The organism is Agrobacterium sp. NPDC089420 (genome assembly GCF_044900305.1).
GTDB lineage: Bacteria > Pseudomonadota > Alphaproteobacteria > Rhizobiales > Rhizobiaceae > Agrobacterium.
The window spans coordinates 280,425-336,814 of the sequence record NZ_JBJDMY010000002.1; the positions used below are offsets into that span (position 1 = coordinate 280,425).

Sequence of the window (56,390 nt, forward strand, 5' to 3'; positions counted from 1 at the left end):
CATCATCAGGGCCGGGGCCATCGATGTCGACGTGACTTTCGGCGACAGCGTTCCGTTTCACAGCACGGACAACCGCAAGCGCCTGGCGACCGATATTGCCGCTGCCATCCGTTCCATGCTGGCTTTCAGCCTGCGCGGCGGCTGGCGCAAATAGCGAGATCGTAGCTTTTCCGGCATTTTTCTGTTTAATCTGACCGGGAAAAACACTAGATAGCCGCCATGACCCAGGAAACGCTTGGCCTTGACGCCTCACAAATGATTGCCCGCGAGGGTTCGAACAGCCGCAAGGTTTTTATCAAGACCTATGGCTGTCAGATGAATGTCTACGATTCCGTCCGCATGAGCGATGCGCTGGCGAAGGACGGTTACGTTCAGACGGAAGACATGGGCGAGGCGGATCTGGTTCTGCTGAATACCTGTCATATCCGCGAAAAGGCGGCTGAAAAGGTTTATTCCGCGCTTGGCCGTCTGCGAGACATGAAAAAATCACGCGAGGAGCAGGGCCGCGAATTCATGATCGGCGTCGCCGGCTGCGTGGCGCAGGCGGAAGGCGAGGAAATTCTCCGCCGCGCGCCGGCTGTCGATGTTGTCATCGGCCCGCAGACATATCACCGCCTGCCGGATGCCCTGAAACGCGTGCGCGGCGGCGAGCGTGTCATCGAGACCGAATATGCGGTCGAGGACAAGTTCGAGCATCTGCCGGTCGCGGAAAAATCGACGCTGCGCACACGCGGCGTCACGGCGTTCCTGACGGTGCAGGAGGGCTGCGACAAGTTCTGTACCTTCTGTGTCGTGCCCTACACGCGCGGTTCGGAAGTGTCGCGCCCCGTGCGCCAGATCGTCGACGAGGCGATGAAGCTGGTGGATGCCGGCGTGCGCGAGATCACGCTGCTCGGCCAGAACGTCAATGCCTGGCAGAGCGAAGGCCCGAAGGGCGAAAGATGGGGTCTGGCCGAATTGCTGTACCGGCTGGCGGAGATACCGGGCCTTGCGCGATTGCGCTACACCACCAGCCATCCGCGTGACATGGATGATCGTCTGATCGGCGCGCATCGCGATCTGCGTATCCTGATGCCCTATCTGCATCTGCCGGTGCAATCCGGATCGGATGGCATTCTGAAAGCGATGAACCGCCGTCATACGGGCCAGGAATATCTCCAGCTCATCGAAAAAATCCGCGCTGCCCGCCCTGATATCGCCATGTCGGGGGACTTTATTGTCGGCTTCCCCGGCGAGACCGATCGCGATTTCGAAGATACGATGGCGATGGTCGAGACGGTGAAATATGCGCAGGCCTTCTCGTTCAAATATTCCACCCGGCCCGGCACGCCGGGCGCCGATCTCACCGATCAGGTTGCGGAAGAGGTGAAGGCCGAGCGGCTGGAACGATTGCAGGCCCTGTTGCTGCGGCAGCAGAAGGAATTTGCGGAATCGCTGGTCGGAAAGACGATGGATGTGTTGCTGGAAAAGCCCGGCCGCATGCCTGGACAGTTGATAGGTCGCTCTCCCTGGCTGCAATCCGTGAATCTTGATGCAAAGACTTTGAAAATCGGTGACATTGTTCATGTACGAATCACCGCAACGGGTCCAAACAGCTTGTTTGCCGAGGTGGCAGGGAGTTAGAGTGAGGAGCCGACACTGATTGGGACAGGAGCCTGACCGCTTGAACGCACACGAATTGGTATCAAATTCATCGCGCCAGCCACGCCAAGCCGCGACCGACGCCAATCACTTCGTCCTCACGTTCGAGAATAACAGGATAGCGGGAGAGCTATTCGGTCAGTTCGATCAGAACCTGAAGCTTCTGGAGCAGCGCCTCAATATCGATGCGCGTCCCCGTGGCAATTCCGTCGCCATCACCGGCGACGTCGTGGCCACCAATCAGGCTCGCCGGGCGCTGGATTTCCTCTACGAGCGGCTGCTCAAGGGCGGAACCGCCGAGGTTTCCGATGTCGAAGGGGCGATCCGCATGGCCATGGCCGCAGACGACCAGCTGACCTTGCCGACGATGGAACGCAAGGCGAAGATTTCCATGGCGCAGATTTCCACCCGCAAGAAGACCATCGCCGCCCGTACGCCGACGCAGGACGTCTATATGCGGGCGCTGGAGCAATCCGAACTGGTTTTCGGCGTCGGCCCCGCCGGCACCGGCAAGACCTATCTCGCCGTCGCGCATGCCGCGCAGCTTCTGGAACGCGGCGCGGTTGACCGCATCATCCTGTCACGTCCTGCAGTGGAAGCGGGCGAGCGTCTGGGCTTCCTGCCCGGCGACATGAAGGAAAAGGTCGATCCCTATCTGCGTCCGCTCTACGACGCGCTTTATGACATGATGCCGGGTGACAAGGTGGAGCGCGCCATTCAGGCGGGCGTCATCGAAATTGCACCGCTCGCCTTCATGCGCGGTCGCACGCTCGCCAACGCCGCCGTCATTCTGGACGAAGCCCAGAACACCACGACGATGCAGATGAAGATGTTTCTTACCCGTCTCGGCGAAAACGGCCGCATGATCGTGACCGGCGACCCGAGCCAGGTGGACCTGCCGCGCGGCGTGAAATCCGGTCTTGTCGAGGCCCTGCAAATCCTCGGTGATGTTGAAGGTGTGTCCGTCGTGCGCTTCAAGGATGTCGATGTCGTGCGTCATCCGATGGTGGCACGCATCGTCCGGGCTTACGAATCCCACACGGCAGTGCCGGATGAGAGCCTCGTGAAGGGCAACTGACGCAGACGATGGCAGCTCTGGATATACAAATCAGCGTCGAGGCAGAAGGCTGGTCCTCGGAAGAGGACCTGTTCGCCTTTGCCACCAGGATTCTGGATGCCGCGGTTGATTTTCTGAAGCGGGAGGAGGAGCAACCCTTCCCGAAAATGCCGGTGGAACTGTCGCTGGTCTTCACCGACGATGAAAATATCCGGGAAATCAACGCCGAGTGGCGCGACAAGGACAAGGCGACCAATGTCTTGTCTTTCCCCGCTTTTCCGCTGGAACCGGGCGGAATGCCCGGCCCGATGCTGGGCGATATCGTCATTGCGCGCGAGACGGTTGAACGCGAGGCCCTTGAACTTGAGAAGAGTTTCGGGGATCATCTGACCCATCTCCTCGTGCATGGGTTCCTGCATTTGTTCGGTTATGACCACATGGACGAGGAAGAAGCCGAAGAAATGGAGTCGCTTGAGACTCGCATTTTGGCGGTGCTTGGCCTATCTGATCCTTACGCGGGTCAGGAACCGCTTTGAATATTGTCTGGAGCCATGAACGAACATTCTGCACGACCTGCCAATGAGGGCAGAGAAAACGGCGAGCAGTCCTCTTCGGAGGAGGGCAGTAGTCATTTACGTCAGGACTACAATGCAAAGCCGAGATCGACGATCTGGTCGCGCATTGCGCGGCTGCTGAAGCCGTCACAGGGCGAGCGCCTGCGCGAGGATTTGACCGACGCGCTGATGGACGACACCGAAATCGGTGCGGCCTTTTCGCCCGAAGAACGGGCGATGCTGAACAATATCCTGCGTTTCCGGGAGGTACGGGTCGAAGATATCATGATCCCGCGAGTGGATATTGACGGTCTCGACCAGAACATGACGATTGGTGATGCGCTTATCCTGTTTGAGGAAACCGGCCGTTCCCGCATGCCGATCTATGACGAGACGCTGGATAATCCGAAGGGCATGATCCATATCCGCGACCTGCTTGCCTATGTCGCCAAACAGGCCCGCAACAAGCGTCGGGCCGGGTCGCGCAGCGTCGCTTATGGCGAAGCGAAGGCACCCCGTTCGCCAAGGCCGAATTTCGACCTGGCGCGGGTTGATCTGGAACAGACCCTCGCCGATGCGGGGCTGGTGCGCAAGATCCTGTTCGCGCCGCCCTCCATGCTGGCCTCAGACCTCCTGAAGACCATGCAGGCCCAGCGAACGCAGCTTGCTCTTGTGATCGACGAATATGGCGGCACGGATGGTCTCGTCAGCCACGAGGATATCGTCGAGATGGTCGTGGGCGATATCGATGACGAGCACGACAAGGATGAGGCGATGTTCTCGCGTCTTTCTGCCGATGTGCTCGTGGCGGATGCCCGCGCCGAACTCACGGAACTGGCCGAGGCGATCGGCCCGGAATTCGATGTCCGGGAGCATCTGGAAGAAATCGATACTCTCGGCGGCCTCATCTTTTTTGCGCTCGGCCGCATTCCGGCCAAGGGCGAGGTGGTCCGGGCCGTGCCCGGTTTCGAGTTCCAGATCCTCGATGCGGATACACGGCGCATCAAGGGCGTGCGCATCGTGCGCGACCACGGCTCGGAAGGGCAGGATGACCGCGCTCCCGGTGATGCCGCGGCCAATGGGGTGATCGCACTGCCGGCGCCGGATGTCCGCCTCATCACGCACCAGCAGAATGCCGACTGAATGCGACCGACGGGGATCGATACCCGTCGGTTCGCTTCTTCAGTGTCGGGCCTGCACAGCCTTGAATGCTGATGACGACCAATCAGGAACGCGCCCGGTCATAGGGCGCGCGCTAGTCCTGTGGACTGCGAATCTTTTTTCCTTTACGTCGGGTCTGAGGGAAAATTCCGTGGCGCGGTCTTGCCGTCAGCGGATTTTTCCGGACGCGCATAAAACGGAGATGGCATGGAGCGTCTTGCAGGCAGGGTAATGCTGGCCGGCGGCAAAAGCCGCGCAGTCATGGCGATTGCCGCAGGCGCGGTCGGCGCGCTGGCTTTGCCTCCATTCGGTTTTTTTGCGGCGTTGTTTCTCTCTTTCACGCTGCTTGTCTGGCTGGTGGATGGCTGCACCGGCAGGCCGGGCGGCGGCGTTTTCAGCCGCATCATGCCCGCTTTCGGCATCGGCTGGTGTTTCGGGCTCGGTTATTTCGTGGCGGGCCTTTGGTGGCTGGGCAATGCCCTTTTGCTGGAAGCCGATGAATTTGCCTGGGCGCTGCCGCTCGCCATTCTCGGCCTGCCGGCTTTTTTGGCGCTGTTTTACGGTTTTGCCGTTGCCGCGGCCAATATCGTCTGGTCCGATGGTCTTGGCCGTATCGCCGCGCTGGCCGCCGCATTCGGCTTTTCGGAATGGCTGCGCAGTTTTCTCGCAACCGGCTTTCCCTGGAACGCCATCGGTTATGGCATCATGCCCATCCCGGTCATGATGCAGTCCGCGCATCTGCTCGGACTTTTCAGTGTGACCACGCTTGCGGTTTTCATCTTCGCCGCGCCGGCGCTGATCGGGACGAAAAAGGGCATGGGGGCAGGCCTCATCCTGGCGGGCCTGCTGCTAGCAGGCCATTTCGGCTATGGTTTCTATCGCCTTCAGGCGCCGGTGCAGACGGCGGCGGATGCGCTGACCGTCAGGATCGTGCAGCCGTCCATCGACCAGTCTCGCAAGATGCTGAACGCCGACCGGGCGGAGATATTCGGCGAGCACCTTCGCCTCACGGCCCTGCCGCCCGGCGAAGGGCAAAAGCGCCCCGATATCATCGTCTGGCCGGAAACCTCGGTGCCTTTCATCCTCACCCAGAACCCGGATGCGCTGGGTGAAATTGCGAAAACACTGGAGGACGGCCAGGTCCTGTTCACCGGCGCCGTCAGAATGGAGGATGCCGGCGCGGGGCGGCCGCCGCGTTATTACAATTCGGTTTATGCGATCGACAGTCAGGGCGAGATCATCGGCGCAACCGACAAGGTGCATCTGACCCCCTTTGGAGAATATGTTCCTTTTGAGAATATCCTGCGGGAGTTCGGCATCGACAATGTCATCGCCCTTCCCGGCGGTTTTTCGGCCGCCTCGTCGCGCACGCCGCTGACATTGCCCTCCGGCAAGACCTTTTATCCCCTGATCTGTTACGAGATCATTTTCCCGGGTGAGATGACGTCGGGCCTTGCGGGTTCTGCGGCAATCCTCAACGTGACGAATGACGGCTGGTTTGGTGACACGCCCGGCCCCTATCAGCATTTTCTGCAGGCGAGAATCCGCGCCGTTGAAACGGGCGTACCGGTGATTCGCGGCGCGAATACCGGGATTTCAGCCGTCATAGACCCCTATGGTCGCATTATCGCCGGGCTGGATTACGGCCGGGTTGGAATTGTTGACGCCACCTTGAGTGGTGGGTCAAACGACGCATTTACTTACGACACACATCGGACGTATTTCTGGTTGATTTTTTCAATCATGCTGATCGTTGCGGTATTTCCTGCCTGGAGTTTTGCTCGGCGCCAGAATTGACCGGGAACTCCTGCAATTGCATAGTGAATACGTCAGTCGTAAAACAAGTTTAGACGCTGTCGAAATGCCAGCTCATTTCTTTGAATAGTAATGAAGCGAGATATCAACCCTTTCCGAGTGTCAGGACCGCATGATGACCGAGAATAAGAAAAAGCCTAATCCCATCGACATTCATGTCGGAAGCCGAATTCGTCTTCGCAGAACCATGCTGGGTATGAGCCAGGAAAAGCTGGGCGAAAGCCTTGGAATTACCTTTCAGCAAATTCAGAAATACGAAAAGGGCACGAACCGCGTCGGCGCCAGTCGCCTGCAGAATATTTCCGCGATTCTCAACGTGCCGGTGTCCTTCTTTTTCGAAGATGCGCCCGGCGATCAGGCGGGTGGCGCGACCGGCATGGCGGAAGCTTCCAGCTCCAACTACGTGGTTGACTTCCTGTCCTCGGCCGAAGGCCTGCAGCTGAACCGCGCCTTCGTGAAAATCGCCGACCCAAAGGTTCGCCGCCGTCTCGTTGATCTCGTCAAGGCTCTGGCCGCCGAGGGCGATGCCGAGTAGAGTTGAGCCGTTTGGCGCAGAAAATTTCCGGCACGGGATGCCGGGAACTCAACGGTCCGCAAGGACCGTTTTTTTGTGCCCGATTAGAAAGGAATTCTCACATAAAGATATATTTATGTGGTTGTGTCCTTGTTTTTCGGCGGCGAAATGACTAACAAACTCGAAGACCGTTCTTTGAGGGGAATCCCGCATGCGTGCCAATTATCTGTTCACCAGCGAGTCCGTGGCCGAAGGTCATCCGGACAAGGTTTGTGATCGTATTTCCGATGAAATCGTGGATCTCATTTATCGTGAAGCGGCCAAGACGGGCGTGGACCCATGGACCGTGCGCATCGCATGCGAAACGCTTGCGACGACCAACCGCGTTGTTATCGCCGGTGAAGTTCGGGTTCCAGATACACTGCTGAAGAAGGACAAGGACGGCAAGGTCCTCAAGGATGCCGCCGGTCACCCGGTCATCAATCCTTCCAAGTTCAAGTCGGCCGCCCGCAAGGCGATCCGCGATATTGGCTACGAGCAGGACGGTTTCCACTGGAAGACCGCCAAGATCGACGTGCTTCTGCATCCGCAGTCGGCGGACATCGCGCAGGGCGTGGACAACGCCTCCGACAAGCAGGGTGACGAGGGTGCCGGCGACCAGGGCATCATGTTCGGTTACGCCTGCAAGGAAACGCCGGATCTGATGCCGGCCCCGATCTATTATTCGCACCGTATCCTGCAGCTGCTGGCAACGGCACGCAAGAGCGGCGAGGGCGAAGCGGCAAAGCTCGGCCCGGACGCCAAGAGCCAGGTGACGGTGCGTTATGTCGATGGCAAGGCTGCCGAGGCGGTGTCCATCGTCCTGTCCACGCAGCATCTCGATGCCAGCTGGGATTCGAAAAAGGTTCGCGCCGTTGTCGAGCCCTATATCCGCGAAGCGCTGGGCGACCTGAAGATCGCCGACGATTGCCAGTGGTATATCAACCCGACAGGCAAGTTTGTCATTGGCGGTCCCGATGGTGATGCCGGCCTGACGGGCCGCAAGATCATCGTCGACACCTATGGCGGTGCTGCTCCCCATGGCGGCGGCGCATTCTCCGGCAAGGACACGACCAAGGTCGACCGTTCCGCCGCCTATGCCGCCCGCTATCTCGCCAAGAACGTCGTGGCTGCCGGTTTTGCCGAGCGCTGCACCATCCAGATCGCCTATGCGATCGGTATTGCCCAGCCGCTGTCGATCTATGTCGATCTGCATGGCACGGGCAAGGTCAATGAAGATCAGGTCGAAGGCGCGATCCGCAAGGTCATGGACCTGTCGCCCTCGGGCATCCGCCGTCATCTTGATCTCAACAAGCCGATCTATGCGAAGACCTCGTCCTACGGCCATTTCGGTCGCAAGGCCGGCCGTGACGGCTCCTTCTCCTGGGAGAAGCTCGATCTGGTGAAGCCGCTCAAGGAAGCTTTGAGCGCTTAAGCCTTGTCATTCGACGGCGATTGAGAGATACCGTCTGCACTTTTTGTAACCCGCACAGTGCTTCATGGGGCGCCGTGCGGGTTAAGTCTATGTGTTGTTGAGAGTATGAGATGACGGAAGAGCGGCGCTCGCGCGCAACGGAAGCGTTTTTTGGCAGGCGCAAGGGAAAGCCCCTGCGCAATCAGCAGATCGATACCATCGAGAACCTGCTGCCTCTGCTGAAAATCGATCTGGAAAGCGCGCCGCCGCGCAATCTTGCCGCCCTTTTTCCTGCGGATGTGAAGTCGATCCGCCTGGAGATCGGTTTCGGCGGCGGCGAACATCTTGCCCATCGTGCTGTCGAAAACCCTGAAACGGGTTTTATCGGCGTCGAGCCCTTCGTCAATTCCATGGCCAAGCTGCTTGCCGCGGTGCGCGAAGGCGAGTTGATGAATATCCGCCTTTACGACGACGACGCCACGCAATTGCTCGATTGGCTGCCGGAAGGCTCGATCGATCACATCGACCTTCTCTATCCCGATCCCTGGCCGAAGAAGAAGCACTGGAAGCGTCGTTTCGTCTCCGACGTCAATCTCGCCCGCTTCCACCGGGTGCTGAAACCCGGCGGCAAGTTCTGCTTTGCGTCGGATATCGATACTTACGTCAACTGGACGCTGCAGCATTGCGCCCGTCATGGCGGCTTCGAGTGGACGGCAGCGAGCGCTGACGACTGGCGCACGCCCTTTGCCAACTGGCCGGGCACGCGCTACGAGAACAAGGCGAAAAGAGAAGGCCGCAGCTCGGCCTATCTCACCTTCATCCGCAGCTGATAGTCGCAGGCGGCGCAAATATCAGATATTCGCGTCCACTTCCGCGGCAAGCGGAATGGAGGGCTGGGCACCGGCACGGGTGCAGGCGAGCGAGCCGGCAACGGCGGCGCGCTTCAGCGCCTTTTCGAAATCCAGTCCCTGATCAAGGCCGGCGGCGAGATATCCGCAGAAGGTATCGCCTGCGCCAACCGTGTCGACCGGCTCGATCTTGAGACCGGAAGCCCTGTGGAACTTGCCGTTGCGAATGGCGATCACGCCATCCGCGCCAAGCGTGACAATCAATGTCTGGCCGGTTCTGTCATGCAGGGCCTTGAGTTCATTTTCCCGCTCGGACGCGGAAAGCCCGTTCCTGCCGATCAGCAGCTCGAACTCGGTTTCATTGGCGATGACGATATCGGCAAGGGCGGCGAGGCGTGGGCCGTCGGCGGTCAGCGGCGCCGTATTGATGACGGTGGTGATGCGTTTCGCCTTGGCGGTCGTCAGCGCCGCTTCGATGGCGGGCGCGGGTATCTCGAACTGCAGCATCAGAATATCGCCCGCCGCCATCGCCGCCACGGTCTTTTCAGCGTCGGATGCCGAGACTTCGCCATTGGCGGCGGGAATGACCGAGATCATGTTTTCCCCGCCTTCTCCGATCAGGATCACGGCCGTTCCCGTTGGGCCGGGCGCTGTCTTGACCAATGAAAGATCGGTGCCGGCATCGCGCAGCAACGTCAGTGCCGGCGCGGCAAAGGTGTCATCGCCGGCAGCCCCTGCCATCTTGACCGTGGCGCCTGCGCGCCGTGCGGCCAGCGCCTGGTTGGCGCCCTTGCCGCCCGCGGCCGTGGAGAAAGTCTCTCCCGTCACGGTTTCACCGGGCTTGGGCAGGCGTTTGGCGGTGGCGACGAGGTCCATGTTGATGGAGCCGAAAACAGTAATCATGGAGGACATGTCCGTATAGAATTCAAGCAAGGCGGCGACTTTGCCCGAGGCGATCACTCGTCGTCAACTACCCGCAACTTGGCCGTTCCTGCCCTGTTCTCCGCAAAGCGTCGCGTTTGCTCGATTTCCCCGGACGCGGCCTCTTTTTCCGTTGGCGAAAAATCAAGACCCTCGATCTTCTGGCCGCGCGCCAGCACCTTGTCGGAGGAAATCAGCATCATGTCGATGTCCTTCTGCGCCAGACCGAAATGGGCCTGCAGCTTGCGCGTCCGGTCATCCAGCCGCCGCACGTCGTCCATCAGCAGCGCCACTTCGCCCTGGATCAGGTGCGCCTGCTCGCGCATGCGCTGATCCTTCAGAACCGACTGGATGACCTGCACCGACAGCATCAGCAGCGAGGGTGACACGATGACGACCCGGGCGCGATGGGCGCGCTGCACCAGATATTCGAAATGCTGATGAATGTCGGCGAAGATCGATTCGGACGGCACGAAGATGAAGGCCGTATCCTGCGTCTCGCCGCGAATGAGGTATTTCTCGGCCACGTCGCGAATATGCACTTCCATGTCACGCCGAAACTGCTGGGTGGCGGCACGTTTCGCATCCGGCGATTCATCCGCTTTCAGCGCGTTCCAGGCTTCCAGCGGAAACTTGGCGTCGATGACCAGCGGCGGCGCATTGTTCGGCATCTTGATGGTGCAGTCCGGCCGATAGCCGTTGGAAAGTGTCGGCTGAAGCTGAAAGGAACCGGCCGGAAGCGCATCGGCGATCAGCGCCTCCATGCGCGCCTGCCCGAAAGCGCCGCGTGTCTGCTTGTTGGAAAGGATCGCCTGCAGCCCGACCACATCCTTGGCCAGATCCTGAATATTGCCCTGTGCCGCATCGATGACCGCAAGACGCTCCTGCAGGCGGCTCAGATTCTCATGCGTCGACCGGGTCTGTTCCGTCAGGGTTTCGCCAAGGCGCTGCGACATGCCGTCGAGGCGCTGGTTGAGGGTCTGGCTCATTTCGGTCTGGCGTGTGCCGAGCGTCTCCGCCATGGCCGCGATCCGGCCATGCAGTTCGGACTGTGTTTTCAGGAGGTCGGAGATTTCACCGTCGGCGCCCGTCTTTTTCGCCCGGCTCGTCGTGACCAGCCAGATCGTGGCGAGGCCGAAAACCAGGGCGGCGAGCAGCGCGCCGAAACTGATATCGACGGAACCGGCGCGCAGGGCGGGATCGAGAAGAACGGAGAAATCTATGTTCATGCTTAAATCTAGCAGGTTTCTTGTGATTCGGAAGATCAAAACAAGAACATTCCTGCGGCGGAAATGAGTCGGTGAGGGCGTATGCCGGCTGCAGTTTTGACCCCTCGTGTTTTTTATTTCCTCCGCGCAAGAGATACGTTATGGGAAGCCATGACTATCAAACCGCTTATCATTTTGCCCGATCCCGTGCTGCGCCAGCAATCGAAGCCCATCGAACAGGTGGATGCGGACGTGCTGCGCCTTGCCGATGACATGCTGGAAACGATGTATGATGCGCCGGGCATCGGCCTCGCCGCCATTCAGATCGGCGTGCCGCGCCGCATGCTGGTGATCGACGTTGCGCGTGAAGGTGAGGAAAAGAGCCCGATCGTCTTCATCAATCCTGAAATCCTCAAGGTTTCGGACGATATCTCGACCTATGAGGAAGGCTGCCTCTCCATTCCCGACTATTACGCCGAGGTGGAGCGTCCGGCCTCCCTGACGGTGCAATATATCGGTCGTGACGGCAAGCAGCAGACCGTCGAGGCGGACGGACTTCTCGCCACCTGCCTGCAGCACGAGATCGACCACCTCAACGGCGTTTTGTTCATCGATCATATTTCGCGGCTCAAACGCGACATGGTCATCAAGAAATTCACTAAAGCGGCCCGCGCAAAGGTCTGATCCGCTCCTTTCTGGAGAGACGGAACGGAAAAGGGCAGGGGGCGACGATGGCTCTTCGCATCATCTTCATGGGCACGCCGGATTTTTCCGTTCCCACGCTGCGCGCGTTGGTGGAAGCGGGTCACGAGATCGTGGCCGTTTATACCCAGCCACCGCGTCCCGGCGGACGTCGCGGTCTCGATCTGCAGAAATCCCCGGTGCATCAGGCGGCCGAGTTGTTGGGACTTCCCGTGCTGACGCCGGTAAACTTCAAGGCTGAGGACGATCGTCAGCAGTTCCGTGAATTTGGCGCCGATGTGGCGGTCGTCGTCGCCTACGGGCTGCTGCTGCCGGAAGCGATCCTCTCCGGCACGCGCCTCGGCTGTTATAACGGCCATGCCTCGCTGCTGCCGCGCTGGCGTGGTGCGGCGCCCATCCAGCGGGCGATCATGGCCGGTGATGCCGAGACCGGCATGATGGTGATGAAAATGGAAAAGGGGCTGGATACCGGTCCCGTCGCGCTTACCGCAACGGTCGCAATCGGCGAAAATATGACGGCGGGCGATTTGCACGACAGCCTGATGCTGGCTGGCGCGCGGCTGATGCGGCAGGCGATGGACAAGCTGGAGGCCGGCGACCTGCCTCTCGTCACGCAGGCGGAAGAAGGCGTTGTCTACGCCGCGAAGATCGACAAGGGCGAGACCCGCATCGATTTTTCCCGTCCCGCACAGGATGTGCACAATCATATTCGCGGCCTCTCTCCGTTTCCGGGTGCATGGCTGGAAATGGAAATCGGCGGCAAGGCAGAGCGGGTAAAGGTTCTCGCCTCCGAACTGGCGAGCGGCATGGGGGAAGCAGGTGCGGTACTCGACGACACGCTGACGATTGCTTGCGGCAGTGATGCCGTGCGGCTCACCCGGCTGCAGAAGGCGGGCGGCAAACCGATGTCGGTGGCCGATTTTGTGCGCGGCACGCCGGTTCCCGCCACAACGAGGCTCGGCTGATGCCACGTTTCCGCATGACCGTCGAATATGACGGCACGCCTTATTTCGGCTGGCAGAGGCAGGATAACGGCCCCTCGGTTCAGGGCGCGCTGGAGGCGGCGGTCCGCTCGCTGACCGGAGAGAGCGTGTCCATTCGCGGTGCGGGCCGCACCGATTCCGGCGTGCATGCCGTGGGGCAGGTCATCCATGTCGACCTGTCGCGCGACTGGGAACCCTACAAGCTTCGCAATGCCCTGAACGCGCATCTGGCCATGGCGAAAGAAGCCGTTGCCGTTCTGGATGCGGCAGCGGTGACGCCGGATTTCGACGCCCGTTTTTCCGCCATCCGCCGCCATTATCTCTACCGCATCATTTGCCGCAAAGCCCGGCTGGCGCTGGAACACAAGCGGGCGTGGTGGGTGTCGAAGGACATGGACCATGAGCGTATGCATGCCGCCGCACAGATGCTTGTCGGTCGGCATGATTTCACCACCTTTCGCTCGGTCCATTGCCAGGCGAACAGCCCGATCCGGACGCTCGACCGGCTGGATGTGACGCGCAACGGCGACCTCATCGAAATCCGTGCGACGGCGCAGAGCTTTCTGCACAACCAGATACGCTCCTTCGCCGGTACGCTGAAACTCGCGGGCGAAGGGACAATGACGCCGGCGGATGTACGCGCCGCGCTGGAAGCGCGGGACCGCAGGGCCTGCGGCCCCGTCGCACCGCCGGATGGTCTTTATTTCATGCAGGTCGATTATCCAGACGTAATCGAGCCTCGACGCCCGCGCCAGGAGATCAGCAATGACGGTGACGATCTATCATAATCCCGCCTGCGGAACCTCGCGTAACACGCTGGCGATGATCAGGGCCTCCGGCATTGAGCCAGAGGTGATAGACTATCTGAAAACACCGCCTGCGAGAGACACAATACGCGATCTTGCCGCGCGTATCGGGGTTCCGCTCAGGGCCTTGATGCGCGAGAAGGGAACGCCCTATGCGGCGTTGGGGCTGCAGGATGAAACCATGACGGATGATGCGTTGCTCGACGCCATGGAAGCACATCCGGTCCTGCTCAAACGCCCGATCGTGGTGACGCCCAAGGGTGTGCGACTTTGCCGGCCCTCGGAGGTGGTGCTGGAAATTCTGCCGAACCCGGATATCGGTGAATTCGTGAAGGAAGACGGCGAGATCGTCCGCTCCGGCCGCTGAAGCGCACGGCAAAGGTCAGCTGGGATAGACACCGAGAAAGCGCTGCAAGGCCTCTGACAGCAGCATGCCCGGCACCAGCAGCGTCATGACGATGGCCGAGACGAGCAGCGACTGGTCGCGGATGAAAAACCGCACGATCCGCGAAAAGGCGAAGACCAGCGACAGAAGCAACGCCAGCCATAGAATGGCGATCAGCCCCTGCAGCGGCGGCAGGAAGAAGGCGATCAGGATCAGAACCGCATAGGCATAGGAAAACGGCAGCGACAGCCAGTTCATGGTGGTGACGATCGGTGCGAATTTTTCCCTTGCACCGAAGGCATATAGCAGCATGCCGATCAGCAGCAGCGGCACGATCCAGCAGATGGCCTCGACCATTGCCAGGCGGAAAAAGAAGATCAGCCCGGTTCCGGTACCCGGCGGATAGCCGGCAAGGAAGGCCGCGCGCAGCCACAGCCAGGAAACCAGCATGGCGGGCAGGCACCACAGGGCGGAATAGAAGGACCGCGCCATGCCGCGCTCGGTCAGATCGAGATAACGCGCGCCGGTATGGTCGCCGAGCAGCAGCAGCCAAAGGCCCTTTAGATAGAGCCTTATTTCACTTGCCGTCGGCATGGGCGAACCAGCGTTCGATAAAGGTTTCGTAAATGCGCGTCAGCGTTTCGAGATCGGCAACCGCCACACGCTCATCGACCATATGCATCGTCTGTCCGACGAGACCGAATTCCACCACCGGGCAATAGTCCTTGATGAAGCGTGCATCCGAGGTGCCGCCGGTGGTCGAAAGTCTCGGCTCCCTGCCGGTAACCGCCTCAACCGCGCCGGAAAGCGAGGAGATGAGCGCATTGTTCCGCGTCAAAAAGACATGGGCCGGGCGGTCCGCCCAGACGATGTCGTATTTGACAGGGCTGCGGTCGGGACGAAGCTCGCCATCGGCCGCGGCTGCATCGAGACGGCGGATGATGTCCGCCCGCAGGCTTTCGGCGGTCCAGGTGTCGTTGAAACGGATGTTGAAGGCTGCCGTCGCCCGTGCGGGGATGACATTGGTCGCGGCATTGCCGGTATCGACGGTGGTCACCTCCAGATTGGAGGGCTGGAAATTATCCGTGCCGTGATCGAAGGGCGGATGCATCAGCGCGTGGGTCAGCTGCAGCAGCCCGCGAATGGGGTTGTCGGCAAGATGCGGATAGGCGGCATGGCCCTGGACGCCATGGACGGTGATGCGGCCGGAGAGCGATCCGCGCCGGCCGATCTTGATCATGTCGCCCAGCTGGTCGGGATTGGTCGGCTCCCCCACCACGCAGGCGTCCCATGTCTCGCCTCTGGCGGCGGCCCATTCCAGCAGCTTGGACGTGCCGTTGATCGAAGGACCTTCCTCGTCGCCGGTGATCAGGAAGGAAACGGAGCCCTGCGGTTTGCCGTGTTTTTCGATATGGCGGGCAACGGCCGCCACGAAACAGGCGATACCGCCCTTCATGTCCACCGCGCCGCGACCGAACATTTCGCCGCCGGCGATGTCGGCCGAAAAGGGCGGATGGCTCCATGCGGCCTCGTCACCCACGGGAACGACATCCGTATGGCCGGCAAACATCAGATGCGGACCCCCGGTGCCCAGCCGGGCATAGAGGTTTTCCACGTCAGGCGTTCCCGCCTCGCTTGCAACCATCCTTTCAACCGCAAAGCCGAGCGGCGAAAGCAGGGTGTCGAGCAGGGAAAGCGCGCCGCCTTCCGCAGGCGTTACCGACGGGCAACGGATGAGGGCGGCGAGATTGGCAACGGGATCGGTCGTGGTCATGGCAGTCGCTTTTATCAGTCGCGCAGAAGCTCGTTGATACCGGTCTTGGAGCGGGTCTTTTCATCGACGCGCTTGACGATCACGGCGCAATAGAGGCTCGGACCCGGCTCGCCGTTCGGGAAAGGCTTGCCCGGCATGGTGCCGGCAACGACGACGGAATAGGGCGGCACTTCGCCATAGGTGATCTCGCCGGTGGCGCGATCGACGATCTTGGTGGACTTGCCGATGAAGACGCCCATGCCGAGAACGGCGCCTTCGCGCACGATGCAGCCTTCCACGACTTCCGAACGGGCGCCGATGAAGCAATTATCCTCGATGATCGTCGGGCCGGCCTGCAGCGGCTCCAGAACACCGCCGATGCCGACGCCGCCCGAAAGATGGACGTTCTTGCCGATCTGCGCGCAGGAGCCGACGGTTGCCCAGGTATCGACCATCGTGCCTTCATCGACATAGGCGCCGAGATTGACGAAGGAGGGCATCAGCACGACGTTCTTGGCGACATAGGCCGAGCGGCGCACGACGGCATTCGGCACGGCGCGGAAGCCGGCGGCGCGGAACTGGTTTTCACCCCAGTTTTCGAACTTCGACGGCACCTTGTCCCACCAGGTGGCTTCGCCCGGTCCGCCGGTGACGATCTCCATGTCGTTCAGGCGGAAGGACAGAAGCACGGCCTTTTTCAGCCACTGGTTTACCGTCCAGCTTCCGTCGGCCTGCTTTTCGGCCACGCGGGCCTCGCCGCTATCGAGAAGTTGAAGAGATGTGTCCACAGCGTCGCGAACCTCGCCCTTCGTCGATACATTCACGCCATCGCGGTTGTCAAAGGCGGTTTCGATGATGGTTTCGAGGGAAGTGAGATCCGTAAGGCTCATGGAAAATTCCTTAAAGTCGCGTGTGGTCATGGTCACGGAGGTTCCGCGCCGCTGGAAGGCTTTGGCCATTTGATCTAAGGGAGTGTTGGAAAGGCGTCAATGTGATTTGGGTGATTTGGCGCGTCAGACGAAAGGCATGGAAATGACACGACTGAAAAACGGCAAATTGCGGCGCAAGGACGGGGTGTGGGACCCGTTGAAGCGCAGCTCTGCGGACAAGCAGCAGGCCGAGGTCGTTCTGAAAACACCGCAGTCGGATTCCCCCTCCTATCGGCTGGCCTATGTGGATACGGATTTCCTCTGCCGTGAGGAGCTGCGTCCCGTCAGGCTGCAGCTGGAACTCCTGAAAACGGAAATGGCGCTCACCGAGCGCGGCATCAAGTCGACCGTCGTCATGTTCGGTGGCGCCCGCATTCCCGAACCCGGCGGCGAGGCCTGGGCCGCGCGCAACGAGACCCAGAAGCGCAATCTGGAGCAATCGTCGGTCTATTACGAAGAGGCGCGTAAATTTGCCCGCCTGTGCACCGATTATGCCGCAAAATCCGACCATCTCGAATATGTGGTGGTCACCGGCGGTGGTCCCGGTGTCATGGAAGCGGGCAACCGCGGTGCTGCCGATGTCGGAGGCCCGTCGATCGGCCTCAACATCGTTCTGCCGCATGAGCAGGCGCCGAACGCCTATGTCACGCCGGAGCTGAGCTTCAACTTCCACTATTTCGCCATCCGCAAGATGCATTTCCTGATGCGGGCGAAGGCCGTGGTGATCTTCCCCGGCGGCTTTGGTACGCTTGATGAGCTTTTCGAGACACTCACGCTGATCCAGACCAAGCGCATGGCGCCGATTCCGCTCATCCTGTTCGGCGAGAAATTCTGGCGCTCGGTGGTCAATTTCGAGTTCCTGGCGGATTTCGGCACGATCGCTCCGGAAGATATGGATCTGCTGCATTTCGCTGAAACGGCTGATGATGCTTGGGAAATCATTTCGGCTTATTACGAACACTGATGTCTGCTTGGTGCGACGAAGTAATTTTAGGGCTTAATTAGCAAACCTACTCTAATTTTGCCTCGTCGCGCTGCAGCGCACTGTCCACACGGACGGGCCTCCATGACGGAGATTTATCATCCGTTGACGTCAGCCTCTTCTGGCCGGCGATTTGATCGAGGCCAATATGTTCAATCTCAAAGTGAAGTCGCTTGCGACCAAGCTTATCCTCGTTACCGGCTGCGCCATCACCACGGTCCTTGTCGCATCCAATTCCTTCCTCATTTCCCAGACCAGCGAGCGCGTTCACGCGCTGACAATGGATCAGGCCAATACCGAGGCGCGCGCCATCGCCAACGTTATCGCCGCCGATGTGGGAGAACTCGGCAGCGCCGCGCGCTCCATGGCTGGCGTCATCGGCCGTGCGCATCAGGCCAAATCGATGGACCGCCCCGGCATCGTCAACATCCTCAAAGCCAATGTCGAACAGAATGCTTTCGCTTTCGGAAGCTGGTTCTGCGAACAGCTGGGCCTTTTCGACGGCCAGACGACAGAGATTGCCAACAGGATAGATCTCGGTACCAATGCGACCGGCGCATTCGCCCCATATTGGTCGAAGACGCAGAAGGGTGACATCCAGTTCTCGACTTTCGACAATGACTATGCCGCCGAGTGGTACGCGCTTGCCGCCAAGACGGGCAAGGGCGCCATCACCCAGCCCTATCTCGCGCAGGGCACGGAAGTGCCCACCACCATGACCTCGCTTGCCTATCCGGTCATGTCGGACGGCAAGATGATCGGTGTGGCGGGGGTCGATATTTCGCTGGCCTCGCTGTCGCAGAAGCTCCAAGCGCTGCATCCTTTCGAGACCGGCCGCGTCACGCTCGTTTCACAGGGCGGCCAGTGGCTGGTGCCGCCAACGCCCGAACAGAACATGAAGGCCTATGACGGAGATGGCGCAGGCGCCGTCCAGGCTGCAATCACGTCAGGCAAGCAGGGGCTGATCGAAAATCTCGGCCTCGATACCGACGCGCCTTATAACCGCCTCGTCTACCCCTTCGCGGTTCCCGGTCTCAACGCCACCTGGGTCGTGCTGGTGGATATTCCGCATCAGGCGCTGAACGCGCCGGTGGAAGAGCAGACCTATATGATGATCATCGGTGCGATTGTCATTCTCGCCGCCGTCATCACCGCGCTTTATTTCGCCGTGCGCCACTTCGTCGGCAATCCGCTCGCCTCGCTGGTGGCGGATGTCCGAACGCTGAGTGATGGACGTTACGACGTGCCGGTATCCGGGCAGGACCGCCGGGACGAAACGGGTGCTGTCGCAAAGGCGCTGGAAGGCTTCCGCGCCAAGCTTGCCGGCATTCGTGAAATGGAGGTGGAAGCCGCCGCCCAGCGCGACAATGCGGAAACGGCGCGTCAACGGTCGGAATCCGAGCGCAACGAAAACAGCCGCATGCAGCAGCACATCGTCAGTGTGCTTGGCTCGGGGCTCAACGCGCTTTCGCGTGGCAATCTGACCTACCGGATCGAGGATGAGTTCCCCGGCGAATATGCCAAGCTGCGCGATGATTTCAACTCGGCGCTCGAAAGCCTCGAGGAAACGGTTTCCACCGTCAATGCCACGGTCGTCAGCATCGGCAACGGCACGAGTGAGATCACCCATGCCGCCAGCGATCTTTCGCATCGCACGGAACAGCAGGCTGCAAGCCTGGAAGAAACCGCCGCCGCTCTCAACCAGCTGACCGCGCAGGTCAATTCCAGCGCGGAAAACGCCGCGCAGGCCGCCGGTGCCGTCAGCCATGCCTGCGATGATGCCGGCAAGTCGGGCGAGGTGGTGCAGCAGGCCGTCAACTCCATGCAGGGCATTGCGCAATCCTCGGCGGAAATTTCCCGCATCATCGGCGTGATCGACGAGATCGCCTTCCAGACCAATCTTCTGGCGCTGAATGCCGGTGTTGAAGCGGCTCGCGCGGGTGATGCCGGCAAGGGCTTTGCTGTCGTTGCGCAGGAAGTCCGCGAACTGGCGCAACGCTCCGCCACCGCCGCCAAAGAGATCAAGGGATTGATCAATACCTCGGCAATGCAGGTGGGCCAGGGCGTCCAGCTGGTTGGCAAGGCCGGGGAGACGATGAAGAACATCGCCGACCAGGTCTTGCAGATCAACCAGCTGATACGGCAGATTTCCGCTTCCGCCAGCGAGCAGGCGGTGGGTCTCAAGGAGATCAATTCCGCCGTTACCCAGATGGACCAGGTCACTCAGCAGAATGCGGCGATGGTGGAGGAAACCACGGCGGCCAGCGTGACGCTGAACGGCGAGGCCGAAACGCTGAAATCGCTCGTGGCCGGTTTTGCCGTGTCCGGCTGTCAGCCCAGCCAGCAATTGCGCTCCGCGGCGGCGGCGATGCGTGCGCCGGCTGTGACGGCCGCTGCATCGGGCCGCCCGGCGGCGCTGCGCAACCGCGCAAGAACGAGCGGCGCAAACGCGCTGGCGCAAAGTGACTGGACGGAGTTCTGACGCGCCTTCCCGTTTGAAATGAAAAGGCCGCCGGCGTTGCCGGCGGCCTTTTTCCATGTCTGCCGTCCGTCATAGACGGGCGAAACGTTCCGTCAGCAATTCGAAGAAGCCGTCCGCATCCACACTGCGCATTACGCGGGCATTGGCGGAACGCTCGGTCACGCGCCACCAGTCCACCACCGTCATGCCCATGGTCAGCTCGGAATGGACCTCGATTTCGACGTTGCACTCACGGCCCTGAAACAGTTCGGGCTTGATGAGATAGGCAATGACGGAGGGGTCGTGCAGCGGGCCGCCGTCGGAACCGTATTTTTCGATGTCGAAACGTTCGAAGAATTCCAGCATTTCCGCCATGGCGATGGCCGGGCGGGTGCCGATGTCGCGAATGCGGCCGACACGCGCCTTGGTGGTCAGCAGCTTGTGAGTGACGTCGAGCGGCATCATCACGACCGGAATGCCGGAACGGAAAACGATATCGGCGGCTTGCGGATCGACATAGATGTTGAATTCCGCCGCCGGCGTGATGTTGCCGCCCTCGAAGAAGCCGCCGCCCATCATCACCAGTTCCTTGACGCGGTCGGCGATTTCCGGCGCCTTCAGCAGCGCCAGCGCCACATTGGTCAGCGCGCCGAGCGTGCAGAGCGTCACCGTGCCGGCGGGCTCCCGCATCAGCGTTTCGATGATGAAATCGACCGCATGCTGCTTTTGCGCCTCCATGGTCGGCTCATCGAGAACCGGGCCGTCGAGGCCGGTGCTGCCGTGTACGTGTTCGGCGGTGATGGGCTTGCGCACCAGAGGTTTCTCGGCGCCCTCATAGACGGGAATATCGGTGCGGCCGCACAATTCGCAGATGATGCGGATGTTGCGGCTGGTCAGTTTCAGCGGGACGTTGCCGGCGACGGCGCACAATCCGAGAATGTCGATTTCCTCCGGACTGGCGAAAGCGAGCATGATTGCCGCTGCGTCGTCCTGGCCCGGATCGGTGTCGATGATGATTTTTCTGGGTTCTGCCATGTCTTGTCCGCCGTTGAGATGAGCGCTTTTTTCGAGCGGCGGACGCTCACTTGTCAAGTCTCATTCCTCGGCGCGTTCCGTCTTGCGCATCGCCGCTCGGCTTCCCATATTGCTTGAGCCGGTGCGATTGACCGGCAGGGTTGCCGGAAGCGGGACCGCGAAACGTCGCTTGGTTGCAAGGACAGAAAAGATATGAGCCGCATGACGCCATTCACCCACCCGCTTTTGCTGGGTTTTGATGCCATGGAAAAAACGCTGGAGCGCATGGCGAAGGCCAATGACGGCTACCCTCCCTACAATATCGAGCGCCTGCCGGAGAGCGGGGATGCGCCGGAACGGCTGCGCATCACCATTGCGGTTGCCGGGTTTTCGCAGGACGATCTGGATGTGACGACGGCCGATAACCAGCTCGTCATTCGCGGCCGCCAGCAGGAACAGGAAAAGCGCGATTTCCTCTATCGCGGTATCGCGGCACGCCAGTTCCAGCGGGTTTTCGTGCTTGCCGATGGCATGCAGGTCAGGGAAGCGCGCATGCGCAACGGCCTTCTTTCCATCGATCTGGTGCGGCCCGAAATTTCAAACGTGGTGAAGAAAATTAATATTTCCGTCTCAGAGTAGAACGTGAACGCCGGAATCGGACATGAATCGCTCGGCGTGAAGAAGGAGGCTGAAATATGCTTTTGAAAGAAGCGCATGCGCGTCTCACCCGGTCCCAGCTCGCCCATATCGGCGAGGGAGAAGTGGGATATATCCGCAAGATCCGTGCGGAAGACGTCAGCCGCTGTTTCCCGGAAGCGCCTGAGCTCGATCCGCAGCTGGATCTCTGGGCGCTGTTTGGTGCGGATGGTACGCCGATCCTCCTGACGGACAACCGTTCAAGTACGTTTTTCAAGGCTGCCGAAGACGATCTCAAGACCGTCAGCCTGCATTGAAGAAAAAAGCCCGCTTTTGAGCGGGCTTTTTCATCGATGGATCAAAGGAACGGGCGGTCCGGCATGTCGTCGATCGAGATGACGCCGTCCTTGTTCCTGTCCAGCCGCTCGAACATTTTTTCGCCGGCGGCGGTGAACTCGGCCTTGCTGACCTGACCGTTCTCGTCGGTGTCGGCCCAGCGGATCAGCGCGAAGCCTGCGCCCTTGCCGCCATGCTTGCCCCAGCCCTGATGGCCGAAACGGCCGCCATGTTCGCGCTCGGCGTGTCTTTCGGCGCGCTTGCCTTCGGGACCCTTGCCGTCTTCGGCTTTGGCATCCTCACGCTCGGGACGCGGATGGGCGGCGCGGAAGGCCTCGATTTTGGCCTGGCGATATTCACGCATTTCCTTCGGCGTGATCGAACCGTCCTTGTCCTTGTCGATCTCGGCGAAAAGCGTATCCTGCCGCGCCGCAAATTCTTCCTTTGAAATCTTGCCGTCCTTGTTGGTATCGGCAACCTTCAGGAGGTGAACGAAGGCGGCTTCCGGGCGGATCGGCATGCGATCCTTATGGCCTTTGCCGGGTGCGGCGAAACTCGCCGTCGCGGCGGTGCTGAGCACAAGGGCTGCGCCAAGAGCAGAGAGGGCGATTTTTCGTGTGGTCATCGTCATTACCTTTCTTTGGTGTCCCTGAAGAAAAGATAGTGACGTCGGCCGGGCCTCACCACTTAAACATCCGTAAGGTGGATGAAGCTTCGGTAATGTTCTCTGCCGTTTTCCAAAATGCCGGTCAGCCGGCGATTGTCCTCGTCAGGAAGCCGGTCAGATCGTCGGTGATGTAGTCGATATGCGCATCCGTCTCGACGGGAATTTCCCAGCGTTCCATGATGACACCCTCGAGGTTCGAAGGCACGAGCAGCACGGTCTTCATGCCAAGCGCCTTGGGGGCCGCGAGATTGCGCGGCAGGTCCTCGAACATGGCGGCCTTTTTCGTATCGAGTTTCGCAAGGGCGGCGAACTTCTCATAGGTCGCGCTGGCCGGCTTCGGCAGATAGTCTGCGGCGACAATATCGAAAATATCCTCGAAATGATCGAGGATGCCGAGCGCTCCGGCCGCCGCCTGCGCATGTTTGACGCTGCCATTGGTCAGGATGAACTTGCGGCCTGGCAATGCCCTGATCGCCGCGCCGAGTTCCGGATGGGGTTTGAGCGCCGAATAATCGATGGCATGGGCGCGTTCCAGAAACTCGTCCGGGCTGATGCCGTAGTTGATCATCAGGCCCTGAAGCGTGGTGCCATGGTCATGGTAATAGCGTTTCTGCAGCTTCCGCGCCTCGTCGGGATCGAGTTTCAGAAGCTCCGCCACATAAGCCGTCATGTTGCGGTCGATCTGGGAAAACAGATTGACGTGATGCGGATAGAGCGTGTTGTCGAGATCGAAGACCCATTCGCTCACATGGGCGAAATCGGCGGCATCGGGCAGGTTTTTCGGCTTTGTGTCCATGGCCCGCTTTATGCCCGGTTCGAGCGGCGAAGAAAATCGAAAAGACGACGATTGCTGAGAAAATCGGGCTTGGCGGTGGCCTGCAGTGCATGATACCGCGAGGATCATGGAACTCTGGATAGGCATCACTTTCGCAAGCGCGTTCCTGCAGAACCTGCGCTCGACCCTGCAGAAGCACCTCAAGGGCATGATGGGCACCACGGGCGCAACCTTCGTGCGCTTCGTGTTCGGCATGCCTTTCGCTCTCGCCTATCTCGCTTTTTTGCATGTCGGGCTCGGCCGTCCGCTGCCGGCGCCGAACATGTCTTTCGCCGTGTGGGCGACGGTCGGCGCCATGGCGCAGATCGCCGCCACCTTCCTGCTCGTCCACCTGTTTTCCTTCCGCAATTTCGCGGTCGGCACGGCCTATTCCCGCACCGAACCCGCGCAGGCGGCGCTGTTTGCGCTCATTTTCATCGGTGAAAGCGTCAATGGCGGCACATTGGCGGCGATTGCCATCTCGGTCGCCGGCGTCATGCTGATTTCGGTGGCGCGCACGGAAGTGACGCCCGCTTCCATTCTCACGTCCATCTTCAGCCGGACAGCCGGTATCGGCCTCGCCTCTGGTGCCTTCTTCGGCCTGTCGTCGGTTGCCTATCGGTCGGCGTCGCTGGCACTCGCACCGACCCTTCCCGCCCCGGATGCGATGATGCAGGCGGGCTTCACCCTTGTCATCGTCATCGTGATGCAGACCGTTTCGATGTTCCTGTGGATCGTCTGGCGGGAGAGGCAGGAATTGCAGCGCATCGCAAAGGCGTGGAAACCATCGCTTGCGGTCGGTTTCGTGGGCGCCACGGCCTCATTCGGCTGGTTCACGGCGATGACCTTGCAGCAGGCCGCCGTGGTAAAGGCATTGGCGCAGGTGGAGATGCTCTTCGCCTTCGCTTCGACCGTGCTGTTCTTCAAGGAGAAGATCAACCGGCTCGAACTCTCCGGTTGCCTGCTGATTGTCGTGGGTGTGCTGTCGCTGCTGGCATTCGGCTGAATGCCAGATGTGGCGAACAGGCTCGCTGTCCGCCACCTGAGCACATCAGGGCACGATCAGCGTCCCGGCGCCTTCCGTGAAGATTTCCAGAAGTACCGAATGCGGCGTCTTGCCGTTGAGGATCACCACGCCCTGCACGCCGGCCTTGATGGCCTCGATGCAGGTCTCGACCTTCGGGATCATGCCGCCGGAAATCGTGCCGTCCTTGATGAGCGCGCGCGCCTGCGAAACCGTCAGTTCCTTGATGAGTTCCTTGTTGCGGTCGAGAACTCCGGGTACGTCGGTCAGGAACAGCAGCCGCGTGGCGTTCAGCGCACCGGCAATGGCGCCGGCAAAGGTGTCGGCATTGATGTTGTAGGTTGCACCATCGCGGCCTGGAGCCACGGGAGCAATGACCGGGATCATCTCCGACTTGGCCAGCAGGTCGAGCAGCGTGCGATCGACTTCCACGACCTCACCGACGAAACCGAGATCGAGAACGCGCTCGATATTGCTGTCAGGATCAATGACGGTCTTTTTCGCCTTTTCGGCGAAGACCATGTTGCCGTCCTTGCCGCACAGGCCGATGGCCCATTCGCCCGTCTGGTTGATGAGCGCGACGATTTCCTTGTTGATCGAACCGGCCAGAACCATTTCGACGATCTCGACCGTCTTGGCGTCGGTGACACGCAGGCCGCCTTCGAATTTCGATTCGATGCCCATCTTCGTCAGCATCGCACCGATCTGCGGGCCGCCGCCATGCACGACGATGGGATTGATACCGGACTGTTTCAACAGGGCGATGTCTTCCGCGAAAGCCTTGCCGAGCGTCGAATCCCCCATGGCGTGACCACCATATTTCACCACGATGGTCTTGTTTTCGTATTTCTGCATGAAGGGCAGAGCCTGTGCGAGCAGCCGCGCCTGAGTTTCGCTTTCGGAAGCAGTCATCTAAAAACCTCGGTCTGTGGTTGCGGCTGTTCGAAGCCTGTCATCGCTCTAAAGCAAGTTTTCGACGGATGAAATAACCTCCTGGCCTTATTGTGTCGGCCGCGGTCAAATTTCTTTTTTTTGGCGGTCCAGGCCCTGTAATGTGATTGACATAAAGGCCCAATGGGACCAGCCTTGCCGAAGAAAGGGGAGGGGTTAATTCAGGGCGATGCAAGCCATCGAGCGCTGTGGAGACGGTGCTGGCCTGAACGACCGAGGAGTGAGAGACCATATGGCGGCACCGGATCGAGACAAGCAGAGCGGTTTGCGGGACGAAGTGCTCGCCGGCGAATATGTGCTGGGTGCCCTGCCGCCGGACAGCATGGCGCAGCTTGCCAAGCGCGTGAAGCGCGACCGCCAGTTCGCCGCCATGGTCAGGCGCTGGCGGGATAATCTCGCCGAAACAGAATATCGCGAAAATGCAACCGTCGCCGCTTTGCTTGAAAGAAATCCGGCCAGATCCGGCCTGCCCTTCAGGAGCCAGCCGTTACGCAATGGCAGCATCTTCGCCGCCATGCTGGCCGAGGTCTGGCATTCCGTGCGCTTCTGGCGTCTTCTGGCATTGACGGCGATGCTGTGGACCGCCGTTCTGCTTTTCACCATCGCCTGAGAGCAGGGCTCTTTTAGAGCGAGACGGTTCTTACGATCTCCGCGCGCAGATCATCCAGCCCGAAGGATTTTTCCGACGAGGTGGCGAGAACTTCCGGATACGCGGCGGGGCGCTTGCGGATTTTCTCCAGCGTTTCGCCGACGAGCCGCGGCACGCCGGCATCCTTGATCTTGTCCGTTTTCGTCAGCACGATCTGGTAGGACACGGCCGCCTTGTCCAGCAGGCTCAGAACCTCTTCATCGTTCTTTTTCAGGCCGTGGCGGGAATCGATCAGCACATAGACGCGTTTCAGCGTCGCGCGGCCGCGAAGGTAGTCGAAAACGAGCTTCGTCCAGGTATCCACCTGGTCCTTAGGCGCCTGTGCATAACCGTAACCGGGCATATCGACCAGCGCCATCGGCGGCAGGTCGCCGGCTTCGCCGGAATAACCTTCCGGGACGAAATAATTCAGTTCCTGCGTGCGGCCGGGCGTATTGGAGGTGCGGGCAAGTCCCTTGTGGCCCACCAGCGCGTTGATGAGAGAGGACTTGCCGACATTCGAACGTCCGGCGAAGGCAATCTCCGGCGGGCCTTCGGGCGGCAGGAACTTCATCGCGGGAACGCCGCGAATGAATATCCAGGGTCGCCCGAAAAGGGGCTTTTCGGTTGCCGGACCGGTCTCGCTCATTTCGACTGCACCGGCTTTCGCTTGAATAGCCCCTTGAGATTATCGAACAGTTCGATCTTGGCGCCATGACGCTTCATGATGAGGGCCTGCTGCGAGATCGACAGGGTGTTGTTCCACGCCCAGTAGATAACCAGACCGGCCGGGAAGGAGGCCAGCATGAAGGTGAAGATCAGCGGCATCCATGTGAAGATCATGGCCTGCGTCGGATCGGGCGGCGTCGGGTTCATGCGCATCTGCAGGAACATCGTGATGCCCATGATCAACGGCCAGACGCCGATCATCAGGAAATGCGGCACGTCGTAGGGCAGGAGGCCGAACAGGTTGAACAGTGAGGTCGGATCGGGCGCGGAAAGGTCGTGAATCCAGCCGAAGAACGGGGCGTGCCGCATTTCGATGGTGACGTAGATGACCTTATAGAGGGCGAAGAACACCGGAATCTGCAGCAACATCGGCCAGCAGCCGGCAACCGGGTTGATCTTCTCTTCCTTGTAGAGCTGCATCATTGCCTGCTGCATGGCCATGCGGTCGTCGCCATGCTTGGCTTTCAGCTCCTCCATCTTCGGCTGCACACGTTTCATGTTCGCCATGGATGCGTATTGCTTGCTGGCGAGCGGGAAGAACAGCGCCTTGACGACGATGGTGGTGAGCAGGATCGCCACGCCGAAATTGCCGAAATAACGGAAGAAGAAATCCATCATTTTGAACATCGGCTTGGTGATGAAGTAGAACCAGCCCCAGTCGATCAGCAGGTCGAATTTCGGAATGGAATATTCCGATTCGTAGCGGTCGACTAGCGGCACTTCCTTGGCGCCGGCAAAGACGAGGCTCTTCAGCTCGATGGACTGGCCGGGTTCGACCGTCATCGGGTCGCTCTTGAAGTCGGCCTGGTAGCTCGGCTGATTGCCGGTGATATGCGAGTAGCGGGTTTCGAAAGGCGTCGTCTGCGGCGGAACGATGGCCGCGGCCCAATATTTGTCGGTGATGCCGAGCCAGCCGCCGGTCGCCTTGGCAATCGTCACCGGCGTCTCTTCGACGTCCTTGTATTTTTCTTCCGTCAGACTGCCGTCCTTGCCGGAGACGCCGAGGAAACCTTCATGGATGACGAAGACGGGCGGGATCGCCGGCTTGTTGTTGCGTGTCACGCGGCCGTAGGTGGCGAAGGAAATCGCCGCCTGGCCGGGGTTCTCGACCTTGTCGGCGATCGAGATCATGTAATGCTCGTCGATCGACACGGTACGGGAGAAAACGACGCCCTTGTCGTTGGTATAGGTCAGCGTGACGGGCGTGGTTTCCGTCAGCTTGTCACCGCTCGCAAGCGTCCAGACGGTCGTCGGGCCGGGAACGCCGCCGACATCCGCCGCCGCGACATAACCGAGTTCGGTGAAATAACCTTCCTTGGTGTCGGAGGGCGAAAACAGCGTGATGATCGGGCTCGAGTCATCGACGGTCTCATGGTAGTCCTTGAGCCGGATGTCGTCGAAACGGGCGCCGGTCAGATTGATCGAACCGGCGATGGCGTTGGTGTCGATGGCGACACGCTGGCTTCTTGCAATCGATTCTTCACGCGTCGCCGTTGCGGCGGCCTGCGTGGGAGAGGCGGGCGGCGCGCCTTCGACGGTTGCGCCGGGTGCGGCACCCGGTGCCGGCTGTTGCTGCGTCGTCTGCTGCTGCGCCTGGCGGGCCTCTTCGGCGCGGCGCTGCTGCTCGATGCGCGGATTCATGTACAGGAATTGCCAGGCGAGGACGATGACAACCGAAAGGGCTATCGCGATGAAGTAATTACGGTTCTTTTCCATCATTCTTTCCTGGAGCGGGTCTCCTGGGACCGTTTCGGTTTCGCCGTTCCTTCAATGCGCTCGACAAGGAGAGACTGAAGTTTGGGAAAGGCCGTATCGAGCACGTCCCTGCGGGCGACAATCACATAGTCATGGCCGGGCTTCATTGCGAATCCGGCAGAAAGCCTGACGGCTTCCCTGAGACGGCGGCGCATGCGATTTCGCTCGACCGCGTTGCCTTGTCTTTTTGTTACGGTAAAACCGACCCGAGGTTCGGTTTCCGGGGTTTTCCGGTCCAGCACTTCCAGAAGAAAGCTGCCCCCCCGCCGTTTTTCTCCTGCCTGAACGGCAAGAAACTCCGACCGGTTTTTAAGCCGGCCGGGTCGTTTTTTAGTCTCGCTCATGTGCCCACGACTTTCATCGGGCCACAGGCTCGGCAATTAAGCCGACAGACGTGCGCGGCCGCGCGCACGGCGGGCTGCGAGAACCTTGCGGCCGCCGGCGGTGGCCATGCGGGCACGGAAACCATGACGACGCTTGCGAACAAGCTTGGACGGTTGGTAGGTACGCTTCGACATTTATTTAATACCGCGGTGTGCGGCCCTTCTTGAATTTGCAATTATTTGCAAGAGCGTTTCGTTTTTTGCACGGCTAACCCCGCCTGGGCGAGCTTTCAATGGCCGAGCGTGCGCGGCTTATAAGGGCATAGGACGAGCAAAGTCAATTGCCGAAGGGGTTTTCACGCTTCACCTTTTGCGGAAAAGCGCATGAAATTGACTTCGCCCGCGGGTGGCGCCGACGCATTTTCAGCTGTGATCGATAAAATCCGAAATTCTTTCTTAACGCGGCATTGGTAAATCTTGTGACGCGAAAAGTTATGCCGGCTTCCCATTTTCATCGTGTGGCCGGCCGTTATCGGGGGAACGGATTTGAGAATTCGCGGTCGTATCAATCTTCTTGTCGGGCTGATGAGCCTTGTGGCCTGTACCATCGGCGGGCTGTCCATCTATGCGATCAACGAATTCTGGGTTCGGTCGCATCATTTCGAGCAAACGGCGGAGAGGGCCTACAAGGGCGAAGCGCTCAATCGGCTGGTGACGGCGGTCGTCATGGAAGCGCGCGGGGTCTATGCCGCAGCCGATGTGGCCGCGGCCGCGCCCTTTGCCGATGGCATGGTCAAAAACCTCGACGCCATGGAAAAGCTCATTGCCGGTTGGGCTCCGCTCGTGCCGGCGGAACAGAAGGCAGGTTTCGACAAGCTAGTCGGCCGATCGAAGGAATTCCGCACCTTCCGTCTGGAGACTGTCCGGCTGGCGAAGGAAAACGGACCGCAGGCGGCGAGCCAGCAGGGCAATAACGAGGCGAACCGCGCCAACCGCAAGGCCTATCAGGCCGAGATCGACAGTATCGTGAAAAACGATCTTGCCGAACTGGACGTCGTAAAGGCGGGAGTCGATTCTTTCAGCAATGCCATATTCTGGTTGATCGTGGCGATAACGGTTGCAGGCGTGGGGACGGGAGCCGCCTTTGGCCTCTATATCGGAACACGGCAGCTCAGCGCGCCCATCCGCAAGGTTTCGCAAGTGATGAATGCGGTGGCTGACGGAAATCTGGATGCGGAGGTTCCCTGTCTCGGCCGTAATGACGAGATCGGCGAAATGGCAGCGGCCGTCGAGGTCTTCAAGAAGAATGGCCGCGAGGTGCGCCGCATGAACGCGCAAGAGACGGCCATGCGCGCCAAGAGCGACGACCTGCAGGCGGGTATGGCTGTTGTCGTTGACGCCGCCGCCGAGGGCGATTTCAGCCGCCGTATCGACAAGGATTACGGCGACGAAAACCTCAACCGTTTCGCCGCGACGATCAATGCCCTGCTCATCGGCGTCGACAATGGCGTTTCGGAGACCAGCCGGGTCATCGAAGGCCTGGCGCGGGGCAATCTGACGGAGAAAATGGAGGGTGATTTCCGCGGCGTGTTCGCCGAACTCCAGGCGAATGTCAACCAGACGCTGACCAAGCTGCGCGAGACGATGCGCGAGGTGCGCGGCAGCACGGAAGGCATCAGCGGCAACGCCAACGAATTGCGTTCGGCGGCCGATGACCTGTCGAAGCGAACGGAACAACAGGCAGCGGCGCTGGAGGAAACCTCGGCCGCGCTGGACGAGATTACCGCCGTCGTGCGCAATTCCACCGACCGCGCGCAGGAGGCGAGCGCGATGGTCGCCGAAACCAAGCAGAAGACGGAGGAATCCGCCAATGTCGTGCGCGACGCGGTCTCCGCCATGGATCGTATCGAGCATGCGTCGCGCGAAATCAGCCAGATCATCAATGTCATTGACGAGATTGCCTTCCAGACGAACCTTCTAGCGCTGAACGCCGGTGTGGAAGCGGCGCGCGCGGGCGAGGCGGGCAAGGGCTTCGCCGTCGTCGCGCAGGAAGTGCGCGAACTGGCGCAGCGTTCGGCAACGGCTGCGAAGGACATCAAGGCGCTGATCACCAAGTCCGGTGAGGAAGTGGGCCGCGGCGTGTCTTTGGTGCAGAGAACCGGCAGCGCGCTGAGCGAGATCGAGACCCGCGTTCTGGCGATCAACGAGCATATTCATTCGATCGCTACGGCGGCGAAGGAACAGTCCACCGGTTTGCACGAGGTGAATACTGCGATCAACCAGATGGATCAGGTGACGCAGCGCAATGCCGCCATGGTGGAGGAGACGTCGGCCGCAACGCACAAGCTCAGCAGCGAGGCGGATCATCTCGTGATGTTGGTCTCGCGCTTCAATGTCGGCGCCGAACAGGCGCAGCGCAGCCCCCGCATCGAGCAGCCCGCACGGCCGATGGCGGTGTCCGGCCGCCGGACGGCAGCGGTGGCTTCCCCGGCCCGCAAATTGATGAACAGCGTCAGCCGCGCCCTCAATGTCCAGCCCGCCGCGGTACCGGCGCAGGGGGACTGGCAGGAGTTTTAGGAGCGCGCATCTGGGTTGTGCTTGAACTCGACTTTTATCGAACGCCGTCCCTGCCGGACGGCGTTTGTTTTTCAGCGATGAAAACGTTTGTTTTGCAACGCATTGGAAAAATATCCATTAGGTCCTATTATCCTATCCGCATATAAACCGAGCCGTTCCACGCAAGCAGCGGCGCGTATACAGGATCATGGCCCGGTGTTTTCTAAAGGCGTAGACAGCTTGGACCGCACGCAAGACGATCCGGTGTATTGCATGCCGGGATTGACCGCCGGTCTTTCTGGACGGCTGCTGCTGCTTACGGTCATTTTCGTGATGATCGCCGAAGTGCTGATTTTTGTGCCCTCGGTCGCCAATATGCGTCTTTCCTGGCTGCGGGACCGGCTGAACACGGCCGCCGCGGCCGGCGCAGTGATCGATGGTCTGCAAGCGGAATTGCCTAGAAGCGTGCAGAACGACACGCTGATGGCGACCGGCGCGAAACTTATCGCGCTGCGCAAGGACGGCACCTCCCGCCTGCTCGCCGTCGCTGAAACGCCGCCCGGCGTTGACGAGCAATATGATCTGTCCGACGTTTCGCAAGTGGCGGCGGTGCGCGACGCCTTTTCCACATTGCTGTTCGGCGGCAACCGCGTCATCCGTGTTTTCGATGTGGTCGGTGACAGCGACACCATCATCGAGCTGGTGCTGGGCGAAAACAAGCTGCGGGCGGCGATGCTGGCTTATGCCCGCAATGTTTTCCTGATTTCCATCGTCCTGTCCCTGATTACCGCCGGCCTGATCTTCGTTTCCATCAACCGCATCATGATCCGGCCCATACGCCGGCTGACGCTCGGCATGCAGCATTTCTCGGAGGATCCGGGCAATCCCGAGCGGATTTTCGTGCCCGAGGACGGAACCGACGAACTGGCGGTCGCCGGCCGCCATCTCGCCGAAATGCAGACGGAACTGCAAAAGACCCTCAGGCAGCAGAAGAACCTTGCCGATCTCGGCCTGGCGGTTTCCAAGATCAACCATGACATGCGCAACATCCTGTCTTCCGCACAGCTGATGTCGGACCGGCTGGTCGATGCCAAGGACCCCATGGTGCGAAGCTTCGCGCCGAAGTTGCTGCGCACGATCGACCGCGCCGTGGCCTATACGGGTGAGGTTCTCGCTTACGGCCAGGCCACGGAAGGCGCGCCGAAACGCAAGATGGTGCATTTGAGCCTGCTGGTCCGGGATGTGCGCGATATTCTCGCTCTCGACCCGGAAGGCGGCATCGAGTTCCAGGACAGCGTTCCCGCCGATCTGACGGTCGATGCCGATTCGGAGCAGCTTTTCCGGGTGATCCACAATCTCTGTCGCAATGCCGTCCAGGCTCTGCAATCCGATCCCGCCAGTGCTGCTTCGCGCTATCTGTCGATTGCCGCCCAGAGGGCTGGCAGCGTCGTCAGCATCGTTATCGATGACAATGGGCCGGGAATGCCGCGCAAGGCAAAAGAGAACCTGTTCTCCGCCTTCCGGGGATCGGCCCGCTCCGGCGGCACCGGCCTCGGGCTCGTCATCGCACGTGAACTCGTGCTGGCCCATGGCGGCACGATAGCGCTTGTCGAAAAACCCGGTCCGGGCACGCAGTTCCGCATCGAGATCGCCGACCGCGCCACCTCCGTACAGGCGGCAAGAACCGCCTGAAAAAGCCGCTTCGGAGCTGCCCGGCGCAATCGCCATTCCTGTCGAAATCGACGCGCTACGCGGGCAGCCGAAAATGACCTTGATGGAATTTGCAATATAATCAACAGGATATATGAATTGCTGCGGAAAAATGACAATTTCGAAACGAAATCGCTTGCAATCGGAATGAGGACGTTTTAGAGGATCGCCACGCCACCGGAAACGACCGGAACGGCACGCACCCGTAGCTCAGCTGGATAGAGCACCAGACTACGAATCTGGGGGTCAGGAGTTCGAATCTCTTCGGGTGCGCCATTTCTCTCTCCCTCTATAATCGTTTCCTTGGAAAATCCTGACTGCTTGATGTCCGCCGTTCCGTCTTTGGTCCGGACGGCCAGATCGGCTTTCGAATTAGATTTGTCGATGGCCACCTGCGCGCCGTTTTGCCGTTGGAAAAGGCGGCCTTCGGTGTGGTTCGACAAGTTCGGTGCGATGTCATGGCATGGCCGCGCAGACATTGCTTGTTCGATGGATCGCATCGAGGAAATCGCGTCGCTGGGGAATGTGACGCGTGCCCTCGCGCGCCTGTTTCCGTATCTCTGCGCCGCTGCCCCTTGTCAGGAAACACTCTTTGTAACTGAAAGCGGCTTGAGCGTGTCGCCAGAATTCAGGCGCATGCGATTCTCGCCGTGGTCTGAAAAGACCTGTGCCCCCCGCCCTGTGGTTTTGAGTGATGGGGTGGGTTTCCCGCGTTTCGGGTGCGCCCCTCCATATTAGTGGTTTTTACTGAAGCCTGTGTCGCAGGGCTTGATGATAAGCCGGGATTGCCGGGCTTTCCGATGTCACCGAACTTTCGGTAAACCTTCGTCATATTGTCATACAATATAAGCATATGCGCTTCAGAAAAGGAGCGCAGAATGACGCCACAATCACTTGAACTTTCGGGCATCGGCAAGGGCTTCGGGGCTGACGATGTTCTGAAGGAGATCGATCTCTCCATCCGTCCCGGAGAGTTTCTGTCCCTCGTCGGCATGTCGGGCTGCGGCAAGTCCACGCTGCTGCGTATCATCGCAGGGCTGGAAACACCGGATCGCGGTTCGGTCTCGATCGGTGGGCAGGATGTCACTGAGATCGATCCGAGCGACCGCAATCTGGCGATGGTGTTCCAGTCCTACGCGCTTTATCCGCATATGAGCGTGCGCCAGAATATTGCGACTCCGCTCCGCATGCGGCGTCTGTCCCTTGCCGCACGCCTGCCGCTGCTCGGGCGGCTGGTGGCGCCGGTCGAGACGCTCCGCCAGATCGACGCCGCCGTCGAACAGGCAGCCGAGACCCTGCAGATCGCGCATCTGCTGGACCGCAGGCCGGCGCAGCTTTCCGGTGGTCAGCGCCAGCGTGTGGCGCTTGCCCGGGCGCTGGTGCGCTCGCCCGCCGCCTTCCTGATGGATGAGCCGCTCTCCAACCTCGACGCCAAGCTTCGCGCCCACATGCGCGAGGAGTTGGCCGGCCTGCACCGTCGGCTTGGCGCAACCTTCATCTATGTCACCCACGACCAGATCGAAGCGATGACCATGTCCGACCGCATCGCGCTGATGTCGGAAGGTCGTATCGAACAGCTTGGCACGCCGGATGAGCTTTACCGGAAGCCTGCGACCCTGACGGTAGCGCGTTTTATCGGCACGCCCTCCATCAATCTGCTGCCGGTCGAAATCGACACCGAGGGAAAAGTCACAGCCTTCGGGCGTCATCTGGGTCTGGAAGCTTCCGGCCGCGATGCCGGTCCGGCAACGCTCGGCCTGCGCGCCGAGGATCTGCGTCCGGGTGCGGAGGGTTTTGCGGTGCGCGTGATCCGCAGCGAAACCCATGGTGCCGACCGTTTCGTCAGCTGCCGCCTGCTGAGCGACGAGACGGTGGCCATCACCCTGCGTCAGGGCGCGGGCGAGGCGCCTGCCGCCGATGCGAATGGCGTGATGACCCTCGGTTTTGCGCCGGAACGTGCCCATCTCTTCGCGGCCGATGGCCTGCGCCGCAAGGTGACGGTGCGGGAACGGGTGCCGGCATGACGGCTGTCGATATTTACGCGGCGGCGCCTGCAAAACCGCGCCCGCGCCTGTCGAAGACGGATCGGCGGATGATCTGGCGCGGCCTGATGTTTGCTGCACCCGCAAGCCTTTTGCTGGTCGCCATCTATATCGTGCCGATGCTCGTTCTTGCCGGTTTTTCCGTCACCGACTACCAGCTCGGCGCGCTCACCACCCGTTTTGTCGGCCTCGGCAACTTTGCCAAGGCATTCCAGGACCCGGTCTTCCTGCGCGCGCTGGCGAATACCGCCATCTATGCCGCCATCGTCATTCCCTTCGGCGTATTTCTGGCGCTCGGCGTCGCCCTGCTCGTTTATAACCGCAAGCGCAGCCGCGCCTTCTGGGAGGTGGCCTATTTCCTTCCCGTCACCGCAACGCTCGTCGCCATGGCGACGGTGTGGCAATTCCTGCTGCATCCTTCGCTCGGCCCCGTGAATGCGGCGATCAAATGGCTGGGTTTCGAGCCTGTCGCCTTCCTTTCCAATCCCGTCCTCCTCATCCCCACCATGGCGCTGATCGGCATCTGGCAGGTGCTGGGCTTCAACATGGTGCTGTTCCTTGCCGGCCTTACCGCCATCTCGAAGGATCTGCATGAGGCAGCGCGGCTGGACGGTGCAAGGAACCCGATCGACCGGTTCCTGACGGTGACATGGCCGATGCTTGGGCCGACGACCATGTTCGTTGTCGTCACCACCTCCATCTCGGCCTTCAAGGTCTTCGAGACGGTCGCGGTTCTCACCAAGGGTCGCTTCGGGTCGGAAACCCTGCTGTTCGACCTTTATCTTGAAGGTTTCGAATATTCCAACACCGGTTATGCCGCTGCGCTGACGGTGATCTTCCTCGCAATCGTGCTGGTGCTTTCGATCGGCCAGACGCTGCATATGGACCGGAAGGTGCATTATTGATGGCCGCGCTCCGCAAATATCTTCCGCATCTTGTGCTGGCGCTCGGCGCTTTCGTGATGCTCCTGCCGTTCTACTGGATGGCGCTGACCTCGATCCGCTCGCCGGCGGAAATATTCAACGTCTCGCTCTGGCCGATCCCCGAAAAATTCGATGCGGCCGAGAATTATGCCCGGGCGGCGGGACAGGTGCCGATGGGACGTTTCATGCTGAACGGCGTCATCGTCTGTTTCGGTATCCTCATTGTGCAGGTCCTGACCTCGGTTCCGGCGGCCTATGCGCTGGCGAAGCTCCGTTTCCCGGGCCGCAAGCTGCTGCTGGGGCTTGTCATCGCGGCGCTCTGCGTGCCCATCCAGGCGCTGGCGCTGCCGCTTTTCGTGGGCCTGGCGAAGACGCAGCTGCTGAACACCTATTTCGCGATGATGATGCCGTTTTTCCTCTCGGTCTTTGCCATCTTCCTGTTCAACCAGTCCTTCCGCAGCTATCCGGATGAAATCATCGAGGCGGCGCGCATGGATGGTTTTTCGGAAATGGAGATCTGCTGGGGTCTCGTCCTGCGCGGTTCGCTGCCTTCGCTTGCCGCCTTTTCGGTCTTCTCGCTCGTCGCTCACTGGAACGACCTGTACTGGCCGATGATCGTCATCTCCGACACCAATCTCGCCCCGCCGCCGCTTGGCATGATGTTCTTCGCCGATGTCGAATCCGGCGCGAATTATGGTGCGCTTATGGCGGGCGCCACACTGATTACCGCGCCGATGGTGCTGTGCTTCCTCCTCGCACGGCGTCACTTCATCGCCGGTATTACCATGACCGGCGTCAAGTGACGCCGTTCAGACTTCCTCCTCCCAACCTCTCTGGAGACTGACATGAAACTCAACCGACGCGCTGTGATCGGCGGTCTGGCTCTCGGCATGGCTTTTGCGGGCCTCGCTCAGCCGGTTCTGGCCAATGAAATCACGCTCAACGTTCTCTACAACCTGCCGGGCTTCACCAAGTTTCATCAGCCGCTGGCCGATGAATTCATGAAGAAGAACCCGGATGTGAAGATCAACTTCCTCGCCCCGGCCGCCGGTTACAATGAAGGCCAGCAGCAGGTTCTGCGCTCTGCCGTCACCGGCAATCTGCCCGACGTTTATTTCTCGGGCTACAATCTGACGGCCGAACTGGTTCACACGCTTGCACCGCGCAACCAGATCACCGATCTCGGCCCCTTCATTGCAGCTGAAGGCGGTCAGGCTTTCCTCGACAAGAACTACAGCCCCAAGATGGCCGCGCTCGGCCAGATCGACGGCAAGCAGTATGGCCTGCCGGTCAATGCTTCCTCGCCGATCATCTACATCAACTCCGACCTCGTGACCAAGGCTGGCGGCGACCCGGACAAGATGCCGACGACCTTCCCGGAACTCATCGCTCTCGCCAAGAAGATCAAGGCTCTCGATGCCAAGTTTGCCGGCATGAGCTACGACATCAATGGCTGGCCGGATGACTGGTTGTGGCAGGCGCTGGTCTTCGAACAGGGCGGAAAGCTCGTCGATGACAAGACCAAGACCGTTGCCTTTGACAATGAAATCGGCCTCAACGCCCTGAAGATGGCCCGCCAGTTCGTCACCGAAGGTGGCCAGAACCTGCTCGACTGGGACCAGTCCCGCCAGCAGTTCGGCGCAGGCCTCACCGGCTTCATCTTCTCGACGCCTGCTCACGTTCAGACGATCCAGGGTCTGGTTGGTGACCGTTTCAAGCTGAAGACGGCGACCTTCCCGCTCGACAACAAGGAAAAGGGCGGCGTGCCGACCGGCGGCAACTCTGCCGTCATCCTCACGCAGGACAAGGCCAGGCAGGATGCAGCCTGGAAATACCTGAAGTGGATCACCGGTCCGGAGGCGCAGAACACCATCGTGCGCATCACCGGCTACCTGCCGACCAACAAACTGGCCACCGGCCCGGACTTTCTCGCTCCTTATTATGTCGAGAACCCGAATGTGAAGACCGCTTCGCTTCAGGCCGATCGTTCTCTGCCCTGGGCCGGTTATCCGGGCGGCGATTCCGTCCGCATCTGGCGCACGCAGCGCGACATTATCGGCACCGTCATGCGCGGTGAGGTAACGCCGGAAGCCGGTCTCAAGCAGATCGTCGAGCAGACCAACGCCCTGCTGAAATAAGCAGAGCCTACGAAGAGGCTGCGGGGAAATTCGTTCCCGCAGCCATTTTATACAGGAAGACCGACAATGAAGATCATCCAGATCACCGACACCCACCTCGTGCCACCGGGCATTTCCGTAAACGGCGTGGATCCCGAAAAACAGCTGCGTGCCGCTGTCGCCGATATCGTCGAAAAACACGCAGACGCCGATCTTCTGGTCATGACGGGTGATCTTTGCAACTACGGTGAGCCGGAAGCCTATCAGCTGCTGCGTGAGATTCTCGCGCCGGTCTCCGTGCCCGTCCGTCTGATGCTCGGCAATCACGATCGCCGGCCTGAATTCGTGGCGGCCTTCCCCGAACAGCCGCGCGACGAAAACGGTTATGTCCAGTCCTTCATCGATACGGATTTCGGTCGGCTGATGTTTCTCGACAGCCACGAAGCCGATGTGATCGGCGGCATATATGGTGCGGATCGTCTGGCATGGCTGGAGAGCACGCTGGAAAGCGCCGGCGAGCTGCCGGTGACGATTTTCATCCACCATCCGCCGATGGATTGCGGCATCCGGCATTTCGAGCATATCGGCATGCATGACGACGGCGCGGTCATGCGCCGTCTTGCCGCTCATCCTGCAGGTATACGCCATATCGTTTTCGGTCACATCCATGTGCCGATGGCTGGTACGACCGCGGAAGGCATAGCCTATAGCTCGGGTCAGGCGTGTGCGCATCGTTTCATCACTGCGATCGATGTGGTCGACCCGCTATGGACGGGTGGCAATCCCTGTTACCGGCTCATCACCCTCGGCGCATTCGGTCTGCGCGCCTACGATGTCGAGGTGGGCCAGGTCGTGCTCGGGCAGGCCGCCCTTTGCGAAGGCCCCTGATCGCGAGCCTTTTCAATGTCGCGATGAGGCGATTTCCGTCTCGTCGCCTGTGGCCGACAGCGGGGCGTCACAAAAGTCTTTGCCATTCATCGTGGCCGCGATGGCGTGAAGGCCTTATTGGCTGTCGCATCGATGCACCACATAGGCCTGTCGAACGGGATTTGACACATCGAAGCCATGGTCCGGGCCGCATCCTTGATCTATGTCAGTTTCCCCGATGAAACTGCACGCCATAATGCCCAAAAGGTGGCTTGCTTGATGCGTGCCATCGTGAGTGCTGATCATGGAGAAGTGCATGCTTGAAAAGCGTATCCGCAACGCGTCCCTCTTGAAAAAGATCGTTAGCGCCGAAGAAGCCGCCAGTCTCATTCAGGATGGCATGACCGTCGGCATGAGCGGTTTCACGCGCGCCGGCGAAGCCAAGGCCGTGCCCCTGGCGCTGGCGGAGCGCGCCAGGACGCACCCCATGAAAATCACCCTGATGACCGGCGCTTCCCTCGGCAACGATCTCGACAAGACGATGGTCGAGGCCGGCATGCTGGCGCGCCGGATGCCGTTCCAGTCCGATCCGGCTTTGCGCAAGGCGATCAATGACGGCAAGGTGATGTTCATCGATCAGCATCTTTCCGAAACGGTCGAGCAATTGCGCGGCGGCCAGATCCACGGGGTCGATGTCGCCATTGTCGAGGCCGTGGCAATCACGGCGGAAGGCGGCATCGTTCCCACCACCTCGGTCGGCAATTCCGCAAGCTTCGCCATTCTGGCCGACAAGGTCATCGTTGAGATCAACCTGTCGCAGCCCGAAGTGCTGGAGGGGCTGCACGACATCTTCATTCCCGCCAAACGGCCCACCCGCATGCCTATTCCGGTTGTGGCGACGGATAGCCGTGTCGGCCTGCCCTTTATTCCGGTTCCGCCGGAAAAGATCGCCGCCATCGTGCTGAGCGACAAGAGCGACAGTTTTTCGACGGTGCTGCCGCCGGATGACGAAACCAAGGCGATTGCCGGCCATCTCACCGAATTCCTGCTGAACGAGGTTCGTCATGGCCGCATGACCCACGAACTCCAGCCGCTCCAGGCCGGCATCGGCACCATCGCCAATGCGGTGATGCATGGGTTCATCGACACGCCGTTTCACGATCTCAAAATGTATTCGGAGGTCCTGCAGGAGTCGACCTTCGAACTGTTCGATTCGGGCAAGCTGACCTTCGCGTCCGGTTCGTCGATCACGCTCTCTTCCGCCATGAACGAACGGGTCATGCCGCGACTGGCCGATTACAAGAGCCGGCTGATCCTTCGCCCGCAGGAAGTCAGCAATCATCCGGAAGTCATCCGCCGCCTCGGCATCATCGGCATCAACACGGCGCTGGAATTCGATATTTACGGAAACGTCAATTCCACCCACGTCGGCGGAACGCATATGATGAACGGCATCGGCGGTTCCGGCGATTTCGCCCGCAATGCCTATATGTCGATCTTCGTCACCAAGTCGATCGCCAAGGGTGGCGCCATCTCCAGCGTCGTGCCCATGGTCAGCCATGTCGACCATACCGAACACGATGTCGATATTCTCGTCACGGAAACCGGCCTTGCCGATCTGCGCGGCCTCGCACCGCGTGAGCGGGCGCCCGTCATCATCGCAAACTGCGTGCATCTCAGCTACCGCGATGCGCTGACTGATTATTATCAGCGTGCGGTGGCAAGGGGCGGACACACGCCGCACCTCATCGAAGAGGCTCTGTCCTGGCATCAAGCGCTGCGGGAACGGGGCACGATGCTGCCGCAGCAATAGGCCTTCGTAACGCTTACTCGACGACGGCCGGTTCAAGCGCCCGGCAATTGGGTCCGTTTGGACACACCGGTGGGGAAAGTGCCGCCGCTTCGCTCAGGTTGCTGGCGCGGCAGTTCCGCCTCCGGTAGAAAATCCTCTCCAATCGGCCGCTGTCGAGCTGCCTCTGGGTTGTAGGAGAGTGATGTGATGCCCATTCGCTTCGTGGCCGTAGTCGCCATTGTCGCTCTGCTCGCCGGCTGCGGCGGGCGGCCGATCGGGGTCATGACACCGACGGGCCAGACTGTGGCAGGCACGACGCCGGTCAATCTTCTCGTTGCCACCACGCGTGCGCCATCGGAAAACGCCGCCGTGCTTTTTGGCGGTGAACGCGGAACGGGCCTGAAGGTCGATGCCGTCACCATCTCCATTCCGCCCAATGCCAACCGCAAGGTCGGACAGGTTCAATGGCCGAAGAAGCTGCCGCCCAGCCCGCTTAAAGATTTCACAACGGTGGCCGTAGAGCCCATTCGTTCCGAAGCGGAGACGAAAAGCTGGATCAGCAAACATATCCAGAAAGACCGCCGCGTGCTGGTCTTCGTGCACGGTTTTAATAACCGTTACGAGGAATCCGTCTATCGCTTTGCGCAGATCGTCCATGATTCCGGCTCGGACGTCGTACCTGTGGTTTTCACCTGGCCGTCGCGGGCGAGCATCTTCGATTATAATTACGACAAGGAAAGCACCAACTATTCGCGCGATGCGCTGGAGGAAATGCTGACCCGCCTCGCACGCGACAAATCCATCGGCGAAGTCACCGTCATGGCGCATTCCATGGGCACCTGGCTTGCAGTGGAGGCGCTGCGCCAGATGGCCATCCGTAACGGCCGCGTCGATCCGAAGATCAGCAATGTCATTCTGGCCGCGCCGGATCTCGATGTGGACGTGTTCAGCCGGCAATTCGCAAGTCTTGGCAAGACACCGCCGAAATTCACGCTCTTTGTCTCGCAGGATGATCGTGCGCTCAGCCTGTCGCGCCGCATCTCAGGCAATGTCGACCGCCTTGGCCAGATCGATCCCTCCGTCGAACCCTATCGCAGCCAGCTGGAAAAAGCCGGCATCACCGTTCTCGATCTCACCAAACTGCAATCCGGGGACCGTCTGAACCATGGCAAATTTGCCGAAAGCCCCGAGGTCGTCCGCCTGATCGGTGACCGCCTCATTGCCGGCCAGACGGTGACGGATTCCGATGTCGGTCTGGGTGAAGCGCTGGGCGCGGTCAGCATCGGCGCTGCGCAAACCGTCGGAACGGCCGCCAGTGTTGTGGTCAGCGCCCCGATCGCGGTCTTCGATCCGCGCACGCGGGAGAATTACGGCAGGCAGGTGGAGCGGCTTGGCCGTTCCGTCGAAAACACCGTTGGGTCGGTGGGCGATACCGCCGGTTCCGTGGTGGATGACCAGGCGCTGCAATCGTCGAGGGTCAACTGCGATGCCGCCGCCAATCGAAACCGGGCGGAATGCCGTAGCCGCTAAAACCATGATGCGGCGGGATGACGGAAACATCAGGCGTTTTTGTCATCGCACGCCGGCAGATTTGTATACAGCTTGTATTTTTATCTGTATGGTCGGGTCAACAACCCAATTTCCGGAGTAGACCCCCATGCGTTGGAAACGCACCCTCCAGCTTCTCGATGTGCATTGCGAAGGCGAGATCGGCCGTGTCGTCACCGGCGGCGCGCCGAAGATTCCCGGCAACACGGTGGCCGAGCAGCTTCACTGGATGAACACCGACCCGCAGGGAGAGGCGCTCCGCCGCTTCCTGACACTGGAACCGCGCGGCACGCCCATGGGCTCGGTCAATCTTCTCCTGCCGCCGAAACATCCGGACGCACATGCCGCCTTCGTCATTCTCCAGCCCGATCAGGCCCATGCCAGTTCGGGCTCCAATTCCATCTGCGCGACGACCGCGCTGTTGGAAAGCGGCATGGTGCAAATGCAGGAGCCGGAAACCGTCATCATTCTGGAAACGGCGGCCGGTCTTGTCAAAGCCACGGCCACCTGCCGTGATGGGCGCTGCGAAAAGGTCAAGCTGACCATGGTGCCGTCCTTCGTGCATGCGCTGGATGTCAGCATCGACACGCCCGAATGGGGCAGGGTGACGATGGATATTTCCTATGGCGGCATTTTTTACGCGCTTGTCGATGTCCGTCAGATCGGGCTGACGATCGACAAGGCCAATGCCGCCAAGCTGGTCGCCGCCGGCATGATCCTGAAGGATCGCGTCAACCGCGAAATGACCGTCGTTCATCCGGAAATCCCCGCCATATCCGGTGTCGCCTATGTGATGTTCCGCGATGTGGATGCGGATGGCTCCATCCGCACCTGCACCACCATGTGGCCGGGCCGTGCGGATCGCTCGCCCTGCGGCACCGGCAATTCCGCCAATCTCGCCACGCTTTATGCGCGCGGCAAGGTGAAGGTGGGAGACGAATATAAATCCCGCTCGATCATCGGTTCGGAATTCGATGTCGGCCTTTCCGCCGTCACCGAGGTAGCGGGCCGTCCGGCCGTCATTCCCACCATTGCCGGGCGTGGCTTCACCTTCGGTTTGCACCAGGTGGGCCTCGACCCCTTCGACCCCCTGGCGGATGGTTTCGCCATGACCGATGTCTGGGGTCCGGAAGCGGGCAACATCTGAAGCAAGCTTCAAAAAAACGACATTTACAGCTGCCCGATGGTCTCTGGCGGCTGTTTTCCTGCGACAAAAGATGCTAAGCGGGCGCCAATTCCATCATGCTCCGAGGTAAACCGATGAAGTCGCTCACCCTGCGCCGCCCTGATGACTGGCACCTGCACCTTCGGGATGGCGCCATGCTGGAAGGCGTTATCGGGGATACGAGCCGCCATTTCGCCCGTGCCATCATCATGCCGAACCTGGTGCCGCCGGTCGTTACCACCGCCGATGCCCGCGCCTATCGCGAGCGCATCGTCAAGGCGATCCCGGCGGGCGATCGTTTCGAGCCGCTGATGACCCTCTATCTCACCGAGGATACCGAGGCCGACGACGTGGAAGAGGGCAAAAAAAGCGGCCTCATCACCGCCGTGAAGCTCTACCCGGCGGGTGCGACCACCAATTCCCATGGCGGCGTGCGTGATTTCAACAGGGCGATGCCTGTCCTGGAGCGCATGGCGAAGATCGGTCTGCCGCTCTGCGTGCACGGTGAGGTGACGACGCCGGAAGTCGATATTTTCGACCGCGAGAAGGTCTTCATCGAGACGGTTCTGGAGCCGCTGCGCCAGCGCCTGCCGGAACTGAAGGTGACGATGGAGCACATCACCACCCGTGACGGTGTGGATTACATCAAGTCATCCAAGGCCAATCTGGCCGGCTCCATCACCACTCACCATCTCATCATCAACCGCAACGCCATTCTGGTCGGTGGTATCAAGCCGCATTATTATTGCCTGCCCGTTGCCAAGCGGGAGGAACACCGGCTGGCGCTGCGGTCTGCCGCGACGTCGGGTGATGCGCGCTTCTTCCTCGGCACGGATTCCGCCCCGCATGTGGACCCGCTGAAGGAATGCGCCTGCGGCTGCGCCGGCATCTACACCTCCATCAACACCATGAGCTGCCTTGCGCATGTTTTCGAGGACGAAAACGCTCTCGACAAGCTGGAGGCCTTCGCCTCGCTCAACGGCCCGGCCTGGTACGGCCTTGCGCCGAATGAGGAAACGATCACGCTGGTGAAGCGCGATGAAGCCGTGGCCTTTCCCGCCAAGATCGAAACGGGCGCCGGGCCGGTGACGGTATTCGATCCGATGTTCCCGCTTCATTGGGATGTGAGTTGATTTTTTAATGACCGCCGGCACTGCCGGCGGTTTTGTTATGGTCCACAGGCATTCGCTATCCAGCGCCGCCTGCGGATACCCGCAACGCTGAACAAAAACATTGTGCTTTCCGGAAACCGGTCAGGGTTCTCGGAACGATAAACCAAGGCCGAAAAGGAGAACGCCTATGAACCATTTCACATTCACCGACCGCGCCGTCGTTGCGGAACTGGTTGCGAAGATGTTGTGGGAAATCAAGGCGGTCCACTTTAATTCCGAAAGCCCCTACACCTTCGCTTCGGGCATGAAGAGCCCCGTCTATATCGACATGCGCAAGCTCATTTCCTTCCCGCGCATTCGCTCGGCGGCGATGGATTTTGCGGCGGCGGCGGTGATGCGGGAGGCCGGTTTTGAGAAGTTCGACTGTGTGGCAGGGGGTGAAACGGCGGGCATTCCCTTCGCGGCTTTCCTTGCCGAGCGCCTCGGCCTGCCGATGATCTATTGCCGCAAGAAGCCGAAAGGCCATGGCCGCAACGCCCAGATTGAAGGCCATATGCCTGATGGTGCGCGCGTTCTGGTCATCGAGGACCTGACGACGGCCGGCGGATCGATGTTCACCTTCATCGACGCCATCCGCGCGGCGGGCGGCATTGTCGATCACGGCATCGCGCTCTTCTATTACGGCATCTTCGAGGAGGCCGAAGCGCGCTTCGCCAACGGCAATGTCAAGCTGCATTACCTGACGACCTGGCGCGATGTTCTGGCGGTCGCACGGGCTGAAAAACTGTTCGATGAAAAGACCCTTTCGGAGGTCGAAGCCTTCCTCGACAATCCGCTACCCTGGTCCGCAAAACGCGGCGGTGTCAGCGAATTGCCGCAATCTTAATTTCGGATGAGGCCAGCCCGGTTTTGCGGCTGGCCTTCAGATCGATCTTCGTCTAAATCGATTTAAGTTCATTTGATTTGCTGTTTTGAGGAGGACCGTAATGATCCTGTGTTGTGGTGAAGCCCTGATTGACATGCTGCCCCGGCAGACGACGCTGGGTGAAGCGGGTTTTGCCCCCTATGCAGGTGGAGCGGTCTTCAACACGGCGATTGCGCTTGGGCGTCTCGGCGTTCCCTCGGCGTTTTTCACCGGTCTTTCCGATGACATGATGGGCGATATCCTGCGGGAAACCCTGCGGGCCAGCAAGGTGGATTTCAGCTATTGCGCCACGCTTTCGCGCCCCACCACCATCGCCTTCGTCAAGCTGGTGGATGGCCATGCGACCTATGCCTTTTATGACGAGAACACCGCCGGCCGGATGATCACCGAGGCCGAGCTTCCGGCGCTCGGCGCCGATTGCGAGGCACTGCATTTCGGCGCCATCAGCCTTATTCCCGAACCCTGCGGCGGCACCTATGAGGCGTTGATGGCGCGTGAGCATGAAAGCCGCGTCATCTCCCTCGATCCGAATATTCGCCCCGGTTTCATCAAGGACAAGCAGTCGCATATGGCTCGCATCCGCCGCATGGCGGCCATGTCGGACATCGTTAAATTCTCGGATGAGGACCTTGCCTGGTTCGGCCTGGAAGGCGATGAGGATACGCTTGCTCGCCACTGGCTGCACCATGGTGCCAAACTCGTCGTCGTCACCCGCGGCGCCAAGGGTGCCGTTGGTTACAGCGCCAACCTCAAGGTGGAAGTGGCCTCCGAACGGGTGGAAGTGGTCGATACCGTCGGCGCAGGCGATACATTCGATGCCGGCATTCTCGCCTCGCTGAAAATGCAGGGTCTTCTGACGAAGGCGCAGGTGGCGTCTCTCACGCAAGAGCAGATCAGGAAAGCCCTGGCGCTGGGTGCCAAGGCGGCTGCGGTCACGGTCTCGCGGGCTGGTGCAAATCCGCCGTTCGCCCATGAAATCGGATTGTGACGGGCGCGGCTGACCCGTCTTGAAAGGGTGGCTCAAGGCTCTCGCCAGCGCTAAGGCCGTAAAAAACGGTTGTTTGGATATCAAAAACCTTGTGTCCGCCGTTTTTTCGCGAAACAAGCGTCGCATGAGTGTTCCGAAGCCCCATCCTTTCGATTTCGACCCAAGCTACGGCATGCAGCGTGAGCAGCTCCTGGCAATCACCCCGCCGGAAGCGCCGCCGGGTTTTGATGATTTCTGGAAGAAGCGTTATCGCCGCGCGCTGGCCACGGATCCGCGACCGGTGCTGCGCAAGAGCAGGCTGAGCCATCCCCGCTGGCAGGTCCTTGATGTCACCTATACCTCCACCGGCGGCTTCCGCATTGGCGGATGGCTGCTTCTGCCGCGCGAGGGACAGGTGCGGCGCGGCCTCGTCGTCGGCCATGGTTATGGCGGACGCGGAGAGCCCGATTTCGATGTGCCGGTGGAAGAAACAGCCGTGCTGTTTCCCTGTTTTCGTGGACTTTCGCTCAGCGCCTGCCCGCCGATTTCGTCCGACCCTTCGTTGCATGTCCTCTATAACATCGACAGGAAGGACGATTATATCATCGGTGGCTGCGTCGACGATCTGTGGGTTGCCGTTTCCGCACTCGTTATCCTTTACCCCTGGCTGGAAGGGCAGGTGGGATATAGCGGCATCAGTTTCGGCGGCGGCATCGGTGCTCTGGCCATCCCCTTCGACCCGCGTATCGACCGCGGCCATCTGGTGGTGCCAACCTTCGGGCACAGGCCGTTCTGGCTGACCCTGCCCACCGTCGGCAGTGCGGACGCGGTTCAGACCTATCAGAAGACCCATGCGAACGTGCTCGAGACGCTGCGCCTGTTCGATGCCGCCTGTGCCGCGGCCCGCATACATGTGCCGATGCTGGTCGCGCCGGCGCTCTTCGATCCGGCCGTGGCGCCGCCCTGCCAGTTCGCGGTGGCCAATGCCCTGCCGCACTCAAAATTTAATGAAATCTTCATCCTCGACGCCGGCCATTTCGATTACCCTGACAGCGCATCGCAAGATGTAGTCCATAAGGACAAGGTCAGACGGTTTTTCAAGGTGCCATGAAACGCGAATATCTCCGCTGGTATAGTCACAGGCTCCATCGCGACATGGAGCTCCTGATATTCGGTCATGCCGGCGCCAAGGTGCTGATGTTTCCCACACGCGACGGGCGTTTTTTCGAATATGAGGAACTCGGCCTTGTCAGCAGTCTGGCCGACAAGCTGGAAGCGGGCCATCTTCAGCTTTATTGCATCGAGGGGCTGGCCAGAGAGACCTTTTACGCGACCCATCACCACCCGGCCGACCGCATCCGTCGCCATGCCGCCTTCGAGGAGTACATTCTCGGCGAAGTGTTGCCACTGATGGCCGAGAAAAACCATCACGCCGATATCATCGTCCACGGCTGCAGCCTCGGCGCCTTCCAGGCCGCCAGCCTCGTGTTCCGCCATCCGCATCTGTTCCGCAAACTCGTTGCCTTTTCAGGCCGTTACGACCTGACGATGAAAGTGGAATCCTTCGGCGACCTGTTCGACGGCTATTATGACGATGACGTCTATTTCCACATGCCGAGCCACTTCCTGCCGGGGCTTGCCTGCCCGTGGCGGCTCGATAACCTGCGCCGTATCGACATGGTCTTCACCATCGGTGATGCCGATCCGTTTCTGGACAACAACCATCATCTGAGCCGCCTGCTTTCGGACAAGCAGGTGGGGCATCGGATGCATGTCTGGGAAGGGCGTGCCCACCGTGCCGGTGCGTGGCGAAAGATGGCAGCACTTTATATTTGAGCGAAGGACATGAAAAAAGCCGGAGACAGCTCCGGCTCTTTTTGGAAGGGCGGCCTCAGCCAGCCAGTCCCGCCAGCGCCTTTACCAGCCCCTGTGTCGAGCTGTCATGGCCGGCGGCGCTTTCCTTGCCTTCCACGACGGGCAGCAGGCCGGTCGCCAGTTCCTTGCCAAGCTCCACGCCCCACTGGTCGAAGGAGTTGATGCGGAACAGCACGCCTTCCACGAAGACGCGGTGCTCGTAGAGCGCGATCAGGCGGCCGAGTGCAAACGGCGTCAGCCTGTCATAAACGAAGGTGATCGAGGGGCGGTTGCCGGTGAAGACACGGTGCGGGGCGATAAAGTCCGCGAGCTTGTCCTCCATGCCCTTGGAGGTCAGCTGGGCCTTCGCCTCAGCCAGCGTGCGTCCCTTCATCAGCGCTTCCGATTGCGCCAGGCAATTGGCGATGAGAAGCTGGTGCTGATGGCGCAGTTCCGGTTCAAAGCCATTGGCGGCGATCATGAATTCCGCCGGAATGACGCTCGTGCCCTGGTGGATGAGCTGGTAGAAGGCGTGCTGGCCGTTGGTGCCGGGCTCACCCCAGACGACCGGGCCGGACTGGCCTTCGACCGGCGTGCCGTCGATGGTGACGCCCTTGCCGTTCGATTCCATGTCGAGCTGCTGCAGATAGGCGGGGAAACGCGACAGACGCTGGTCATAAGGCAGGATGGCGCGTGTCGGATAGTTCAGCACGTTACGGTTATAGAAGCCGATGAGACCGAGCAGCATCGGCAGGTTTTCGCGGATCGGCGCCTCGCGGAAATGCCTGTCCATGGCGTGCGCGCCATCCAGGAACTTGCCGAAATTTTCCGGTCCGATGGCGATCATCAGCGGCAGGCCGATAGCCGACCAGATCGAATACCGGCCACCCACCCAGTCCCAGAAACCGAAGATGCGGTCGCTTTCGATGCCGAAGGCGGCAACCTTGTCCAGCGCGGTGGAAACGGCGGCGAAGTGATGCTTGACGGCGCCTTCGCCCAGCTTTTCGGCGATGAAGCGGCGCGCGGTGGCGGCATTCGTCATCGTCTCGATGGTGGTGAACGTCTTCGAGGCGACGATGAAGAGCGAGGTCTCCGGATCGATAAGCTTCAGCGTGTCGGCAATATGTGCGCCGTCGATGTTGGACACGAAATGTGCCCGCGGGCCGTCATGGAAAGGCGCGAGCGCCAGTGTCGCCATGACGGGACCGAGATCGGAGCCGCCGATCCCGATATTGATGACGTCGGTGATCTTTTTACCGGTTGCGCCCTTGAGCGCGCCGGAGCGGATCGCATCGGCAAACTGGCCCATGGCGGCGAGAACGGCGTTCACGTCCGGCATCACATCCTTGCCGTCCACCAGAACCGGGGCGTTGGAGCGGTTGCGCAGCGCGGTATGCAGCACGGCGCGGTCTTCGGTGAAGTTGATCGCCTTGCCGGAGAACATCTCCTCGCGCTTTGCCTCGACGCCGCCTTCGCGCGCCAGCTGTTCGAGAAGCGTCACGATCTCCTCGTTGACCGCGCATTTGGAATAATCCATCAGCAGGTCATCGAATTTTACGCTGAAACGGCTGAATCTCTTGTCGTCGGCCGCAAAGGCGGCGCGAAGATCGGTTGCGGCTGTGCTGCTTGCCGTTGCTTTGAGTTTTTCGATGGTGGCCTGCATCATGTGCTCCTCGGCTTCCGTGGAAGGATGAGGAAACTATTCTTTTTCAGGCGGCCAAATCAAGGCGACTTTGAGAAAAGAAAAGAGCCGGTCGCCCGGCTCCATTCGCTCAGTTCAGATTGCGCAATTCGCGTCGCAAAATCTTGCCGACATTCGATTTCGGCAGTTCGGTACGGAACTCGATGATTTTCGGCCGCTTGTAGTTCGTCAGGTTCTTGGCGCAGAAAGCCTTGAGCTCCGCTTCCGTCAGCGACTGGTCCTTCTTGACGACGAAAAGCTTCACCGTTTCGCCGGAATGCTCGTCCGGGACACCGATCGCGGCGCATTCCAGCACGCCGGGATGGCTGGCGGCCACTTCCTCGACCTCGTTCGGATAGACATTGAAACCGGAGACCAGGATCATGTCCTTCTTGCGATCGACGATCTTGGTGTAACCGCGCTCGTCCATGAAACCCATGTCGCCGGAACGGAAAAAACCGTCCTGCGTCATGACTTTCGCGGTCTCATCCGGCCTTTGCCAGTAACCGGCCATGACCTGCGGCCCACGAATGCAGACTTCGCCGACCTCGCCGGAGGGCAGGCTGTTGCCGTCGTCGTCGCGAATGTCGATTTCCGTCGAGGAAAGCGGCAGGCCGATGGTGCCGCTGAATTCCAACGTATCCAGCCGGTTGACGGTCGCGACCGGCGAGGTCTCCGACAGGCCGTAACCTTCGGCGATCGGGCAACCGACGATGGAAAGCCAGCGTTCCGCGACGGGCCGTTGAATAGCCATGCCGCCGCCGAGAACGAGAATGAGCGAGGACAGATCGAGCTTGCGGAAATCCTCGTTGTTCATCAATGCGTTGAACAGCGTATTGATGCCGGGGAAAATATGCGGCTGATAATGCGACAGTTCCTTCACGAAGCCGGGGATATCGCGCGGATTGGCGATCAGCAGGTTGTGGCCGCCGAGCGCGATGCCCATCAGCGAATTCACCGTGAGTGCGAAGATATGGCACAGCGGCAGCGCGCAAATGAAGTTGAGAACCTCGGGACGGTCCTTGCGGCTGCTGAAGGCGGCGTCCAGCCACAGGCTGATCTGCGCCTTGTTGGCGAGAAGATTGGCATGGGTGAGGATTGCGCCCTTGGAAACACCCGTCGTGCCGCCGGTATATTGCAGGAACGCGATATCCTGCGGCTTGAGGCTGGCGGGCTTGAGGGAAAATCCCTGACCTTCCTTCAGCACGGCCTTGAAGCTGATCGAGCCGGGGACCGCATAGGCGGGCACGAGCTTCTTTACCCTGCGGACGACCAGATTGACGATGTGCCCCTTGAAGCCAAGAAGATCGCCCATGGTTGCGACAACCACATCCCTTACGGCGCTTTTCGGCACCGCCTGCTGCGCCACATGGGCGAAGTTTTCCAGTACGAAAAGCGCTTTTGCGCCGGAATCCTTCAGCTGGTGTTCGAGTTCGCGCGGCGTGTAGAGCGGATTGACGTTGACCACCACCATGCCCGCCCGCAGGATCCCGTAAACCGCGACGGGATTTTGCAGGATGTTCGGCATCATCACCGCGACCCGGTCGCCTTTTTCCAGTCCCCTGGATTGCAGCCAGGCGGCGACGGCGCGGGTTTCAGCATCCAGTTGCCGGTAGGTCAGCGACTTTCCCATGCTGGAAAAGGCCTTGCGGTCGGCAAATTGCACGCAGCTTTTTTCGAGGAGATCGACAAGGGAGGCATTGGCCGATACCGGGATATCGGAAGGGACGCCAGGCGGATAGGATGACAGCCAACGCTTCTCCACGTTGACATTTTCCGCATGTCCTAGGGACAGTTCACTCATGCTTCTCCTCCCAGAGTCGTTGTCGCGCCGTGCATCCGGTGGAATGCATGAAGGCGCTTTCGGCTGCCTGATGATCATAAGGTTCCCGCAATCAGCCGGTTTGCCGACCGGATCGAAGAAACCCCATGCGCGTCACCGGATCGACCGCTCCTCCTGCTCCCCGGTGGCGAATGATAGACGCGGAATCCCCTGACGTCCATCATGTCGGCAAAGCCTATTTAACTCTAACGTAAACGTCAATATTGCTGTCCGACATCTCGCAGCCTTGTGAATGAAAACCGTGCGCTGCGCGATTTTTTGACTTTAATCCTGAATTGAGCGATCAACATAACTCGCAAAGCAGGGCAGGATTGGAAATGGCAGGCAGGGCAGCGCTTGAACTGAAATCGGTCGGAAAAAGATTCGGCGATACCGATGTCTTGTCCGATATCGATCTCGCCGTCGAAAGCGGCGAGATCATTTGCCTGGTGGGACGCTCCGGCTGTGGAAAATCGACCCTGCTGCGCATTGTTGCGGGTGTGGAAACGCCGGACCGGGGCAGCGTTGTCCTGAATGGCTCCATCGTGGCCGGTTCGGGTGTTTTCGTCGAGCCGGAAAAACGCAATATCGGTTTCGTCTTTCAGGATTACGCGCTGTTCCCGCATCTCACCGTCGAGCAGAACGTTCTATTCGGCCTCAGATCCCTGCCGAAGGCCGAGGCGCGCCGCCGTGCGGGGGAAATGATCGAGCACGTTCACCTGCGGGATCTGGCGAAACGCTATCCGCATACGCTTTCGGGCGGTGAGCAGCAGCGAGTGGCGCTTGCGCGCGCGCTTGCCCCGCAGCCCGGGCTTTTGTTGATGGACGAGCCCTTTTCCAATCTGGACAGGGGTTTGCGCGACAATGTTCGTGAAGAGACGCTGGGCCTCCTGCGGCAGCTGGGTACGACGGCGATCATGGTCACCCATGATCCGGAGGAGGCGCTCTCTGCAGGCGACCGCGTGGTACTGATGCAGCAGGGCCGTATCGTGCAAAGCGGCACGGGTTATGAAATCCACGACAATCCCAAAACCCGCTACGCCGCCGATTTCTTCTGCGCCTTCAACAAGATCGAAGGCCGGGTAAGGCAGGGCCGCGTCGAAACGCCGCTTGGACTTCTGGGGGATGCGTCCGATCTGCCGGACGGCGCCGCCGCCATCGCTTATGTCCGTCCCAATGCGATCTCGATCATCGCGGATGACACCGCGCGCGAGGGGATCGCCGGAGAAATAGCGAGCCGCGTTTTCCTCGGCGAGATCGAACAGCTCGGCATCGCCGTGCCCGGATTGCCGGCAGACCTGCGGGTGAGGACAATGCAGCGTATGCCGGCCAAGACCAAGGCCGTGCGCGTTGGCATCGATCCAACGGGCGTTTTGATATTTACCTGAAGTTGAATAAGTAGATTTGCATGTCTATTTCTGCTCTATTTTCAACTCTTGGTGATCAGATGCGTCCGAAAAACGCAGAAATAAAACTTGATTTGATCCATCATGTATGATGTCTGCTGCCTCTATATTGCCGCCATTGAAGAGGGAGACGAAACATGACGAAATTTACCCGATTTGCCCTGCTTGCCAGCACGGTTGCTTTCGCAGCCGGATCGGCCAGCGCCGCGGAACTCAACATCTACACCACGAGAGAGCCGGGTCTGATCCAGCCCCTGCTGGAATCCTTCACCGCCTCGAGCGGCGTCAAGGTCAACACGGTCTTCCTGAAGGACGGTCTTGCCGAGCGCGTTCTGAGCGAAGGCGCAAGCTCGCCGGCCGACGTTCTGATGACCGTGGATGCCGGCAATCTTGTCGATCTCGCCGAAAAAGGCGTGACACAGGCGGTCGAATCCGAAACCCTGACCAAGGCTGTTCCCGCCGAGCTTCGCGATGCCAAGGGTCATTGGTTCGCGCTTTCCATGCGCGCCCGCGTTCTTTATGCGGCGAAGGATCTCGATCTCGCCTCCTTCCATTATGAAGATTTGGCGGACGCCAAGTGGAAGGGCAAGGTCTGCATTCGCGCCGGCCAGCACCCCTATAACACCGCGCTTTTTGCCGATTACATCGCCCATTATGGTGCGGCCGACACCGAAAAGTGGCTGGCCGGCGTCAAGGAAAACCTGGCCCGCAAGGCAGGCGGCGGCGACCGTGACGTTGCCAAGGACATCCTCGGCGGCATTTGCGATATCGGCATCGCCAACTCCTATTATGTCGGCTTGATGCGCTCGGGCAAGGGCGGCGAGGAGCAGGTGAAGTGGGGCGACGCCATCAAGGTTGTTCTGCCGACTTTCAAGAATGGCGGCACGCAGGTCAACATCACCGGGGCGGCCGTGGCCAAGAACGCGCCGAACAAGGCCGAAGCCGTCAAGCTTCTGGAATATCTCGTCTCTGACGAAGCTCAGAAGATCTATGCCGAAGCCAATTACGAATATCCGGTCAAGCAGGGTGCTGCTCTCAACGAGATCGTCGCCTCCTTCGGTGACCTGAAGATCGACAACAAGCCGCTGACGGAAATCGTATCGCACCGCAAGCAGGCGAGCGAGCTGGTCGACAAGGTCGGCTTCGACAAGTAAAGCCAACCGGCAATAACGCGGTGGAAGGCGTTCGCACCCGCGGACGCCTTCCCTGTATTTAAAGAAGCTCATGAATCCAGATGCCGTTCAGCCATTGACGACCCGTGCGGGAACAAGGTTTTCATCCTCCTTCTGGTGGCTGGGCCTGTCGCTCGTTGCGGTCTGCGGCGCCATGGTGCCGGTTCTGGCACTTGTTTCTCAGGCCGTGCAGGGGTCCGCCGGCCTGTGGGAGCATTTCGGCTCCACCGTTGTTTTGGCAGCGCTGCCGGATACGGTCATCCTTCTCGCCGGTGTCGGGTTGCTGGCTGGCGTCATCGGAACCTGTTCGGCCTGGCTGGTTGCCGCCTATGATTTCCCCGGGCGCAGGATATTGGAATGGGCGCTGCTGCTGCCGCTGGCCATGCCCACCTATATCGTCGCTTACGCCTATCTGGATATTCTGCATCCCATCGGGCCGGTGCAGGGAGTGATCCGCTGGCTGCTCGGTTATTCCAGCCCGCGTGAATTCCGCCTGCCCGACATAAGGTCGATGACGGGCTGCATCATCCTTCTCGCCTTCGTCCTTTTTCCCTATGTCTATATTCCCGTCCGCGCCATGTTCCTCACACAGGCAGGCAATCTGCTGGAGGCCGCCCGCATGCTCGGCGTTTCCAGACGGACGGCTTTCTTCAAGGTCGCGGTGCCGCTGGCGCGTCCGGCAATTGCGGTGGGCGTCAGCCTCGCCCTTATGGAGGCGCTGAACGATATCGGCGCGTCGGAATTTTTGGGCGTCCGGACGCTTACCGTTTCCGTCTATACCACTTGGGTCACGAAATCGGACCTGCCCGGTGCAGCGCAGATCGCGCTCTCCATGCTGTTCATCGTCGTCGCCCTGGTGGCGTTTGAACGCTGGGCGCGGCGCAAGCAGCGTTATTCGGTTTCCGCACAGAAAAGCCAGGAACTGGAGCCGGTGCGCCTTACCGGCCTCAGGGCCTGCGGCGCTTTTACGCTTGGCAGCCTACCTGTCCTGATCGGGTTTGTGGCGCCGGCGAGCTATCTCGTCATCGAAGCATGGAAAAGGTTCCGCTTCAGCGGCCTTTCGGCGCGCTTCACCGAGGAGGCGTTGAACACTATCGTCTTTGCCGGCTTGGCGACGGCGATCACCCTTATTCTCGGCCTTGCGGTTGCTTACGCGATGCGTCTTGCTCCGGGGCGTCTCTCGCTCTGGTCCTACCGCCTGTCCACGGTGGGATATGCCGCCCCCGGCACGGTCATCGCCATCGGCGTGCTGATTGCGCTTGGCGGCTTCGACCGGTTTGTCGACCAGACCATGCGCGAATGGTTCGGCATTTCCACGGGCCTTATCTTCATCGGCAGCGGTGCCGCTCTCATCTATGCCTATTCGGCGCGTTTCCTCACCATTGCCGCAGGCGGCGTGGATGCCGGGCTGAGCCGCATCCCGTTATCCTTCGATCATGCCGCGCGAACGCTGGGGCGATCCGCGACCCAGACATTCCGCCAGATCCATCTGCCGCTTTCCAAAGCGTCGCTCGCTGCGGCGGCGCTGCTGATCTTCGTGGATTGCGTCAAGGAACTCCCCGCCACGCTTTTATTGCGGCCGCTCAATTTCGAAACCTTCGCCACCCATCTTTATGGCGAAGCGGCGCGTGGAACCTATGAGGAGGCGGCAATCGCGGCACTGGCGATCGTCGTTATCGGC

At 60.3% G+C, this 56,390-nt stretch carries 52 protein-coding genes and 1 tRNA gene (2 of these 53 cut by a window edge); 38 read left to right on the forward strand and 15 right to left on the reverse strand.

Going from position 1 to position 56,390, the window contains the following annotated elements:
• The 9 genes from ACI2KA_RS03960 to trmB form a co-directional block, all read left to right on the forward strand.
• Window positions 1–154, forward strand: partial view of a lysophospholipid acyltransferase family protein gene (locus ACI2KA_RS03960; protein WP_404499417.1) — the final stretch only. Its footprint begins 641 nt before the window's first position; only the last 154 of its 795 coding nucleotides appear in the window; the start codon falls outside the window, past its left edge; its stop codon occupies window positions 152–154.
• Between the two features lie 65 nt (window positions 155–219).
• Entirely contained in the window at window positions 220–1,623 is a 1,404-nt protein-coding gene (miaB, locus tag ACI2KA_RS03965) for a tRNA (N6-isopentenyl adenosine(37)-C2)-methylthiotransferase MiaB (RefSeq protein WP_404499419.1), read from the forward strand.
• A gap of 40 nt (window positions 1,624–1,663) precedes the next feature.
• On the forward strand, window positions 1,664–2,719 hold the full coding sequence (locus tag ACI2KA_RS03970) for a PhoH family protein (protein ID WP_080818056.1): 1,056 nt from the start codon (window positions 1,664–1,666) through the stop codon (window positions 2,717–2,719).
• Window positions 2,720–2,727: 8 nt separating this feature from the next.
• Window positions 2,728–3,234 carry an rRNA maturation RNase YbeY gene (gene ybeY, locus ACI2KA_RS03975; protein ID WP_404499421.1) on the forward strand — a complete coding sequence of 169 codons (507 nt, stop codon included), beginning with the start codon at window positions 2,728–2,730 and terminating at the stop codon, window positions 3,232–3,234.
• Window positions 3,235–3,249: 15 nt separating this feature from the next.
• On the forward strand, window positions 3,250–4,395 hold the full coding sequence (locus tag ACI2KA_RS03980; RefSeq protein ID WP_404499423.1) for a hemolysin family protein: 1,146 nt from the start codon (window positions 3,250–3,252) through the stop codon (window positions 4,393–4,395).
• 225 nt (window positions 4,396–4,620) lie between these two features.
• Window positions 4,621–6,210, forward strand: a complete 1,590-nt coding sequence (gene lnt / locus ACI2KA_RS03985) for an apolipoprotein N-acyltransferase (RefSeq protein ID WP_404499425.1) — start codon at window positions 4,621–4,623, stop codon at window positions 6,208–6,210.
• 133 nt (window positions 6,211–6,343) lie between these two features.
• Window positions 6,344–6,763 carry a helix-turn-helix domain-containing protein gene (locus ACI2KA_RS03990; RefSeq protein ID WP_404499427.1) on the forward strand — a complete coding sequence of 140 codons (420 nt, stop codon included), beginning with the start codon at window positions 6,344–6,346 and terminating at the stop codon, window positions 6,761–6,763.
• Window positions 6,764–6,953: 190 nt separating this feature from the next.
• A complete protein-coding gene (metK, locus tag ACI2KA_RS03995; RefSeq protein ID WP_404499429.1) occupies window positions 6,954–8,216 on the forward strand; it encodes a methionine adenosyltransferase in 1,263 nt (420 codons plus the stop codon).
• A gap of 110 nt (window positions 8,217–8,326) precedes the next feature.
• On the forward strand, window positions 8,327–9,025 hold the full coding sequence (gene trmB / locus ACI2KA_RS04000; protein ID WP_404499431.1) for a tRNA (guanosine(46)-N7)-methyltransferase TrmB: 699 nt from the start codon (window positions 8,327–8,329) through the stop codon (window positions 9,023–9,025).
• Between the two features lie 21 nt (window positions 9,026–9,046).
• Here trmB and ACI2KA_RS04005 read toward each other — a convergent pair whose 3' ends face one another.
• Window positions 9,047–9,946 carry a ribokinase gene (locus tag ACI2KA_RS04005; protein ID WP_404499433.1) on the reverse strand — a complete coding sequence of 300 codons (900 nt, stop codon included), beginning with the start codon at window positions 9,944–9,946 and terminating at the stop codon, window positions 9,047–9,049.
• A gap of 53 nt (window positions 9,947–9,999) precedes the next feature.
• Window positions 10,000–11,193 (reverse strand): DNA recombination protein RmuC, encoded by a 1,194-nt coding sequence (locus tag ACI2KA_RS04010; protein ID WP_404499435.1) that lies wholly within the window; start codon window positions 11,191–11,193, stop codon window positions 10,000–10,002.
• Between the two features lie 150 nt (window positions 11,194–11,343).
• On the opposite strand from ACI2KA_RS04010, the gene def reads away from it, so the two are divergent.
• The 4 genes from def to arsC are packed head-to-tail and all read left to right on the forward strand — an operon-like array spanning window position 11,344 to window position 14,030.
• Complete coding sequence (def, locus tag ACI2KA_RS04015) at window positions 11,344–11,856, forward strand: peptide deformylase (RefSeq protein WP_404499437.1); 513 nt, start codon at window positions 11,344–11,346, stop codon at window positions 11,854–11,856.
• Between the two features lie 47 nt (window positions 11,857–11,903).
• Window positions 11,904–12,839 (forward strand): methionyl-tRNA formyltransferase, encoded by a 936-nt coding sequence (gene fmt / locus ACI2KA_RS04020; RefSeq protein WP_404499439.1) that lies wholly within the window; start codon window positions 11,904–11,906, stop codon window positions 12,837–12,839.
• Window positions 12,839–13,645: a tRNA pseudouridine(38-40) synthase TruA gene (gene truA, locus ACI2KA_RS04025; protein WP_404499441.1), complete on the forward strand. Its 807-nt coding sequence runs from the start codon at window positions 12,839–12,841 to the stop codon at window positions 13,643–13,645. The genes fmt and truA overlap by 1 nt, the downstream gene beginning before the upstream one ends.
• A complete protein-coding gene (gene arsC, locus ACI2KA_RS04030; RefSeq protein WP_404499444.1) occupies window positions 13,623–14,030 on the forward strand; it encodes an arsenate reductase (glutaredoxin) in 408 nt (135 codons plus the stop codon). The genes truA and arsC overlap by 23 nt, the downstream gene beginning before the upstream one ends.
• Window positions 14,031–14,045: 15 nt before the next feature.
• Here the strand turns inward: arsC and ACI2KA_RS04035 are convergent, their stop codons facing one another.
• Genes ACI2KA_RS04035 through dapD form a run of 3 tightly spaced genes read right to left on the reverse strand, consistent with a single transcriptional unit; the run spans window position 14,046 to window position 16,691 of the window.
• Window positions 14,046–14,642, reverse strand: coding sequence for a hypothetical protein (locus ACI2KA_RS04035; RefSeq protein WP_404499446.1), 597 nt, complete (start codon window positions 14,640–14,642; stop codon window positions 14,046–14,048).
• Entirely contained in the window at window positions 14,626–15,822 is a 1,197-nt protein-coding gene (dapE, locus tag ACI2KA_RS04040) for a succinyl-diaminopimelate desuccinylase (protein WP_404499448.1), read from the reverse strand. Before dapE ends, ACI2KA_RS04035 begins: the two co-directional genes overlap by 17 nt.
• Window positions 15,823–15,836: 14 nt before the next feature.
• On the reverse strand, window positions 15,837–16,691 hold the full coding sequence (gene dapD / locus ACI2KA_RS04045; RefSeq protein ID WP_404499450.1) for a 2,3,4,5-tetrahydropyridine-2,6-dicarboxylate N-succinyltransferase: 855 nt from the start codon (window positions 16,689–16,691) through the stop codon (window positions 15,837–15,839).
• A gap of 136 nt (window positions 16,692–16,827) precedes the next feature.
• Here dapD and ACI2KA_RS04050 point away from each other — a divergent pair, with 136 nt between their 5' ends.
• Both ACI2KA_RS04050 and ACI2KA_RS04055 read left to right on the forward strand, forming a co-directional pair.
• On the forward strand, window positions 16,828–17,694 hold the full coding sequence (locus ACI2KA_RS04050; RefSeq protein WP_404499452.1) for an LOG family protein: 867 nt from the start codon (window positions 16,828–16,830) through the stop codon (window positions 17,692–17,694).
• A 166-nt stretch (window positions 17,695–17,860) separates the two neighbouring features.
• On the forward strand, window positions 17,861–20,194 hold the full coding sequence (locus ACI2KA_RS04055; RefSeq protein ID WP_404499454.1) for a methyl-accepting chemotaxis protein: 2,334 nt from the start codon (window positions 17,861–17,863) through the stop codon (window positions 20,192–20,194).
• A 69-nt stretch (window positions 20,195–20,263) separates the two neighbouring features.
• On the opposite strand, the gene ACI2KA_RS04060 is transcribed toward ACI2KA_RS04055, so the two are convergent.
• Entirely contained in the window at window positions 20,264–21,208 is a 945-nt protein-coding gene (locus ACI2KA_RS04060; RefSeq protein WP_404499456.1) for a nucleoside hydrolase, read from the reverse strand.
• Window positions 21,209–21,400: 192 nt separating this feature from the next.
• Between ACI2KA_RS04060 and ACI2KA_RS04065 the strand changes: the two genes are divergently transcribed.
• Together ACI2KA_RS04065 and ACI2KA_RS04070 are read left to right on the forward strand one after the other, a co-directional pair.
• Window positions 21,401–21,826, forward strand: a complete 426-nt coding sequence (locus tag ACI2KA_RS04065) for an Hsp20 family protein (RefSeq protein ID WP_404499458.1) — start codon at window positions 21,401–21,403, stop codon at window positions 21,824–21,826.
• Between the two features lie 56 nt (window positions 21,827–21,882).
• On the forward strand, window positions 21,883–22,140 hold the full coding sequence (locus ACI2KA_RS04070) for a DUF1150 family protein (protein WP_404499460.1): 258 nt from the start codon (window positions 21,883–21,885) through the stop codon (window positions 22,138–22,140).
• 41 nt (window positions 22,141–22,181) lie between these two features.
• On the opposite strand, the gene ACI2KA_RS04075 is transcribed toward ACI2KA_RS04070, so the two are convergent.
• Both ACI2KA_RS04075 and ACI2KA_RS04080 read right to left on the reverse strand, forming a co-directional pair.
• Window positions 22,182–22,790, reverse strand: coding sequence for an EF-hand domain-containing protein (locus ACI2KA_RS04075; RefSeq protein ID WP_404499462.1), 609 nt, complete (start codon window positions 22,788–22,790; stop codon window positions 22,182–22,184).
• 118 nt (window positions 22,791–22,908) lie between these two features.
• Window positions 22,909–23,622, reverse strand: coding sequence for a pyrimidine 5'-nucleotidase (locus ACI2KA_RS04080; RefSeq protein WP_404499464.1), 714 nt, complete (start codon window positions 23,620–23,622; stop codon window positions 22,909–22,911).
• Between the two features lie 106 nt (window positions 23,623–23,728).
• On the opposite strand from ACI2KA_RS04080, the gene ACI2KA_RS04085 reads away from it, so the two are divergent.
• Complete coding sequence (locus tag ACI2KA_RS04085) at window positions 23,729–24,646, forward strand: EamA family transporter (protein ID WP_404499466.1); 918 nt, start codon at window positions 23,729–23,731, stop codon at window positions 24,644–24,646.
• 45 nt (window positions 24,647–24,691) lie between these two features.
• Here the strand turns inward: ACI2KA_RS04085 and argB are convergent, their stop codons facing one another.
• A complete protein-coding gene (gene argB / locus ACI2KA_RS04090; RefSeq protein WP_065114741.1) occupies window positions 24,692–25,576 on the reverse strand; it encodes an acetylglutamate kinase in 885 nt (294 codons plus the stop codon).
• 271 nt (window positions 25,577–25,847) lie between these two features.
• Between argB and ACI2KA_RS04095 the strand changes: the two genes are divergently transcribed.
• A complete protein-coding gene (locus ACI2KA_RS04095; protein WP_404499468.1) occupies window positions 25,848–26,225 on the forward strand; it encodes a hypothetical protein in 378 nt (125 codons plus the stop codon).
• A 13-nt stretch (window positions 26,226–26,238) separates the two neighbouring features.
• Here ACI2KA_RS04095 and yihA read toward each other — a convergent pair whose 3' ends face one another.
• The 4 genes from yihA to rpmH are packed head-to-tail and all read right to left on the reverse strand — an operon-like array spanning window position 26,239 to window position 29,245.
• A complete protein-coding gene (yihA, locus tag ACI2KA_RS04100; protein WP_404499470.1) occupies window positions 26,239–26,892 on the reverse strand; it encodes a ribosome biogenesis GTP-binding protein YihA/YsxC in 654 nt (217 codons plus the stop codon).
• On the reverse strand, window positions 26,889–28,688 hold the full coding sequence (gene yidC, locus ACI2KA_RS04105) for a membrane protein insertase YidC (protein ID WP_404499472.1): 1,800 nt from the start codon (window positions 28,686–28,688) through the stop codon (window positions 26,889–26,891). Before yidC ends, yihA begins: the two co-directional genes overlap by 4 nt.
• Entirely contained in the window at window positions 28,688–29,071 is a 384-nt protein-coding gene (gene rnpA, locus ACI2KA_RS04110; RefSeq protein ID WP_404499732.1) for a ribonuclease P protein component, read from the reverse strand. The genes yidC and rnpA overlap by 1 nt, the downstream gene beginning before the upstream one ends.
• 36 nt (window positions 29,072–29,107) lie before the next feature.
• Window positions 29,108–29,245 (reverse strand): 50S ribosomal protein L34, encoded by a 138-nt coding sequence (gene rpmH, locus ACI2KA_RS04115; protein WP_003493611.1) that lies wholly within the window; start codon window positions 29,243–29,245, stop codon window positions 29,108–29,110.
• 351 nt (window positions 29,246–29,596) lie between these two features.
• Here rpmH and ACI2KA_RS04120 point away from each other — a divergent pair, with 351 nt between their 5' ends.
• The 16 genes from ACI2KA_RS04120 (at window position 29,597) to ACI2KA_RS04195 (ending at window position 48,610) form a co-directional block, all read left to right on the forward strand.
• A complete protein-coding gene (locus ACI2KA_RS04120) occupies window positions 29,597–31,627 on the forward strand; it encodes a methyl-accepting chemotaxis protein (RefSeq protein WP_404499473.1) in 2,031 nt (676 codons plus the stop codon).
• Window positions 31,628–31,879: 252 nt separating this feature from the next.
• The gene (locus tag ACI2KA_RS04125) at window positions 31,880–33,298 is read left to right on the forward strand and encodes an ATP-binding protein (RefSeq protein ID WP_404499475.1); all 1,419 of its coding nucleotides are present in this window, start codon (window positions 31,880–31,882) and stop codon (window positions 33,296–33,298) included.
• A gap of 217 nt (window positions 33,299–33,515) precedes the next feature.
• A tRNA-Arg gene (locus ACI2KA_RS04130) sits at window positions 33,516–33,592 on the forward strand.
• Between the two features lie 602 nt (window positions 33,593–34,194).
• The gene (locus ACI2KA_RS04135) at window positions 34,195–35,340 is read left to right on the forward strand and encodes an ABC transporter ATP-binding protein (protein WP_404499477.1); all 1,146 of its coding nucleotides are present in this window, start codon (window positions 34,195–34,197) and stop codon (window positions 35,338–35,340) included.
• Complete coding sequence (locus ACI2KA_RS04140; RefSeq protein ID WP_404499478.1) at window positions 35,337–36,263, forward strand: carbohydrate ABC transporter permease; 927 nt, start codon at window positions 35,337–35,339, stop codon at window positions 36,261–36,263. The genes ACI2KA_RS04135 and ACI2KA_RS04140 overlap by 4 nt, the downstream gene beginning before the upstream one ends.
• Window positions 36,263–37,084, forward strand: a complete 822-nt coding sequence (locus tag ACI2KA_RS04145) for a carbohydrate ABC transporter permease (RefSeq protein WP_404499480.1) — start codon at window positions 36,263–36,265, stop codon at window positions 37,082–37,084. Before ACI2KA_RS04140 ends, ACI2KA_RS04145 begins: the two co-directional genes overlap by 1 nt.
• 42 nt (window positions 37,085–37,126) lie before the next feature.
• The gene (locus tag ACI2KA_RS04150) at window positions 37,127–38,419 is read left to right on the forward strand and encodes an ABC transporter substrate-binding protein (RefSeq protein ID WP_404499482.1); all 1,293 of its coding nucleotides are present in this window, start codon (window positions 37,127–37,129) and stop codon (window positions 38,417–38,419) included.
• Between the two features lie 66 nt (window positions 38,420–38,485).
• Window positions 38,486–39,286 carry a phosphodiesterase gene (locus ACI2KA_RS04155; RefSeq protein ID WP_404499483.1) on the forward strand — a complete coding sequence of 267 codons (801 nt, stop codon included), beginning with the start codon at window positions 38,486–38,488 and terminating at the stop codon, window positions 39,284–39,286.
• A gap of 295 nt (window positions 39,287–39,581) precedes the next feature.
• On the forward strand, window positions 39,582–41,078 hold the full coding sequence (locus ACI2KA_RS04160) for an acetyl-CoA hydrolase/transferase family protein (protein ID WP_404499485.1): 1,497 nt from the start codon (window positions 39,582–39,584) through the stop codon (window positions 41,076–41,078).
• A 186-nt stretch (window positions 41,079–41,264) separates the two neighbouring features.
• A complete protein-coding gene (locus tag ACI2KA_RS04165) occupies window positions 41,265–42,587 on the forward strand; it encodes an alpha/beta hydrolase (RefSeq protein ID WP_404499487.1) in 1,323 nt (440 codons plus the stop codon).
• 127 nt (window positions 42,588–42,714) lie between these two features.
• Entirely contained in the window at window positions 42,715–43,752 is a 1,038-nt protein-coding gene (locus ACI2KA_RS04170) for a 4-hydroxyproline epimerase (protein ID WP_404499489.1), read from the forward strand.
• 113 nt (window positions 43,753–43,865) lie between these two features.
• Window positions 43,866–44,903: a dihydroorotase gene (gene pyrC / locus ACI2KA_RS04175; RefSeq protein WP_404499491.1), complete on the forward strand. Its 1,038-nt coding sequence runs from the start codon at window positions 43,866–43,868 to the stop codon at window positions 44,901–44,903.
• A 166-nt stretch (window positions 44,904–45,069) separates the two neighbouring features.
• Window positions 45,070–45,768, forward strand: coding sequence for an orotate phosphoribosyltransferase (locus ACI2KA_RS04180; RefSeq protein ID WP_400818683.1), 699 nt, complete (start codon window positions 45,070–45,072; stop codon window positions 45,766–45,768).
• Window positions 45,769–45,868: 100 nt separating this feature from the next.
• Window positions 45,869–46,795, forward strand: coding sequence for a carbohydrate kinase (locus tag ACI2KA_RS04185; protein ID WP_404499493.1), 927 nt, complete (start codon window positions 45,869–45,871; stop codon window positions 46,793–46,795).
• A gap of 124 nt (window positions 46,796–46,919) precedes the next feature.
• Entirely contained in the window at window positions 46,920–47,885 is a 966-nt protein-coding gene (locus tag ACI2KA_RS04190; RefSeq protein WP_404499495.1) for an acetylxylan esterase, read from the forward strand.
• On the forward strand, window positions 47,882–48,610 hold the full coding sequence (locus ACI2KA_RS04195; RefSeq protein WP_404499497.1) for an esterase family protein: 729 nt from the start codon (window positions 47,882–47,884) through the stop codon (window positions 48,608–48,610). Before ACI2KA_RS04190 ends, ACI2KA_RS04195 begins: the two co-directional genes overlap by 4 nt.
• Window positions 48,611–48,665: 55 nt before the next feature.
• Here the strand turns inward: ACI2KA_RS04195 and pgi are convergent, their stop codons facing one another.
• Window positions 48,666–50,291 carry a glucose-6-phosphate isomerase gene (gene pgi, locus ACI2KA_RS04200; RefSeq protein WP_404499499.1) on the reverse strand — a complete coding sequence of 542 codons (1,626 nt, stop codon included), beginning with the start codon at window positions 50,289–50,291 and terminating at the stop codon, window positions 48,666–48,668.
• 109 nt (window positions 50,292–50,400) lie between these two features.
• On the reverse strand, window positions 50,401–52,113 hold the full coding sequence (locus tag ACI2KA_RS04205) for a long-chain fatty acid--CoA ligase (protein ID WP_404499501.1): 1,713 nt from the start codon (window positions 52,111–52,113) through the stop codon (window positions 50,401–50,403).
• 356 nt (window positions 52,114–52,469) lie between these two features.
• On the opposite strand from ACI2KA_RS04205, the gene ACI2KA_RS04210 reads away from it, so the two are divergent.
• The 3 genes from ACI2KA_RS04210 to ACI2KA_RS04220 all read left to right on the forward strand — a co-directional run.
• Entirely contained in the window at window positions 52,470–53,519 is a 1,050-nt protein-coding gene (locus tag ACI2KA_RS04210) for an ABC transporter ATP-binding protein (protein ID WP_404499503.1), read from the forward strand.
• Window positions 53,520–53,674: 155 nt separating this feature from the next.
• Entirely contained in the window at window positions 53,675–54,691 is a 1,017-nt protein-coding gene (locus ACI2KA_RS04215; protein ID WP_404499504.1) for an extracellular solute-binding protein, read from the forward strand.
• Between the two features lie 70 nt (window positions 54,692–54,761).
• A protein-coding gene (locus tag ACI2KA_RS04220; protein ID WP_404499506.1) for an ABC transporter permease crosses the window boundary here: on the forward strand, window positions 54,762–56,390 show its 5' portion. 48 nt of this gene lie beyond the right edge of the window; the window shows 1,629 of its 1,677 coding nt (coding positions 1–1,629); its start codon is at window positions 54,762–54,764; its stop codon lies beyond the right edge, outside the window.

Bases quoted from the DNA above. Each gene is read 5' to 3' on its own strand.
- miaB (WP_404499419.1), top strand. From the start codon at position 220: ATGACCCAGGAAACGCTTGGCCTTGACGCCTCACAAATGATTGCCCGC.
- ybeY (WP_404499421.1), top strand. From the start codon at position 2,728: ATGGCAGCTCTGGATATACAAATCAGCGTCGAGGCAGAAGGCTGGTCC.
- ACI2KA_RS03980 (WP_404499423.1), top strand. From the start codon at position 3,250: ATGAACGAACATTCTGCACGACCTGCCAATGAGGGCAGAGAAAACGGC.
- lnt (WP_404499425.1), top strand. From the start codon at position 4,621: ATGGAGCGTCTTGCAGGCAGGGTAATGCTGGCCGGCGGCAAAAGCCGC.
- ACI2KA_RS03990 (WP_404499427.1), top strand. From the start codon at position 6,344: ATGACCGAGAATAAGAAAAAGCCTAATCCCATCGACATTCATGTCGGA.
- metK (WP_404499429.1), top strand. From the start codon at position 6,954: ATGCGTGCCAATTATCTGTTCACCAGCGAGTCCGTGGCCGAAGGTCAT.
- trmB (WP_404499431.1), top strand. From the start codon at position 8,327: ATGACGGAAGAGCGGCGCTCGCGCGCAACGGAAGCGTTTTTTGGCAGG.
- ACI2KA_RS04005 (WP_404499433.1), bottom strand. From the start codon at position 9,946: ATGATTACTGTTTTCGGCTCCATCAACATGGACCTCGTCGCCACCGCC.
- ACI2KA_RS04010 (WP_404499435.1), bottom strand. From the start codon at position 11,193: ATGAACATAGATTTCTCCGTTCTTCTCGATCCCGCCCTGCGCGCCGGT.
- def (WP_404499437.1), top strand. From the start codon at position 11,344: ATGACTATCAAACCGCTTATCATTTTGCCCGATCCCGTGCTGCGCCAG.
- fmt (WP_404499439.1), top strand. From the start codon at position 11,904: ATGGCTCTTCGCATCATCTTCATGGGCACGCCGGATTTTTCCGTTCCC.
- truA (WP_404499441.1), top strand. From the start codon at position 12,839: ATGCCACGTTTCCGCATGACCGTCGAATATGACGGCACGCCTTATTTC.
- arsC (WP_404499444.1), top strand. From the start codon at position 13,623: ATGACGGTGACGATCTATCATAATCCCGCCTGCGGAACCTCGCGTAAC.
- ACI2KA_RS04035 (WP_404499446.1), bottom strand. From the start codon at position 14,642: ATGCCGACGGCAAGTGAAATAAGGCTCTATCTAAAGGGCCTTTGGCTG.
- dapE (WP_404499448.1), bottom strand. From the start codon at position 15,822: ATGACCACGACCGATCCCGTTGCCAATCTCGCCGCCCTCATCCGTTGC.
- dapD (WP_404499450.1), bottom strand. From the start codon at position 16,691: ATGAGCCTTACGGATCTCACTTCCCTCGAAACCATCATCGAAACCGCC.
- ACI2KA_RS04050 (WP_404499452.1), top strand. From the start codon at position 16,828: ATGGAAATGACACGACTGAAAAACGGCAAATTGCGGCGCAAGGACGGG.
- ACI2KA_RS04055 (WP_404499454.1), top strand. From the start codon at position 17,861: ATGTTCAATCTCAAAGTGAAGTCGCTTGCGACCAAGCTTATCCTCGTT.
- ACI2KA_RS04060 (WP_404499456.1), bottom strand. From the start codon at position 21,208: ATGGCAGAACCCAGAAAAATCATCATCGACACCGATCCGGGCCAGGAC.
- ACI2KA_RS04065 (WP_404499458.1), top strand. From the start codon at position 21,401: ATGAGCCGCATGACGCCATTCACCCACCCGCTTTTGCTGGGTTTTGAT.
- ACI2KA_RS04070 (WP_404499460.1), top strand. From the start codon at position 21,883: ATGCTTTTGAAAGAAGCGCATGCGCGTCTCACCCGGTCCCAGCTCGCC.
- ACI2KA_RS04075 (WP_404499462.1), bottom strand. From the start codon at position 22,790: ATGACGATGACCACACGAAAAATCGCCCTCTCTGCTCTTGGCGCAGCC.
- ACI2KA_RS04080 (WP_404499464.1), bottom strand. From the start codon at position 23,622: ATGGACACAAAGCCGAAAAACCTGCCCGATGCCGCCGATTTCGCCCAT.
- ACI2KA_RS04085 (WP_404499466.1), top strand. From the start codon at position 23,729: ATGGAACTCTGGATAGGCATCACTTTCGCAAGCGCGTTCCTGCAGAAC.
- argB (WP_065114741.1), bottom strand. From the start codon at position 25,576: ATGACTGCTTCCGAAAGCGAAACTCAGGCGCGGCTGCTCGCACAGGCT.
- ACI2KA_RS04095 (WP_404499468.1), top strand. From the start codon at position 25,848: ATGGCGGCACCGGATCGAGACAAGCAGAGCGGTTTGCGGGACGAAGTG.
- yihA (WP_404499470.1), bottom strand. From the start codon at position 26,892: ATGAGCGAGACCGGTCCGGCAACCGAAAAGCCCCTTTTCGGGCGACCC.
- yidC (WP_404499472.1), bottom strand. From the start codon at position 28,688: ATGGAAAAGAACCGTAATTACTTCATCGCGATAGCCCTTTCGGTTGTC.
- rnpA (WP_404499732.1), bottom strand. From the start codon at position 29,071: ATGAGCGAGACTAAAAAACGACCCGGCCGGCTTAAAAACCGGTCGGAG.
- rpmH (WP_003493611.1), bottom strand. From the start codon at position 29,245: ATGTCGAAGCGTACCTACCAACCGTCCAAGCTTGTTCGCAAGCGTCGT.
- ACI2KA_RS04125 (WP_404499475.1), top strand. From the start codon at position 31,880: ATGCCGGGATTGACCGCCGGTCTTTCTGGACGGCTGCTGCTGCTTACG.
- ACI2KA_RS04135 (WP_404499477.1), top strand. From the start codon at position 34,195: ATGACGCCACAATCACTTGAACTTTCGGGCATCGGCAAGGGCTTCGGG.
- ACI2KA_RS04140 (WP_404499478.1), top strand. From the start codon at position 35,337: ATGACGGCTGTCGATATTTACGCGGCGGCGCCTGCAAAACCGCGCCCG.
- ACI2KA_RS04145 (WP_404499480.1), top strand. From the start codon at position 36,263: ATGGCCGCGCTCCGCAAATATCTTCCGCATCTTGTGCTGGCGCTCGGC.
- ACI2KA_RS04150 (WP_404499482.1), top strand. From the start codon at position 37,127: ATGAAACTCAACCGACGCGCTGTGATCGGCGGTCTGGCTCTCGGCATG.
- ACI2KA_RS04155 (WP_404499483.1), top strand. From the start codon at position 38,486: ATGAAGATCATCCAGATCACCGACACCCACCTCGTGCCACCGGGCATT.
- ACI2KA_RS04160 (WP_404499485.1), top strand. From the start codon at position 39,582: ATGCTTGAAAAGCGTATCCGCAACGCGTCCCTCTTGAAAAAGATCGTT.
- ACI2KA_RS04165 (WP_404499487.1), top strand. From the start codon at position 41,265: ATGCCCATTCGCTTCGTGGCCGTAGTCGCCATTGTCGCTCTGCTCGCC.
- ACI2KA_RS04170 (WP_404499489.1), top strand. From the start codon at position 42,715: ATGCGTTGGAAACGCACCCTCCAGCTTCTCGATGTGCATTGCGAAGGC.
- pyrC (WP_404499491.1), top strand. From the start codon at position 43,866: ATGAAGTCGCTCACCCTGCGCCGCCCTGATGACTGGCACCTGCACCTT.
- ACI2KA_RS04180 (WP_400818683.1), top strand. From the start codon at position 45,070: ATGAACCATTTCACATTCACCGACCGCGCCGTCGTTGCGGAACTGGTT.
- ACI2KA_RS04185 (WP_404499493.1), top strand. From the start codon at position 45,869: ATGATCCTGTGTTGTGGTGAAGCCCTGATTGACATGCTGCCCCGGCAG.
- ACI2KA_RS04190 (WP_404499495.1), top strand. From the start codon at position 46,920: ATGAGTGTTCCGAAGCCCCATCCTTTCGATTTCGACCCAAGCTACGGC.
- ACI2KA_RS04195 (WP_404499497.1), top strand. From the start codon at position 47,882: ATGAAACGCGAATATCTCCGCTGGTATAGTCACAGGCTCCATCGCGAC.
- pgi (WP_404499499.1), bottom strand. From the start codon at position 50,291: ATGCAGGCCACCATCGAAAAACTCAAAGCAACGGCAAGCAGCACAGCC.
- ACI2KA_RS04205 (WP_404499501.1), bottom strand. From the start codon at position 52,113: ATGAGTGAACTGTCCCTAGGACATGCGGAAAATGTCAACGTGGAGAAG.
- ACI2KA_RS04210 (WP_404499503.1), top strand. From the start codon at position 52,470: ATGGCAGGCAGGGCAGCGCTTGAACTGAAATCGGTCGGAAAAAGATTC.
- ACI2KA_RS04215 (WP_404499504.1), top strand. From the start codon at position 53,675: ATGACGAAATTTACCCGATTTGCCCTGCTTGCCAGCACGGTTGCTTTC.